The sequence below is a fragment of the Streptomyces sp. A012304 genome (genome assembly GCF_026008495.1).
Classification (GTDB): domain Bacteria; phylum Actinomycetota; class Actinomycetes; order Streptomycetales; family Streptomycetaceae; genus Streptomyces.
Genome location: NZ_BQUN01000034.1, coordinates 1 through 57,671, shown reverse-complemented (window position 1 = coordinate 57,671; position 57,671 = coordinate 1). Strand labels below are relative to the sequence as shown.

38 protein-coding genes and 1 pseudogene (1 of these 39 running past the window's edge) are annotated in these 57,671 nt (G+C 72.6%); 23 read left to right on the top strand and 16 right to left on the bottom strand.

All coding sequences use genetic code 11. The features are described from left to right. Positions 1-594: the 5' portion of a GNAT family N-acetyltransferase gene (locus tag ALMP_RS07350; protein ID WP_264925418.1), read on the bottom strand. The gene continues 27 nt to the left of window position 1, outside the view; only the first 594 of its 621 coding nucleotides appear in the window; it begins with the start codon at positions 592-594; its stop codon lies beyond the left edge, outside the window. A 168-nt stretch (positions 595-762) separates the two neighbouring features. Continuing rightward, positions 763-5,967 (bottom strand): family 43 glycosylhydrolase, encoded by a 5,205-nt coding sequence (locus tag ALMP_RS07345; protein ID WP_264925417.1) that lies wholly within the window; start codon positions 5,965-5,967, stop codon positions 763-765. Positions 5,968-6,149: 182 nt separating this feature from the next. Between ALMP_RS07345 and ALMP_RS07340 the strand changes: the two genes are divergently transcribed. The 3 genes from ALMP_RS07340 (at position 6,150) to ALMP_RS07330 (ending at position 7,987) form a co-directional block, all read left to right on the top strand. Next, positions 6,150-6,692 carry a beta-glucanase gene (locus ALMP_RS07340; protein ID WP_375803453.1) on the top strand — a complete coding sequence of 181 codons (543 nt, stop codon included), beginning with the start codon at positions 6,150-6,152 and terminating at the stop codon, positions 6,690-6,692. A 151-nt stretch (positions 6,693-6,843) separates the two neighbouring features. Further along, on the top strand, positions 6,844-7,038 hold the full coding sequence (locus ALMP_RS07335; RefSeq protein ID WP_264925416.1) for a hypothetical protein: 195 nt from the start codon (positions 6,844-6,846) through the stop codon (positions 7,036-7,038). A 118-nt stretch (positions 7,039-7,156) separates the two neighbouring features. Next, positions 7,157-7,987, top strand: a complete 831-nt coding sequence (locus tag ALMP_RS07330) for a lysozyme (protein WP_375803452.1) — start codon at positions 7,157-7,159, stop codon at positions 7,985-7,987. A gap of 40 nt (positions 7,988-8,027) precedes the next feature. Here the strand turns inward: ALMP_RS07330 and ALMP_RS07325 are convergent, their stop codons facing one another. Continuing rightward, the gene (locus tag ALMP_RS07325; RefSeq protein ID WP_264925415.1) at positions 8,028-9,812 is read right to left on the bottom strand and encodes a serine/threonine-protein kinase; all 1,785 of its coding nucleotides are present in this window, start codon (positions 9,810-9,812) and stop codon (positions 8,028-8,030) included. A gap of 182 nt (positions 9,813-9,994) precedes the next feature. On the opposite strand from ALMP_RS07325, the gene ALMP_RS07320 reads away from it, so the two are divergent. Beyond that, positions 9,995-13,369 (top strand): pyruvate carboxylase, encoded by a 3,375-nt coding sequence (locus tag ALMP_RS07320; RefSeq protein WP_264925414.1) that lies wholly within the window; start codon positions 9,995-9,997, stop codon positions 13,367-13,369. A gap of 50 nt (positions 13,370-13,419) precedes the next feature. Here ALMP_RS07320 and ALMP_RS07315 read toward each other — a convergent pair whose 3' ends face one another. Both ALMP_RS07315 and ALMP_RS07310 read right to left on the bottom strand, forming a co-directional pair. Continuing rightward, a complete protein-coding gene (locus ALMP_RS07315) occupies positions 13,420-14,076 on the bottom strand; it encodes a response regulator transcription factor (protein WP_264925413.1) in 657 nt (218 codons plus the stop codon). After that, positions 14,076-16,433, bottom strand: coding sequence for a histidine kinase (locus ALMP_RS07310; RefSeq protein ID WP_264925412.1), 2,358 nt, complete (start codon positions 16,431-16,433; stop codon positions 14,076-14,078). The genes ALMP_RS07315 and ALMP_RS07310 overlap by 1 nt, the downstream gene beginning before the upstream one ends. A 137-nt stretch (positions 16,434-16,570) precedes the next feature. On the opposite strand from ALMP_RS07310, the gene ALMP_RS07305 reads away from it, so the two are divergent. Together ALMP_RS07305 and ALMP_RS07300 are read left to right on the top strand one after the other, a co-directional pair. Continuing rightward, a complete protein-coding gene (locus ALMP_RS07305; protein ID WP_264925411.1) occupies positions 16,571-17,653 on the top strand; it encodes a CPBP family intramembrane glutamic endopeptidase in 1,083 nt (360 codons plus the stop codon). 44 nt (positions 17,654-17,697) lie between these two features. Further along, positions 17,698-18,804, top strand: a complete 1,107-nt coding sequence (locus tag ALMP_RS07300) for a peptidoglycan DD-metalloendopeptidase family protein (RefSeq protein ID WP_375803451.1) — start codon at positions 17,698-17,700, stop codon at positions 18,802-18,804. A gap of 13 nt (positions 18,805-18,817) precedes the next feature. Here ALMP_RS07300 and ALMP_RS07295 read toward each other — a convergent pair whose 3' ends face one another. Together ALMP_RS07295 and ALMP_RS07290 are read right to left on the bottom strand one after the other, a co-directional pair. Further along, a complete protein-coding gene (locus tag ALMP_RS07295) occupies positions 18,818-20,584 on the bottom strand; it encodes a DUF4157 domain-containing protein (protein WP_375803450.1) in 1,767 nt (588 codons plus the stop codon). Between the two features lie 174 nt (positions 20,585-20,758). Beyond that, positions 20,759-21,691 carry a GNAT family N-acetyltransferase gene (locus tag ALMP_RS07290; RefSeq protein ID WP_264925410.1) on the bottom strand — a complete coding sequence of 311 codons (933 nt, stop codon included), beginning with the start codon at positions 21,689-21,691 and terminating at the stop codon, positions 20,759-20,761. A gap of 213 nt (positions 21,692-21,904) precedes the next feature. Between ALMP_RS07290 and ALMP_RS07285 the strand changes: the two genes are divergently transcribed. Beyond that, complete coding sequence (locus tag ALMP_RS07285) at positions 21,905-22,633, top strand: FAD binding domain-containing protein (protein WP_264925409.1); 729 nt, start codon at positions 21,905-21,907, stop codon at positions 22,631-22,633. Between the two features lie 65 nt (positions 22,634-22,698). Here ALMP_RS07285 and ALMP_RS07280 read toward each other — a convergent pair. Beyond that, positions 22,699-22,963: pseudogene (locus ALMP_RS07280) on the bottom strand (DUF6745 domain-containing protein); the annotation flags it as partial. 125 nt (positions 22,964-23,088) lie between these two features. On the opposite strand from ALMP_RS07280, the gene ALMP_RS07275 reads away from it, so the two are divergent. The 6 genes from ALMP_RS07275 (at position 23,089) to ALMP_RS07250 (ending at position 29,947) form a co-directional block, all read left to right on the top strand. After that, the gene (locus ALMP_RS07275) at positions 23,089-24,048 is read left to right on the top strand and encodes an STM4015 family protein (protein WP_264925408.1); all 960 of its coding nucleotides are present in this window, start codon (positions 23,089-23,091) and stop codon (positions 24,046-24,048) included. Positions 24,049-24,111: 63 nt separating this feature from the next. Then, positions 24,112-25,233, top strand: a complete 1,122-nt coding sequence (locus ALMP_RS07270) for an STM4014 family protein (RefSeq protein ID WP_264925407.1) — start codon at positions 24,112-24,114, stop codon at positions 25,231-25,233. Positions 25,234-25,353: 120 nt separating this feature from the next. Beyond that, positions 25,354-26,169 carry an STM4013/SEN3800 family hydrolase gene (locus ALMP_RS07265; protein ID WP_264925556.1) on the top strand — a complete coding sequence of 272 codons (816 nt, stop codon included), beginning with the start codon at positions 25,354-25,356 and terminating at the stop codon, positions 26,167-26,169. Continuing rightward, complete coding sequence (locus ALMP_RS07260; RefSeq protein ID WP_264925406.1) at positions 26,166-27,512, top strand: STM4012 family radical SAM protein; 1,347 nt, start codon at positions 26,166-26,168, stop codon at positions 27,510-27,512. Before ALMP_RS07265 ends, ALMP_RS07260 begins: the two co-directional genes overlap by 4 nt. A 10-nt stretch (positions 27,513-27,522) precedes the next feature. Then, the gene (locus ALMP_RS07255) at positions 27,523-28,383 is read left to right on the top strand and encodes an STM4011 family radical SAM protein (RefSeq protein WP_264925405.1); all 861 of its coding nucleotides are present in this window, start codon (positions 27,523-27,525) and stop codon (positions 28,381-28,383) included. A gap of 28 nt (positions 28,384-28,411) precedes the next feature. Then, positions 28,412-29,947, top strand: a complete 1,536-nt coding sequence (locus ALMP_RS07250; protein WP_264925404.1) for a CYTH and CHAD domain-containing protein — start codon at positions 28,412-28,414, stop codon at positions 29,945-29,947. Between the two features lie 72 nt (positions 29,948-30,019). Here ALMP_RS07250 and ALMP_RS07245 read toward each other — a convergent pair whose 3' ends face one another. The 5 genes from ALMP_RS07245 to ALMP_RS07225 form a co-directional block, all read right to left on the bottom strand. Beyond that, the gene (locus ALMP_RS07245; protein ID WP_264925403.1) at positions 30,020-32,053 is read right to left on the bottom strand and encodes a glycoside hydrolase; all 2,034 of its coding nucleotides are present in this window, start codon (positions 32,051-32,053) and stop codon (positions 30,020-30,022) included. 125 nt (positions 32,054-32,178) lie between these two features. Further along, a complete protein-coding gene (locus ALMP_RS07240) occupies positions 32,179-34,224 on the bottom strand; it encodes a beta-galactosidase (protein ID WP_264925402.1) in 2,046 nt (681 codons plus the stop codon). Positions 34,225-34,297: 73 nt separating this feature from the next. After that, positions 34,298-35,635, bottom strand: a complete 1,338-nt coding sequence (locus ALMP_RS07235; RefSeq protein WP_264925401.1) for an ABC transporter substrate-binding protein — start codon at positions 35,633-35,635, stop codon at positions 34,298-34,300. An 89-nt stretch (positions 35,636-35,724) separates the two neighbouring features. Beyond that, complete coding sequence (locus ALMP_RS07230) at positions 35,725-36,669, bottom strand: carbohydrate ABC transporter permease (protein ID WP_264925400.1); 945 nt, start codon at positions 36,667-36,669, stop codon at positions 35,725-35,727. A gap of 4 nt (positions 36,670-36,673) precedes the next feature. After that, positions 36,674-37,600: a carbohydrate ABC transporter permease gene (locus tag ALMP_RS07225; protein WP_264925399.1), complete on the bottom strand. Its 927-nt coding sequence runs from the start codon at positions 37,598-37,600 to the stop codon at positions 36,674-36,676. 348 nt (positions 37,601-37,948) lie between these two features. Here ALMP_RS07225 and ALMP_RS07220 point away from each other — a divergent pair, with 348 nt between their 5' ends. Further along, a complete protein-coding gene (locus ALMP_RS07220; RefSeq protein ID WP_264925555.1) occupies positions 37,949-38,941 on the top strand; it encodes a LacI family DNA-binding transcriptional regulator in 993 nt (330 codons plus the stop codon). A gap of 95 nt (positions 38,942-39,036) precedes the next feature. Here the strand turns inward: ALMP_RS07220 and ALMP_RS07215 are convergent, their stop codons facing one another. Continuing rightward, positions 39,037-39,708: a 1-acyl-sn-glycerol-3-phosphate acyltransferase gene (locus ALMP_RS07215; RefSeq protein WP_264925398.1), complete on the bottom strand. Its 672-nt coding sequence runs from the start codon at positions 39,706-39,708 to the stop codon at positions 39,037-39,039. A 144-nt stretch (positions 39,709-39,852) separates the two neighbouring features. On the opposite strand from ALMP_RS07215, the gene ALMP_RS07210 reads away from it, so the two are divergent. The 4 genes from ALMP_RS07210 to ALMP_RS07195 all read left to right on the top strand — a co-directional run bounded on the left by ALMP_RS07210 (position 39,853) and on the right by ALMP_RS07195 (position 43,896). Further along, positions 39,853-40,029, top strand: coding sequence for a hypothetical protein (locus ALMP_RS07210; protein ID WP_264925397.1), 177 nt, complete (start codon positions 39,853-39,855; stop codon positions 40,027-40,029). Between the two features lie 124 nt (positions 40,030-40,153). Further along, positions 40,154-41,794, top strand: coding sequence for a phosphoglucomutase (alpha-D-glucose-1,6-bisphosphate-dependent) (gene pgm / locus ALMP_RS07205; RefSeq protein ID WP_264925396.1), 1,641 nt, complete (start codon positions 40,154-40,156; stop codon positions 41,792-41,794). A 174-nt stretch (positions 41,795-41,968) separates the two neighbouring features. Next, positions 41,969-42,838, top strand: a complete 870-nt coding sequence (locus ALMP_RS07200) for a PP2C family protein-serine/threonine phosphatase (RefSeq protein ID WP_264925395.1) — start codon at positions 41,969-41,971, stop codon at positions 42,836-42,838. Between the two features lie 50 nt (positions 42,839-42,888). Continuing rightward, complete coding sequence (locus ALMP_RS07195) at positions 42,889-43,896, top strand: MASE1 domain-containing protein (RefSeq protein ID WP_264925394.1); 1,008 nt, start codon at positions 42,889-42,891, stop codon at positions 43,894-43,896. A 35-nt stretch (positions 43,897-43,931) separates the two neighbouring features. Here ALMP_RS07195 and ALMP_RS07190 read toward each other — a convergent pair whose 3' ends face one another. Then, entirely contained in the window at positions 43,932-44,258 is a 327-nt protein-coding gene (locus ALMP_RS07190) for a hypothetical protein (RefSeq protein WP_264925393.1), read from the bottom strand. Positions 44,259-44,432: 174 nt separating this feature from the next. On the opposite strand from ALMP_RS07190, the gene ALMP_RS07185 reads away from it, so the two are divergent. Further along, positions 44,433-46,091 carry a catalase gene (locus ALMP_RS07185; protein WP_264925392.1) on the top strand — a complete coding sequence of 553 codons (1,659 nt, stop codon included), beginning with the start codon at positions 44,433-44,435 and terminating at the stop codon, positions 46,089-46,091. Between the two features lie 130 nt (positions 46,092-46,221). Here ALMP_RS07185 and ALMP_RS07180 read toward each other — a convergent pair whose 3' ends face one another. Then, positions 46,222-47,115, bottom strand: coding sequence for a virginiamycin B lyase (locus ALMP_RS07180; protein ID WP_264925391.1), 894 nt, complete (start codon positions 47,113-47,115; stop codon positions 46,222-46,224). A gap of 142 nt (positions 47,116-47,257) precedes the next feature. On the opposite strand from ALMP_RS07180, the gene ALMP_RS07175 reads away from it, so the two are divergent. The 4 genes from ALMP_RS07175 to ALMP_RS07160 form a co-directional block, all read left to right on the top strand. Further along, positions 47,258-48,916, top strand: a complete 1,659-nt coding sequence (locus tag ALMP_RS07175) for a cellulase family glycosylhydrolase (protein WP_264925389.1) — start codon at positions 47,258-47,260, stop codon at positions 48,914-48,916. Between the two features lie 913 nt (positions 48,917-49,829). After that, positions 49,830-50,177 carry a DUF5132 domain-containing protein gene (locus ALMP_RS07170; protein WP_264925388.1) on the top strand — a complete coding sequence of 116 codons (348 nt, stop codon included), beginning with the start codon at positions 49,830-49,832 and terminating at the stop codon, positions 50,175-50,177. Between the two features lie 435 nt (positions 50,178-50,612). After that, positions 50,613-52,559 carry an ABC transporter ATP-binding protein gene (locus ALMP_RS07165; RefSeq protein ID WP_264925387.1) on the top strand — a complete coding sequence of 649 codons (1,947 nt, stop codon included), beginning with the start codon at positions 50,613-50,615 and terminating at the stop codon, positions 52,557-52,559. Positions 52,560-52,993: 434 nt separating this feature from the next. Continuing rightward, on the top strand, positions 52,994-57,671 hold a 4,678-nt coding region (locus ALMP_RS07160), incomplete at its 3' end, for a non-ribosomal peptide synthetase (protein ID WP_264925386.1).

Here is a 57,671-nt window from a genome sequence, read left to right as displayed (position 1 = left end):
CCAGACCGGCCCGGGGTCGGGGACGGCGATCTCCCGGAACCCCAGCCGGTCGTAGAACGCCCTCGCGGGGGTGTTCGCCCGCACCATGCACAGATGCACCGCCTCGACGCCCCGCACCCGCAGGGCGTCGAGGAGGGTGTGCGTCAGGGCCCGGCCGAAACCGCGGCCCTGCCAGGGCGGCAACAGATCGATGTGCAGGTGGGCGGGGTAGGGCTCGAGTTCGGGCAGGACCATGCGTTCGGGGTCGTGCAGGAGGGCGGTCATCGCCTCGCTCGGGGTGCCCGGCGCGCCGGCCGGCCGCGGATACCGGTCGGCCACCGAGGGCAGCCACCGGGTCCGGAAGCGGTCGGCGAACCGCGGGGTGTCGGCCGCGCCCAGGATGTAGCCGACGGCCCGTCCGCCGCCGTCGTCCAGCACATGGGCCAGTTCCGGCTCCAGCTCCAGATACGGGTAGGCGAAGATCGTCGGCATCAGCTCGCGGTCGGGGTACACCGACGACGAGTCGCCGCCGTTCAGCGCGGTTCTGACGCAGATGTCGGCGACGGCCGGTCGGTCGGAGTCCCGGTAGGGGCGCACGAAGGGAACGGTGGTCATGGCCCCGGATGCTGCCACGCTTGGGAGCGCTCCCACAACGCCTCCGCGCCCCCGGAAGGCTCCGCGGCACCCCCTGACGCTGCCGCGGCATCCGCACGCTCCGGCGGCTTCCTCCGCCGCTCCCGCACCGGGCCCGCCGCCGTCGCCGGCGGCGGGCCCGGTCGGAGGCTAGCTCCGAGGACCGACGCTGATCGCGCCGGTGACCTTGGCCGCCGTGGGCAGGTCGTACACGACCTGCCCGGTGGACTTCTTCCAGATCCGGATGTCGAAGGTGTCCGGGGTGTCCGTGGCGGTGACGCGGAAGGCGTAGCCCGTCACGCCGTTGACCGTGCCGGAGCCCTGGAGGACGGCCCGGTTGCCGGTGACGACGAGCCAGTCGGCGCCCTGGGCGCGGAACTTCACATGGGCCGCCCGGAAGTCGAACGCGACCTGCCCCGTCGGGACGACGGCTCCCTCCCGGTACTGCGCGGTGAAGGAGAAGGAGGCCTCACCCGTGCGGAGCGGTTCGGCCGGGTGGGCGCCGGCCGGAGAGGTGACCACACCCGCGCCGGACGCCGGGCCCGCGGCCCGGTCGTACACGACCAGCTCGGGGAGCGTCGTGCTGTCGGAGGCGCCGTCGTCGTCCTTGACCGTCACCACCGGCCGGTACAGGCCGGCCCGGGTGTAGACGTGCTCGGCCCGGCAGCCGGCGGCGGTGACCGTGCCGGACGTGGGCTGGGTGCCGTCCTGCCAGTCGACCGCACAGATGTGCGTGTCGGCGCTGCCCGCGTCACCGAAGACGGCGCTCACCACGGCCTTCTGCCGCACGGACACCGGGGCCTTGGGGCCGGTGGCCGAGCTGATCGCCGGGGCCGCGTTGGCGACCGTGACCGTGGCGGTGTCGCGGCTGCGGCCGCCGGTCAGGGTGACCGTGAAGCTGCCGTCGTCGGTGCAGGTGAGCGTGGTGCGGGCGGCGGCGGGGTCGGCCACGGCGCAGGGTGCGCCGGCCTCGACCGTCCACTTCGGGGTGCCCGCCCCGGAGAGCGTGCCGGCCAGTGTGATCGCGTCCCCTTCCGTCCCGGAGGCGTCCGGGCCGGCGTGGACGACGGCGACCGGGTCCACGCTGGTCAGGGTGGGCACGACCTTCTTGATCAGCCCGTCGGCGTCGAACTCCAGCCGGTCGACGGTGGTCTCGCGGTTGGTGCCGTCGCCGCCGGGGATGGCGAAGCGGTGGTAGGCGATGTACCAGTCGTCGGTGCCCGGCACCTGGACCACCGAGTGGTGGCCGGGGCCCTTGATGCCCAGCGACAGGTCCTTCTCCAGGATCACGCCCCGCTTGGTCCACGGGCCGGTGGGGGAGGGGCCGGTCGCGTAGGCGACGCGGTAGTTCTCGTCCCGCGTGTCGTTCTCCGACCACATGAAGTAGTAGGTTCCGTCGCGCTTGATGACGAAGGAGCCCTCGTTGTAGCCGCTCGGGGTGATGTCCTTCAGCTTCGCGGCGTCGAAGGAGATCATGTCGTCGTTGAGCGGGACGACGTATCCCCGGCCGTTGCCGAAGTACAGGTACGACTGGCCGTCGTCGTCGGTGAACACCGCCGGGTCGATCATCTGGCCGGTCAGCTGGCCCGCCTTCAGCAGCGGCCGGCCGAGGGCGTCCTTGAACGGACCGGTGGGCGAGTCGGAGACGGCGACACCGATGTTGGCGTCGGCGGAGAAGTAGAAGTAGTACTTCCCGTTCTTCTCGGCCATCGTCGGCGCCCAGGCCCTGCTGTCCGCCCAGGACACGTCCGGCCCCAGGTCGAGGATGACGCCGTGGTCCTTCCAGTGGACCAGGTCGGTGGAGGAGTACGCCTTGAACTGCGTGCCGCTCCAGCCAGGGAAGCCGTCGGTGGTCGGGTACAGGTAGAAGGTGTCGCCGAAGCGGACGATGTTCGGGTCGGCGGTCAGCCCCGGCAGCACCGGGCTGTTCATGATCAGCGCCGACACGGTCCAGGTGCGCTTCTTCCCGTCCGAGCCCGTCACCTCGTACGTCACCGGCTCGGTGAAGTCGTGCAGGGTGCCGGAGGCGGGGCTGATGGTCGCGCCGTGGGCCAGGGTGAACTCCGGTGCCAGGGCGGTGACGTCACTGCCCTGGTTCAGCGGCAGGACGATCTTGCTGTCCTTGTCGTTGATGATCGCGCCGACCTTGAGCGCCGGGTGGGTCGCCACGGCGACGCCGGTGGTGTTGCCGCTGAGCTCCAGGACCTCCGCGGGCGTCAGGGCCCGGTTGTAGATCCGGAAGTCGTCGACCTCGCCACCGAAGTACGGGTCCGGGGAGTACAGGGACTTGCCGATGTAGCCGGAGTGGTCCTTCGCCGCGTCGTACAGTTCCGACGGCTTGATGGTGACACCGTTGACGCGTGCCGCCTCGGCGCCGTCCACGTAGAGGACCGCCGTCTCGGTCGCGCCGTTCAGGGTGACGGTGAGGTGCTTCCACTCTCCCTGGGTGAGCCGGGAGCCGCCGATCATCTGCTTCTCACCGGACCAGGTGGCCTTGGTGATCGCGGAGAACAGCTTGCCGCCGCCGTTGGACGGGGTGGCGAACAGGTACTTGTTGCTGTCCGGGCCGAGCCCGAACAGCCACTGGAAGTTGTCGCCGCCCTTCCACTTGACGTACGTGGAGACGGTGACGCTGTTCACGTCCTTCAGCACGCCGTTGGGAATCTTCACGTACGGCGAGCTCGAGCCGCTGTTGCCGCCGGACATCTTGAACGAACCGCCGTCGACGCCGGTCCCGAAGTCGGGGGTACGGACGTAGGTGCCGTGGTAGCCGTGGCCGCTGGAGTCACGGGCGATGCTGCCGCCGGTCTCGTCGAAGTCGTAGCGCAGGAGGAGATCGGCCGGGACGTCCGGGCCCTCGGCGGAGACCGTGACCTCGGCGTCGACATCGATCGCCGAGTCGCCCGCCAGGTCGCCCTTCACCGTGAAGGCGCCGGCCTGCGCGTACTGCGACTCGGCCACGTCCTCCCAGGTGACGGCCACGGGACGCTTCACACCGTCCGCGGACTCGGCGATGACGGTGGCCGGCAGGACCGGGGCGTCACCGATACGCGTCTCGACCTTGACGTCCTCGACGCTCGTGATGATCTGGTCCGGCTGGTAGGTCCTGAGCAGCCGGTCGTACTCGGCCTGGGTGACCGGGAGCACGGTGCCGTGCCGGGGCCGGGCGGGGAGGTCGTAGCCGGTGGACGGGGTCCAGACGCCGGAGGCGAGGTCGGTCGTCTCGAACGGGATGTAGCCCCGGCCGCCGAACTCGTCGAGGAAGGCGTACCACTTCTTCTCGGTGTTCGACTTGAACACCAGCGGGCCCTCGGCCGCGTTCATCGCGCCCTTGCCGATGCCCTCGGCGACCGCGGTCCAGGAGGTGCTCAGCAGCGAGTCGCTCTTCTCCTCGAAGACGAACTTGCTGTTCGGCGTGGAGGACGTGTTGTTCCGCTCGTCCTTGGAGAGGCGGTAGTACGTCCCGTCGTGCTGGACGACGGTCGAGTCGATCACGGAGTAGCCGCGGTCGATCCAGACCTTGGGCTCGCTGAAGGTGTAGAAGTCACGCGTCGTCGCGTACATCATGCGGTTGTACGTGTCGCCGGAGTGGGCCGCGTTGTCGTACAGCTTCGACGCCCAGAACACGACGTACTCGCCGCGCGCGGCGTCGTAGAACGCCTCCGGGGCCCAGGTGTTGCCCGCGCTGTCCGGGGAGACCTTCACCAGGCGCTGGTTCGTCCAGTGGACGAGGTCGGTGGACTCCCAGACCATGATGGACTTGCTGCCGGTGCGCTGGGAGGCGTCCCAGTCGCCGTTGCCGTAGATCTTGAGGTCGGTGGCTATCTGGTAGAACTTGTCGCCCTCGGGGGAGCGGATGATGAACGGGTCGCGCAGACCCTGCTCGCCGAGGGTGGAGGTCAGGACGGGCCGGCCGTCGTTCAGCTCGCGCCACTTCAGCGGGTCGTCGCCCTTGCTGAGCGCGAAGTAGAGCTGTTCGCCGTCGGCGGTGCCCTCGCCGGTGAAGTAGCTGAAGAGGTAGCCCTTCAGGGCCGCCGGGGCGGGCAGTTCGGGCACCTTCGCGGTGAATACGCGGGTCGCCCGGGCCTCGCCCTTGGTGACCGTCGCGGTCAGCTCGACCGTGGTGGCGCCGGTGCCGTGCGCGGGCCGGTGGACCACACCGTCGGCGGCGACGACGTCCGGCCGCGCGGAGGACCAGGTGACCTCGGTGCCGTAGGTGCCGCTCGCCGGGAGGGTGAGGTTGCCGCGCACATCGTCGAGGTTGTGGACGGTGAGGGCCTCGGCCGCCTCCCGGGCGGCGGTGGCCTCGTCGAACGCCGGGCGGACGGTCACCTCGAAGGACTTGGTGTCCGTCACGGTGCCCTTCCTCAGGGTCGCCGTGAGCGTGGCGTGCCCGTCGGGCTGGCCGGCGGCGGGGCGGGTCACCTTGCCGGTGTCCGAGACGACGGCGGTGTTGTCGCTGGCCCAGGTGATCGTGGAGCCGCCGGCCGTGCCGGTCTTCGGCAGGGTCAGGTCGGAGACGACGGCACCGGTGTCACCGAGGGTGAGGGCGGCCTTGTCGTCGGCGACGCCCTGGGTGGCGACGGGCAGGGCGAGCTGTTCCACCTCGGAGGCGGCCAGGGCCCGGTCGTAGACGCGGAAGTCGCGCATCCGGCCCTTGAAGAGCTTGTCGCCGGAGTACACGGACTTGCCGATGTGGTTCGCCGTGGTGGTGCCGGAGCCGATGGCGCCGGGCGTGATGGTAACCGAGGTGTTGCGGGCGACCTCGACGCCGTCCTCGTACAGGACGCCGGTGGTGCCGGTCTGGGTGTAGGTGATGTGCTTCCACACCGACCGGGTCAGGTTGTGGGAGTCGGCCGGCTTGGTGGTCTGCTCGGTCGACCAGTTGCCGGTGGCGACGGAGGTGCGGAAGGAGTTGCCCGTGGTGAACAGATAGCCGTTGCCGCTGCTGCCGCTGGAGTTGCCGAAGCCGTAGAGGAAGTACGGGGTGCTCTGGGCGGCGTCGATCAGCACGTCCGTGGAGACGGTGATCGAGTTCATGCCCTTCATGACGTCGTTCGGCACCTTGACGTAGGTGTCGGTGCCGTTGAAGGCGAGGCCCTGGCCGGTGGCCGACCAGCTGGCGGTGCCCTGGACCGTGCCGTTGCGGCCGTGACCGGAGGCGTCGGGGACGGTGGTGCCGGACGCGCCGTCGAACGTGTACCGCAGGGCCAGCCCGTCGGTGATGTCCGCGCTCTCCGCCTGCGCGGGAGTCGTGGTGCCGGCGAGCCCCAGGAGCAGTGACACGGCGGTGAGCCCGGCGAGCCGGCCCACCCGGCGTCTCGCGCGTCTTTGCAGTCGTGGGGTGTGCGTCATGGGGGCCGCCGTTTCAGCTGTGTGACGTGGTGTTGCGAGAGTGTCAAACGGGGCGCGGTGTGACGTCAAGAGACCTCGAACAATGTCCGACAGGTCGAACAAAGAGGGGGTGTGCAACCAACGACCCCCGCGCGTGGTCATTGTGGGACGGCGCCCGGCGAGCGGCGGGACAGTGTCCGGCGATGGGTACGTCCGTGCCCGTCCCCCGGTGGAGTGCCTTCCGGGCCACCCGCCGCGCCGACGGCCTGTGGGACACCGGGCTGCTCACCACGGAGGGCAGCGAGGAGGGCTTCACCGTGCGGGCGGGGGACCGCCTGGAGGCGGAGGTCCGGCTGCCCGTCGAGACCGGCGCGTGGCCCGCCATCTGGACCTGGCGCGACGGGGACCAGGAGATCGACGTCTTCGAGTACCACCCCGACAACCCCGACCTGCTGGAGTTCTCCCACCACGTCCGCCGCGCCCACCGCTACCACCGGGACGATTCCGTGCGCCCCGGCGGCCGGATCCGGCTCGCCGTCGACTTCGGCGCCGAGAACGTCGTCTGGTCCCTGAACGGCCGCTCCGTCTTCGCCGACGGCCGGGGCGTGGGCGAGGACTGGCACGCGTACCTCATCGTGAACCTGTCGGTGTGCGCCGGCCGCTACCATCCGGCGCCCGGCCCGGAGACGACCGAGATGTCCTTCGAGGTGTCAGGCCTCACCGTGTGCCGGCCGGCGTCGGCATGAGCGAACCATGACACGGCCGGCGGGTCCGGGCCACGGGACGGCGGCCGTTCGGGGACGCGCTACTCCGAATGACTCCGAATGGCTCGGCCCGGCGGGACGCGCGGCCGCGTGCGCGGTCTTCTGGAGGCAAGCCCGACAGAAGGGAAGAACCGTGTACGAGATGAAGGTGGGCCTCGCGTCGGGTGGCGGTGGACACGTATGGCACGTGGTGTCGCCGCACGGCGACAGCAGTCTGTGCGGCACCGACCTGTCGGCCGTCCGAGCGAAGCCCACGCACGACACCGACCGCCACTGCGCGCCGTGCATGGTCCGGCTCCAGGAGCTGCTCGACGCCCAGAAGCAGTGATCCCGACCGGCCGGCGGCGCGATCGGGAGGCCGGTGCGGACCGCCGCCCTCACCCGTTCGCACCGCCGTCGGCCGCGCACGGCGTGCGGCCGGCGGCGACAGCACGTCAGATGGGAGCGTGCGCAATCGAATAGCAACCGCGGCCCTCCGCCTTCGTCTGTACGCGACCGGTCTCCCGGTCGCCGTGTCCCTGCTCTGGACGGCGCTGCCGCCGTCCCCCGACGCGTCCCGCACCGTGCCCGCCCGGGGCACGGCGTACATGGGGATGGGCGTCGTGTCCCACGACGGCCGCTCCGGCGCTCCCCCCGCCGACCGGGCGGCCGGCCAGCCGGAGGGGGTGGACGTCTCCAGCCATCAACGCACCGTCGACTGGCCGACCCTGTGGGCCGACGGCACCCGCTTCGCCTACGTCAAGGCCACCGAGGGCACCTACTACTCCAACCCCTACTTCGGCGAACAGTACGGCGGCTCTCAGGCGGTCGGCATGATCCGCGGCGCCTACCACTTCGCGACCCCCGACACCACGAGCGGCGCGGCCCAGGCCGACTACTTCGTCGACCGCGGCGGCGGCTGGTCCGGCGACGGCGTCACCCTGCCCGGCGTGCTCGACATCGAGTGGAACCCCTACGGCGACGCCTGCTACGGCAAGTCGCCCAGCGGCATGGTCGCCTGGATCGGTGACTTCCTCAGCCGCTACCGGGCCCGCACCGGCCGCGACGCCGTGATCTACACCGCGACCAGCTGGTGGACGCAGTGCACCGGGAACCACGCCGGCTTCGCCGCCACCACCCCGCTGTGGATCGCGCGGTACGCGAGCACACCGGGCCCGCTCCCGGCCGGCTGGAAGTACCACACCTTCTGGCAGTACACCTCCACCGGACCCACGGTCGGTGACCACGACCGGTTCAACGGGACCCCGGACGCGCTGCGGACACTGGCCAAGGGCTGAGGCCCGCGGTCCCCCGGTCCCGTGGCGACGGGCGGAGCGGCTACCCCTCGAAGGGCATCACCTTGGTCACCCGGCCCTTGGTGTCGGCCTCCAGATAGCCGCTCTGCCCGTACGCGTTGCTGAGGTAGACCGCCATCCCGGCCGGCCTGTCGAACACCGTGCTCGGCTCCCTCAGCAGCAGATAGCGGGTGTCCGGGGCGTCCACGTTCAGCTTCCGCCCCGCCTCGGCGAGCAGCGCCGGCACCCGGTCCCAGGCGAAGCCGTCCAGCCGCACGGGCTGCCGCCCGCCGGACAACGAGCCCTTGATGATGCCCTTCCGCACGCCCTCGCCGGGACGGTACGTGTACATGTCGTACTGGGTGTCGCTGCCCTCCACCATGAGGTACGCGGAAACGTACTCCGGGTACACCGAGAAGCTGCCGAAGCGGTCCCGGCCGGTCTCCGTCTCGAACGCCTCGATGGCGGTGCGGATGCCGTCCGCGGTCAGCAGGTCGGTCGTGGCGGTCCGCCCGGTCTCCTTCGCCGGTGCCGCGCCGCTCGCCGAGCGGGTGGCGCTCGGGGCCGGGTTCGCCGAGTCACCGGAGGGGGAGTCGGCGCCCTGGTCCGGCAGCAGCGTCCACACGAGGACACCGGCCAGTGCGACACCCGTGCCGGCCAGCGCGAACGCGGCCCGGCGCCCACGCCGGACCGGCCGGCGGGCGGGGGCGGTCACCGACGGGGCGGGGCCGTCCCCGGGCGCCGTGGGGGAGCCGTGCCATGGCGGCGGCGGTGCGCCGTGCCCGGCTGACGGAGACGCGGATGGCGGGAACGAGTGGGGCGGGGAACCGTATGGCGAGGACGGGTCGGGCGGTCCGAACACGCCCGGCCGAGTGGCCGGTTCGCCGGTCGGCGCACCCCGCGGCGGCGACAGCCGGTAGGAGGTGTACGTGTCCTGCGGCGAGGACAGGGGGTAGGAGGTGTACGTGTCCTGCGCCGCCCCCGCCCGCCCCTGCGCCACGTCGGTCAGCATCCGCTCCAGCGTCCGCGCGTCCGGCCGGGCCGCGGGATCCCGTACCAGCACCCGCGTCAGCACGTCCCGCAGCGGACCGGCCTGCACCGGCGGCGGGACCTCCTCGTTGAGGACGGCGGCCAGCGTCGCCAGCGTCGTCGAGCGGCGCAGCGGATGCCGGCCCTCGACGGCCGCGTACAGCATCATCGCCAGCGACCACAGATCCGACGAAGGCCCGCCCTCCTGACCGGACACGCGCTCCGGCGCCATGTAGTCCGGGGTACCGATGATGGATCCGGTGGCGGTCAGCGCCGTCGCCTCACGGATCGCGGCGATGCCGAAGTCGGTGAGCACGGGGCGGCCGTCGGGACGCAGCAGCACATTGGCGGGCTTGACGTCCCGGTGCTGGATGCCGGCCTCGTGCGCGGCGCGCAGCGCGGCCAGGATCTCCAGGCCGAGCCGTGCCGCCTCGACCGGGTCCATCGGCCCGCGGGCGAGACGGTCGGCCAGTGAACCGCCGCTGACCAGTTCCATGACGATCCACGGAAAGCCGTCCTCGCCCCCGTCCACCACATGGTGGATCGTCACCACGTTGGGATGGTCGATCCGGGCCAGCGCCCTGGCCTCGCGCAGCACCCGCTCCCGCAGCATCCGCGCCCCGGCCGGGTCGTACTCGGCCAGCCCCGGGTCGGGCGGGCGGACCTCCTTGACGGCGACGCTGCGGTGCAGCACCAGGTCCGTGGCGCGCCACACCATGCCCATGCCGCCGCCCCCGAGCCGTGCCACCAGCTCGAAGCGCCCGTCGACGACCCGTCTGTCGCTGTCCGCCTCACTCATGCGCCGGAGCTTAGTGGCCCGGACCGACAGGGCCCGACCACCGGCCGCGGCGCCCGGCCGGCCGGGGCGTGACCGGCCGGCCGCGCCGGGTACCAGGTGACCGAGTGGCCCGACTCACATGGCACTCCCGGGACCGCACCGACACGATGGTCCCGTCACCGGGCAGGCTGAAGGGATCCAGAATGTTCCGCAAGGTGCTGGTCGCCAACCGTGGTGAGATCGCGATCCGGGCGTTCCGCGCCGGATACGAACTGGGAGCGCGCACGGTCGCCGTCTTCCCCCACGAGGACCGCAACTCGCTGCACCGGCTGAAGGCCGACGAGGCCTATGAGATCGGCGAGCCGGGACACCCGGTGCGGGCGTACCTCTCCGTCGAGGAGATCGTCGGCGCGGCGCGCCGGGCGGGCGCCGACGCCGTGTACCCGGGCTACGGCTTCCTCTCCGAGAACCCCGAACTGGCCCGCGCCTGCGAGGAGGCGGGCATCACCTTCGTCGGGCCCGACGCCCGCACCCTGGAGCTGACCGGCAACAAGGCCAGCGCGGTGGCCGCCGCCCGCGCGGCGGGCGTCCCGGTGCTGGGCTCCTCGGCGCCCTCCACCGACGTCGACGAACTGGTGCGGGCCGCCGACGGGATCGGCTTCCCGGTGTTCGTGAAGGCGGTCGCCGGCGGCGGCGGACGCGGCATGCGGCGCGTGGAGAACCCCGCGCAGCTGCGGGAGGCGATCGAGGCGGCGTCCCGGGAGGCGGCGTCCGCGTTCGGCGACCCCACCGTCTTCCTGGAGAAGGCCGTCGTCGAGCCGCGCCACATCGAGGTGCAGATCCTCGCCGACGGCCGGGGGAACGTCATCCACCTGTTCGAACGCGACTGTTCGGTCCAGCGCCGCCATCAGAAGGTCATCGAGCTGGCGCCCGCCCCGAACCTGGACCCGGAGTTGCGCGACCGCATCTGCGCCGACGCCGTCCGCTTCGCCCGCCAGATCGGCTACCGCAACGCGGGCACCGTGGAGTTCCTCCTCGACCGGGACGGCAACCACGTCTTCATCGAGATGAACCCGCGCATCCAGGTCGAGCACACGGTCACCGAGGAGGTCACCGACGTCGACCTCGTCCAGGCGCAGCTGCGCATCGCCTCCGGCGAGACCCTCGCCGACCTCGGGCTGGCGCAGGACACCGTCACGCTGCGCGGCGCGGCCCTCCAGTGCCGTATCACCACCGAGGACCCCGCCAACGGGTTCCGTCCCGACACCGGCCGCATCAGCGCCTACCGCTCTCCGGGCGGCTCCGGCATCCGCCTCGACGGCGGCACCACCCACGCGGGTACGGAGATCAGCGCCCACTTCGACTCGATGCTGGTCAAACTCACCTGCCGGGGCCGGGACTTCCAGGCCGCGATCGGCCGGGCCCGGCGTGCCGTGGCCGAGTTCCGCATCCGTGGCGTGGCCACCAACATCCCGTTCCTCCAGGCCGTCCTCGACGACGCCGACTTCCAGGCCGGGCGCGTCACGACGTCGTTCATCGAACAGCGGCCACACCTGCTGACCGCCCGCCACTCCGCCGACCGCGGCACCAAACTGCTCACCTATCTGGCCGACGTCACGGTGAACAAGCCGCACGGCGAACGGCCCGAGCTGATCGACCCGACCACCAAGCTGCCGCCGCTGCCCGAGGGCGAGCCGCCCGCGGGCTCCCGGCAGCGGCTGGTCGGTCTCGGCCCCGAGGGCTTCGCCCGGTGGCTGCGCGAGTCCCCGACCATCGGCGTCACCGACACTACCTTCCGCGACGCCCACCAGTCGCTGCTCGCCACCCGCGTCCGCACCAAGGACCTCCTCGCCGTCGCCCCGGCGGTCGCCCGCACCCTGCCCGGCCTGCTCTCCCTGGAGTGCTGGGGCGGCGCCACCTACGACGTCGCCCTGCGGTTCCTCGCCGAGGACCCCTGGGAGCGGCTGGCGGCGCTGCGCGAGGCCGTCCCCAACATCTGCCTCCAGATGCTGCTGCGCGGCCGCAACACCGTCGGTTACACCCCGTACCCGACGGAGGTGACCGACGCCTTCGTGCAGGAGGCCGCGGGCACCGGCATCGACATCTTCCGCATCTTCGACGCGCTCAACGACGTCGGCCAGATGCGCCCCGCCATCGACGCGGTACGGGAGACCGGTACGGCGATCGCGGAGGTCGCCCTCTGCTACACCTCCGACCTGTCCGACCCGAACGAGCGGCTCTACACCCTCGACTACTACCTGCGCCTGGCCGAGCAGATCGTCGAGGCCGGCGCCCACGTGCTGGCCGTCAAGGACATGGCGGGCCTGTTGCGCGCCCCGGCCGCCGCCACCCTGGTGTCCGCGCTGCGCCGGGAGTTCGACCTGCCGGTGCATCTGCACACCCACGACACCGCGGGCGGGCAGCTCGCCACCTACCTCGCCGCGATCCAGGCCGGCGCGGACGCCGTCGATGGCGCCGTGGCCTCCATGGCCGGCACGACCTCGCAGCCGTCGCTGTCGGCGCTCGTCGCCGCGACCGACCACTCCCAGCGCCCCACCGGCCTCGACCTCCAGGCCGTCGGCGACCTGGAGCCGTACTGGGAGGGCGTGCGCAGGATCTACGCTCCGTTCGAGGCGGGCCTCGCCTCGCCCACCGGCCGCGTCTACCACCACGAGATCCCCGGCGGACAGCTGTCCAACCTGCGCACCCAGGCCGTCGCGCTCGGCCTCGGGGACCGCTTCGAGGACATCGAGGCGATGTACGCCGCCGCCGACCGCATCCTCGGCCGCCTGGTGAAGGTCACCCCGTCCTCCAAGGTGGTCGGCGACCTCGCCCTGCACCTGGTCGGCGCCGGGGTGAACCCCGAGGACTTCGAGGCGACGCCGGACCGGTACGACATCCCCGACTCCGTCATCGGCTTCCTGCGCGGCGAACTCGGCACCCCGCCCGGCGGCTGGCCCGAGCCGTTCCGCACCAAGGCCCTCCAGGGCCGTGCCGAGCCCAAGCCCGTCACGGAACTGACCGCCGAGGACCGCGAAGGCCTGGAGAAGACCCGCCGCGCCACCCTCAACCGGCTGCTGTTCCCCGGCCCGACCCGCGAGTTCGACACCCACCGCCAGGCCTTCGGCGACACCAGCGTCCTGGACAGCAAGGACTTCTTCTACGGACTGCGCCCGGGCAAGGAGTACGCCGTCGACCTGGAGCCGGGCGTGCGGCTGCTGATCGAGCTCCAGGCCGTCGGTGAGGCCGACGAACGCGGTATGCGGACCGTGATGTCCAGCCTCAACGGCCAGCTGCGGCCCATCCAGGTCCGCGACCGGGCGGCGGCCTCCGACGCGCCCGTCACCGAGAAGGCCGACCGGTCCGACCCCGGTCATGTCGCCGCGCCGTTCGCGGGAGTCGTCACCCTGGCGGTCACCGAGGGCGACGAGGTGGAGGCCGGCGCCACGGTGGCCACCATCGAGGCGATGAAGATGGAGGCCACCATCACCGCTCCGAGGGCCGGCCGGGTCAACAGGCTCGCCATCAACCGGATCCAGCAGGTGGAGGGCGGTGACCTGCTGGTCGAGGTGGGCTAGGGGGTCCTGTCGTTCGGATCAGGCCGGCTGTGAGGTGCGGTGCCTTTCCCTTACGCGTCCGCCGTCCCCCTGGGCCGGACCAGCCCGCTCTCGTACGCCAGGATCGTGGCCTGCACCCGGTCGCGCAGCCCCAGCTTGGACAGCAGCGCGTTCACATGGGTCTTCACCGTGCCCGTGGTCACCCCGAGCGCCGCCCCGATCTCCGCGTTGGTCAGACCCGTGGCGATGTGCAGCAGCACCTCCCGCTCCCGGGGCGTGAGGGAGCCCAGCGCGCCGGTCACGGACGGCGGCCGCGGGGCGCCCCGCGCGAACGTGTCGATCAGACGGCGGGTCACCGTCGGCGCCAGGATGCCCTCACCGGCGGCCACCACCCGGATCGCGGACAGCAGGTCCTCGGGCAGGGCGTCCTTGAGCAGGAACCCCGACGCCCCGGCGCGCAGCGCCTCGTACACATACGCGTCGAGGTCGAAGGTGGTCAGGACCAGCACCCGCGGCCGGTTCTTCGACGCGGTGATGAGCCGGGTCGCGGTGAGTCCGTCCATCCCGGGCATGCGGATGTCCATCAGTACCAGGTCGGGCGCCTCGGCGGCGGCCAGCTCCACCGCGCCCGCCCCGTCACCGGCCTCGGCGACGACGGTCAGATCCGGTTCGGCGTCCACGATCGCGGCGAATCCGGCACGGACCACCGCCTGGTCGTCGACGACCATCACACGTACGGCGACGGGGACACCTCCTGGACGGGCGCCGGACCAGGCCGGGCCGACAGCGACGCCCTCACGATACCGGCCGGTTCGAACATGATCCGGCCCGCCGCCGTACCGGCCTGCACCCTCAGGCGTTCGGCCACCGGGCCGGCGACGGCCAGGCGGACGCCCGTCACCGTGACGCGCAGGGCGTCCCGGCGCCGTCTCAGGGTGACCCGGGCCGGACCGGTGTCGCCCGCGCCGAGCGCCGCCTCGACGATCCGGTACGCCGACAGAGCCACCGAGGGCGGCAGGTCCCGCGCGGCCTCCGGCAGCCCCCGCAGGGTCACCTCCCGGCCCGCCGTCCGCAGGCCCCGGCACAGCGCGTCGAGATCCGCGAGGGTGGGCGCCGGGGCGAGCCCCCGCTGCCCCGGCTCCTCCGACTCGCCCAGGGTGTGCAGCAGTTCGCGCATCGCGGCGAGCGCCGAGCGGGCCTCGGCGGCCACGTCGTCCAGACGTCCCTGCCGGGCCCGCTCGACCAGGGTCGCCGTACGGTGCAGCACCGCCTCGCGCAGTCTCCCCGCCAGGCGGCGGCGCTCGGCGTCCGCCGCCCGCTCCGCCTGCCACAGCGAACCGGCCAGCGCGAAGTCCTCGTCGGCCAGCACCCGCAGCCGTCGGCGGCGCACGACGAGCCCGACGCCCCACAGACAGCCGAACACCACGGTCAGCGCGACGCCCAGCGACAGGAACAGGAACACGGCGACGAACAGCGCGGAGCCGTCCTGCGACAACTCGCCGTCCGCGCCCGCCGTCGCGACGAGGACCCCGGCGAGCGAGACCGCCGCCGCGCCCACGGCCGGCCAAGTGCGGGCGGCACCCCGGCCGTAGACCGCCACCGCGTACACCGCCAGCAGCTCCGCGACCGCTCCGGCGGCGAAGTGCTGCGAAACTCGCGACGGCACCGACGCCCAGGCGACCGCCGCGGGCCACAGCCACGACGACGCCAGCACGCCCAGCAGCGCGGCCCACGGGGCCCGCCGACGCCACAGCAGGGGCAGCGCGTGGACGATCAGCAGCACGGTCAGCACCAGCAGCCCGGGCACCGCCTCGCGCACGCTCGCCCGCGGCCACTCCTCCGCACCGATCAGGGCGAACACCAGCGGCAGCGCCGCCGCGGCGAACACCAGGGCGGGATCGGCCAGCCGCTGCTCGCGCAGCACATCGCGCCGGTGCGCCTCCTCGGGCGGCCGCCACGGCCCCGTGCCGTCGGGCAGCGTGGCCCGCACCCGCCAGCCTCCGTCCGGCCGGGGACCGGCCGTCAGCTCCCCGCCGACGGCCGCCGCCCGCTCCCTCATCCCGGCGAGCCCGCGCCCCGACCCCAGGCCGTGGACGCCGTGCGCGGCGGGGCCGCGCGGGGCGGTGTTGTCCACGGTCAGTCGCAGGACGCCGTCCTCGCGCCGGACCCGCACGGACGCCGTGGCACCCGGCGCGTGCCGCAGGGCGTTCGTCAGGGCCTCGCGGACGATGCCGTGGACCGCCTCGGCCGCCGGTCCGGCGAGGTCGTCGGGGAGCGCGGTGGTGAGGGGCAGCCCCAACCGGCCGAATCCGGCGATCAGTTCCTCGATGCGCGCGGTCATCGGACGCGGGTCGGGCCGCTCCACGTGCCGCAGCAGCCCGACGAGCCGTTGCAGCGCCGTCAGGGTCTCGGTGCCGGTGCGGTCCGCGAACGCCAGCGCCTCGGCGGTCATGTCGGGCCGGCCGGCGCCCAGCCTGCGCGCCGCGTCCGCGGTGATCACCACGGACGTCAGGTGATGGGCGCTCACGTCGTGCAACTCCCGGGCGAGCCGCTGCCGTTCCGTCTCGCCCGCCCGCCGCCGGGCCTCCTCCGCGCCGGCCAGCCGCCGGGCCGCGCTCGAGCGCCCCTTGAGCCACTGACGCCGGGCCTCGCCGAGACCGGCGCAGACGACGTACACCAGCGCGCCGAGCGCCCACTCCGCGGCCAGCGCGGGCCGCCATCCGATGCGGGCGAGGGACAGCAGCCACTCCACGCCCACGACCACGGCGACCGCCCGGACGGTCACGGCCGGCGGGCGGTGCACAGCGACCGAGTACAGCGCGACCGGCGTGCCCAGCCCCAAATGACCGTCGCTCCAGACGATCTGGCCCAGGACGAGCGCGCCCAGTGTCCACGCCAGCGTGCGGACCGGGGCCTGTCGGCGCCGGCCGAGCGCCACCGTCTCCACGGCCTGCGCGCACACGACGCCGGCGAGGGCGACCGCCTCGGGGACCGTCCGGCCGGCCAGGGGCGCTCCGGACCACAGCCACACCAGTTGCGTGACGGCGAGCAGGGCGGGGAGCAGCCAGTTCCTTGTCGTCTCCATGTCGCCGACGAGCCTAGACGGGGCGCGACGGCCGGGCGCCGGTCCCGGGGAGGAGGCCGGTCTCTACCCTCCGATGGAGACGCCGTTCGTGCCGCGGGCCGACGTGGTGGCGCGGACCGGGCGGAAGGCTGGTGTGCATGATGAATCCGAGCCCGAGCGAACCCCTCGCCTACCACCGGCTGGCCCTGGTGTCGGGCCGTCACCGCTGGTGGCGTCCGGTGCTGGGAACCCTGTTCGTGATCGTGGTGTACGTGCTCCTGGTGGGCCTGCTCTACGGCCTTCTCTCCGCCCTGGGCGACCTGAGGGGCTACCCCGAGGGGCCGGACGGGTGGGTGGACTTCGGGCCGCTGGCGGGCACCGCCGTCGACCTGCTGCTCCTGGCCGCGGCCATCCCCGTGGTGCTGCTCGCGGTGCGCTGGATCGGCCGCAGGCCGGCCGGCACGGTGTCCTCCGTGACTGGCGCCCTGCGGTGGCGCCTGCTCGGACTGTGCGCGCTGGCGGCCCTGCCCGTCCTCGCCCTCACCACGGGGGTGATGTACCTGCTGCCCGTGGCGGACGGCACGCCGCAGCGGTGGGCGGGCTGGGAGACCTTCGGCACCGCGCTGGCCGTGCTGGTGGTCCTGGTGCCGTTCCAGGCGGCGGCCGAGGAGTACGCCTTCCGCGGCTGGCTCGTCCAGGCGGTGGGCGCCTTCCTCCGCTCGCCGTGGTGGGCGGTGGTGCCCCAGGCGCTCCTGTTCGCCGTCTCCCACGGCTGGGGCACCCTGGGGGGTTTCGTCGACCTGACCGTGTTCGGGGTGGTGGCCGGCTGGCTGACCGTGCGCACCGGGGGCCTGGAGGCGGCCGTCGGCCTGCACGCGGTGAACAACCTCATCGCCTTCGGCACCTCGGCCGCCGTCGTCGACGGCCTGCGCGGCGACGAGACCGCCGCCGACATGCCCTGGCAGGCCGTGGTGGTGGACCTCGCGGGCATCGCCCTGTACGCCGCGGCCGTCCTGTGGCTCGCCCGCCGCCGCCCGCCGACGCGGACGGCCCCGGCGCCGGCACCCCTGCCGCCCCCGCCGCCGTTCGTGCCGCCCACCGGCCACGTCCACGCTCCCGTCCCCGGTTTCCCCGTCGCCTACGGTCCCGGCGCGCAGGGCCGCGCGGACGTGTCAGGTCTGCCCCTGGGGACGGGGACCTCTGCCTTCCCGTCCGGTGACCCCCGCCGTACGGCGGGTTAGCGTCCGCCCGTGAGCACCAGGATCCTCCCCGGACGGCCGACGCGGTGAGCGACGACGGCACCGTCGACATCCACCCGCACGAGACACCGGCCGTCCCGCCTCAGCCGCGGCAGAGCGGCAGCACCCCACGCCGGCGCGGGCCCGGCCCCTTCGCCCTGCTGGTGCTGCCGGGCCTGGTCACCCTGGCGGCGGTGGCCGGTTTCCTCGCCCTGACGGGCGGCCTGCCCTCGGACTCCGGCGAGGGAACGCGGCAGGACGTGGCGAGCGGCGTCAACGAGACGTACGGGCCGTGGCTGCGCAAGGCCGCCGCGGTCTGCACCGTCGTCACGCCGTCCGTGCTCGCCGCCCAGATCGACCAGCTCTCCGGCTGGCGCGACGACACCGGAGGGCTGTCGGGGGAGCAGGGCATCGCCGGTTTCACGGACGCGGAGTGGCGAACCTGGGGCCGGGACGACGACGGCAACGGACGGTCCTCGCCGCGCGACCCGGCCGACGCCATCATGGCGCTCGGCCGGCAGGACTGCTCCCTCGCCGGGAAGGTCACCGAGCTGCGGACCGAGGGCACCGTCACGGGCGACCTCGTGGACCTCACCCTCGCCGCCTACGCCGTGGGGACGAAGGCGGTGGCCGAGGCGGGCCGGGTGCCCGACGGGGCCCGCACCTATCTCACCGAGGTGAAGGCCCTCTTCGCGCGCTACCAGGCGTTCGACCGGGAGCCCTCGACCGGCGGCGGCACCGCGGAGGCGATCCTGGCCTCGCCCGTCACCACCCTCGTCATCACCTCTCCCTACGGCTCCCGCGAGCACCCCCTCACCGGCGTGACGAAACTCCACACCGGCGTGGACTTCGGCGCGCCGCAGGGTGCTCCGGTCGTCGCCGCCCGCGAGGGCCGGGTCGTCTTCGCGGCCATGACCCGGGCGTACGGCAACCGGGTCGTCGTCGACCACGGCACCATCGACGGCAAGCGGCTGGAGACGACCTACAGCCATCTCTCCGCCCTCGACGTCACCGTCGGACAGGCCGTGCGGAGCGGAACGCCCGTCGGCCGGGTCGGCTCCACCGGCCTGTCCACCGGTCCCCATCTGCACTTCGAGGTCGTGTACGACGGCTACTACGCCGACCCGCGGCCCTGGCTGGCCCTCGGCGGCTGAACGGCCGTATCGCTCAGGGCATCAGGATCTCCACCCAGGGGCTCAGCATGACGGCGCTGGCTTGGGGGTGTTCGTGGGCGAGCTTGCCCTGCGCCTCCTCCAGCTTCTGGCTGTCGCTGCCCCAGAAGCTGTAGGGAGCGCCGCCGTTCGCACCGGCGACGAGCGCCCAGTACTGGTAGTGGGTGAACGTCAGATAGACCCGCTTCTGGATGTAGTCCAGGACCACCTTGACGTTGTGCGAGCCGTCGGTGCCCGTTCCGGTGTACTCGGCGAGGCCGCGCGGTCCCGTGGCGGCGTTCTGCACCGAGGACCCCGCGCCGCTCTGCGAATGGGCGGTGTAGTGCTGGTGCAGCGACTGCGCGTGGGGCGGTATCGCACCTTCCTGGAACTGGTTGTCGGGGATCCTGCCGTAGTCGTCCTGGTGCCAGCTGCGCAGGGTGCCGGGCTCGTCAGGGCTCTTCACCCTGCGGTTCTTCTGGTCCTGGGTGCGCTCGTCGACCACGTGTCCGGAGCCGGCGGGTGCCTCCAGCTGGTAGCGGACGTCGAAGAGGAGGTTGATCAGCGGCCGGGGCAGGAGGGTGCGGGCCTGCTGCCAGGTGAGCTGCTTCACCGGGAGGTTCGCGCCGCCCTTGCTGTGGCTCTGGAGCCTGGGCGGCACCTCGGGGTAGGCGTTGCCGTGCACCCCCGGTCCGAGACCCTCCGCGACCTGCTGGCGCATGCCGGGTTCGTCCCCCCACACCGGGTTGCTGCGTGTCGTGTGGCTGTACCCCGATGCGGCGTCGGGCGTCGTCGCGTACCGCGTGTCCCGGTTGGCCCACAGGCCGTCGAAATTGTTCTGGGCCTTCCGCAGGGCCTCGAACAGGCCGTTCGCCTCCTGCAAGATCTTCTGCGTGTCGGGCGAGCCGGACTTGAACAGCCCCATCAGGACCTTCTTGCGCCGTTGGAGGTCCGCGATCGTCTCGTCGTCGCTCAGCATGCTCAGCGCCTGCTGCAGGTCGTCCCACACGACCGTGTTCAGGTACATCACAAGCTGCTCCTTGCTCACACTCGCGGCGTCGGCCTGGATTCCCCGGAGGTACATCTCCGGGCTCACGGTGACCATCCGCTGCACGGGCGCATGCCCGCCCGCCTCCACGGACTGCGGGCTCCCGCCCCCGGTCCGGTGCGGGCCGTCCGGACGGGCGGCGGGCACCGGACCCGCCATCACCCGGTGGGCGTTGGCCTCGGCCTCCCGCTCGAACCGGTCAGCGGGGTCGCTCACCGACAGGCCGTCGGCGGTGGGCGTGCCGGACACCGGCCCGCGGCGCTGCTGGACGACGTGCGTCAACTCGTGGGCGAGGGTGTGCTTGTCGGCGGCCCCGTCGCCGAGCACGATGCTGCTGCCGGACGTGTAGGCGAGGGCACCGACCTCCTTGGCCGACTGCCGGGCCCGGGAGTCGGTGTGCAGCCGGACGTCCGAGAAGTCCTCGCCGAACCTCGCCTCCATCTCGCCCCGCACCGACGCGTCCAGCGGGCGGCCCGCCGAGCGCAGCACGTCGTGCACGGCCGACCGCTGGACCGGCATGTCGTGTCCGCACCCCGCGCCGTGCGTGTGCTTCTCCTGGTCGGCCTGGCGCGCCAGCGCGCGCATCACGGCCGCGTTCCCCGCCGCGCGCTGGAGCGCGGCCATCGCCGCGGGAGCCGTCCGGTCGAGGAGCGGCCGTGGCGCCGTTGCGGTGGGCTGCTTCCGAGCCGTGAACGAGGGTGCGCCGGCTTCGTCCCGCTGCCTCTGGGTGCGCACAGGCACGTTTCCTCTCGCGTCGTCGTGCGGAACGGAGCAGTTCCGCCACATCGTGTGGTCGTGCGGGACGGCGAAGCCCGCCCCGTGATCACAGACTACGGGTGACGACCGGTCCCGTACGCCACAAATCGCCGCGTGGGAAGGGAAGTTGGCGTGGAACACGCTCCGTCCGCGTCAGGGGCGGTCGAGGACCGCCTCCCAGGTGTCGACGGCGTAGTGGACGGTCATCCCGTTGCGCGCGTAGAGCTGGGGAGCCCCGGTGGCGTTGGAGGTGTCCACGCCCAGCCCCACCGTGTCCCGGCCCCGGGCGGCGAAGGCCGCGAAGGCGTGCCGCAGCAGCAGCCCGGCCAGACCACGGCCGCGGGCCGCGTCGATCACGCCGATGCTGCGGATCCAGCCCATCGCCTCCCGGTCGTCACGCGCCAGCAGGAACCCGGCGTCGCCCAGCTCGTCCGTGCCGACGATCCACACCAGCGACCAGTCCAGGCCGGTGGCGTCGATGTCGTGCAGCCACTGCTCGTAGCCGCGCGGCTGGAAGTCGAAGTGCCCGGCGAAGCTGGACTGGTACAGCTCGTGCACACGCATCCGGTCCGCCTCCGTGGCGCAGGGCCGCACCCGTACGCCCTCGGGGAGGTCCGGAGCGAGGTCCCGCGCGGCGTCGACGGGCCGGCGCAGCACGTGATAGCGCCGTACGACGCTCCAGCCACGCGTGCGCAGCAGGTCGGTGTCGGTGGTCGGCCGCACGTTGAGGTGCAGGTGCACCACCGCCCTCGTGGCGCCGTTCTCCCGTGCCTTGGCCAGCGCCCGGGCCTCCATCGCGTCCAGCAGCAGCACCCCGGCCCGCTGATGCTCGGGCAGGACGTAGTGGTCGATGTCGATGCGCTCACCCGACGACTCGTCCCACAGCAGTCCGTAGGCCACGAGCCGGTCCCCCTCGAAGGCGAGCCAGGAGTCCCGCGCGAGGTCGGTCTCCGGATGCTTCAGATCCGCCTCGACGGTGTGCAAGTCGGTCTCGGACTGACCGATTTCAATCAGGTCGATGGCGTTGAGCAGACCGGTGACGGCCGGCGCGTCATCGAGCGTGGCGGGACGCAGAAGATAGGACATGCGGTCAGAGTCCGTGGGAGAAAGGCATGACCGCAACGGATTTTCAAGGTGACGCCGCTGACCGGCCTTCAGCATGAGGGGCGCGTGCGGCGACGACGTGAGCCCTGTACGCGCCCCCGCGGGCGTGGGCAGAATTCGGTCTGCCGCTGATCATTTTTGGCTGAGGACTTTCGGTCCTCGTCGCCGACTTCACGGGAAGGCAGGTCGGTATCCGTGTTGTTGCGTTTCCCCACCTCCATATCCGAAGCCCAGCAGTGCCTGAACGAGGGAGCCGTGCCGATCGGCGGAGCCACCCTCGTCTGGGCGGGCTGGCAGCGCGACGGCTTTCCCGAGCAGGCCATGTCCCTGCGCGAGCTGCCCGCGGCCAACACCGTCGGGCGCGGCACGCTCGGCGCGGCCGTGGTGCTCCACCGCATCGGCGCCGACGCCCCGGAGGTGCTGCGCGGGGCCGCCGCCACGGTCGGCACCGGAGCCGTGCGCCGCACGGCCACGGTCGGCGGCAACATCGTCGGCAGCACACTGCGCTGCCTGCTCCCGGCGGCGCTCGTCCTGGACGCCCGGGCCACGGTCCTCGGACCCGACCGCGTGTACGAGACCGAACTCGCCGAGGTCGTGGCCAAGCGCCCCCTCATGCTCGGCCTGCGCTGGAAGGATCCGCTGGTGAGCGGCTACCGCAAGCTGCCCGCCGAGGCGGGCGGACCGCCGCCCTTCGTCGTCGCCACCGCCGTGCACGCCGACGGCGACGGACGCAGGAGCCTGCGCGTCGCCGTCCGCGACGGCTACGAGGTCCTCACCGGCCGGACGCCCTGCGACACCGGCACCGGCACCGACCAGGTTCTGCACGCCCTGGACCGGACGGACCTCGCCGACCTGCCCGCCGAGCGCCGGGCCGTCGTCCGCGACCAGGTCACGGACATCCTCTCGCGCCTACCCGAGGACTGAGCGACACCGGGAACCCTGGTGACCTGGTCCCGCCGCGGGGACCAGGCGCCGGCACACCCGTCCTGCGTCTCCCGCAGCGGCGCGTACGCGTCCGCGTGCAGCCGAAGGTCCGGGCGACCCCCGCCCGGGCGGGCCCGGCCGACGGACGCGCGGCCAGTACGTCCGTCGCGTCCCGTCCGGCCCCGGTGTGGAGTTGAGGACCTCCACCCTGACGACCGGCTCGTCCCCGTCCAGGTCGATCCGCCAGAGCGCGCCCGTCTCGTCCCGGTGGACGGGACGCGCACCGGAGTCGGTCAGGTAGCGCTCGTGCCCGTAGTACTCCGGCATGACGCCGACGGCAGGGCCGCCACCGACAACGCCCCGGGACCTCGGCCCCGCCGCCGGGCGTTGTCAGTGCCTGTTGGTAGAACTGCGGTCATCACGGACGCACCCCCTTTCTGCACAGGAGCAGCCGCATGACCATCGGTGGACACCTCGACGCGCTGTACCGGCTGCCCGCCTACGCCTTCCCGGGCCCCGGCGAGCGCATGGACGGCCTGCCCGACGCGGACGGCTTCGCCTGGCGGATCACCAGCGACGTGTACGACGCCGAGGAGGAGTGGACGGACGCGTTCGCCCGCTTCTGCGCCGCCGTCGACACCACCCGCGTGCGCGCCCTGATCGTGGGCGCCTGGAAGGAGGCGTACGACACCGACCCCACCCCTGTCATCGAGGCGCTGGTGGCGGCCAAGGACCGCTTCCCCGCCCTGCGGGCGCTGTTCTTCGGCGACATCGTCGGCGAGGAGTGCGAGATCTCCTGGATCAACCAGACCGACGTCACGCCCCTGCTCGCCGCCTTCCCCGAGCTGGAGGAGTTCGGCGTGCGCGGCGGCTCCGGCCTGCGCTTCCCCGCCCTGCGCCACACCGGCCTGCGCAGGCTGACCCTGGAGAGCGGCGGGCTGCCCGCACACGTCGTGCGGGGCGTCGGCGCCGCCGACCTGCCCGCGCTGGAGCACCTCGACCTGTGGCTGGGCACCCCCGAGTACGGAGGGGACAGCGAGGCCGCCGACCTGGAGGGCATCCTCTCCGGCGCCCGCCTGCCGCGCCTGCGCCATCTCGCGCTGCGCAACAGCGAGATCCAGGACGCCGTCGCCGCCGCCGTCGCCTCCGCGCCGGTCGTCGCCCGCCTGGAGGTGCTCGACCTGTCCATGGGCATCCTGACCGACGAGGGAGTGGCCGCCCTCCTCGGCGGCCAGCCCCTCACCCACCTGAAGACCCTCGACCTCCACCACCACTACATCCGTGAACCCCTCCTGGAGCGGATCCGGCAGACCCTGGAGCCCGCCGGCGTCGAGGTCGACCTCGACCGCGGCGACGCCGAGGAGGACGAGGAGGACGACGGCACGGTGTGGCGGTACATCGCCGTCGGCGAGTGACCCCCGCCGTGCACCAGCCCGCCCGCCCCGCGCCACCGCCGCGGACGCCCCCGAGGAGACGCCATGGCGCCGTCGGCACGTGACCCGCGGCCGCGCTTCGCGGTCGTGGGCAACCCCGAGAACCGCCGGGTCACCCTCTTCGGCGACGCGGTGCGCGCGGCCGGCCTGCCCGCCCCGCGCGTCGTGCCCTGGACGGACGTCCTGTGCGCGGGCGGGGCCGAGTTCGCCCCCGACGAGATCGTCCGCATCGACTCGCCGGGGGAGAACCCGCGGGTGGACCGGCTGCTGCGCGGCATCGACGACCCCACCCGGGTGGAGGGCTCGGCCCGCTGGTACACCGCCTTCACCGCCGCGCTGGCGGGGCTGCGCGGCGGCATCCGCCTCCACGACCCGGACGACCTCGCCGTGCTGTTCGACAAACGGCGCTGCCACGCCGTCCTCGACGCGGCGGGCGTCCCGGTCCCCGCCTCGCCCACCTCGGGCCCGGCAGCCGCGCCGGTCCGCGGCTGGGACGACGTGCGGGCGCTGATGCGGGAGCACCGGATGCCGCGGCTGTTCGTGAAGCCGGCGCACGGATCCTCGGCGTCGGGCGTGCTCGCCGTGGAGACCGGCGGGGCCGGCCGGATCCGGGCGACGACCTCCGTGGAACTCGCCCCGGACGGCCGCCTGTACAACTCCCTCAAGGTGCGCCGCTACGAGCGCGAACGGGACGTCGCGGCCGTCGTCGACGCCCTCGCCCCCGACGGACTGCACCTGGAGCGCTGGCTGCCGAAGGCGTCCCAGCAGGGCCGCGCCGCCGACCTGAGAGTCGTCGTCGTGGCCGGCCGAGCCACCCACGCGGTGGTCCGCACCAGCCGCACCCCGCTGACCAACCTCCACCTCGGCGGCCGCCGCGGCGACCTCGCCGAGGCCCGGCGGTCCGTCGAGGCCTCGGGCGCCCGCTGGACCGACGTGCTCGGCGTGTGCGAACGGGCCGCGGCCTGCTTCCCGCGCACCCTCTGCGTCGGCGTCGACCTCCTGCCGGCCGTCGGCTGGCGCAGAGCCGCGGTCGGCGAGGTCAACGCCTTCGGCGACCTGCTGCCCCGCCTCACGGGCCTGCCCGGCAGCGGAGCGGAAGGCCTGGACACCTATGCCGCCCAGGTGGCCGCCGCCCTCCGGCGACCGCTTGCCACACTCGCCCGCTGAGCGCGGCGCACCAAGAAAGAGAACAGGAACACCCGCATGCCCTCGCACGCCCCGCACCCCGAGCCGCCGCTCGCGCCCCGCGGTGCCCCCACCACCGCGGGGGCGCCGGGCGAGCCCGACATGAACGAGGTCGTCGGCAGCCACGACCTCCTTCTCGTCACCCTCGACACCCTCCGCTTCGACGTCGCCGCCGAACTGGCGGCCACCGGCCGCACACCGAACCTCGCCCGCCACCTCCCCGGCGGCCGCTGGGAGAAGCGGCACGCCCCGGGCAGCTTCACCTACGCCTCCCACCAGGCGATCTTCGCCGGCTTCCTGCCGACCCCGGCCGCGCCCGGACCGCACCCGCGCCTGTTCGCGGCGAGCTTCGCGGGCAGCGAGACCACCGCCGACGGCACCTTCGTCTACGACACCCCCGACCTCGTCACCGGACTGGCCGACGCGGGCTACCACACCGTGTGCGTCGGGGGAGTGGGCTTCTTCAACAAGCAGGGCCCGCTGGGCTCGGTGCTGCCCGGCCTGTTCCACGAGTCGCACTGGGCACCGGAGTTCGGCGTCACCTCGCCCGAGTCCTTCGAGAACCAGGTCGCCCGCGCCGAGGAGGTCGTGCGCCGACTCCCCGCACAACGGCGGCTGTTCCTCTTCGTCAACGTCTCCGCCCTGCACCAGCCCAACTGGTTCCACCTGCCCGGCGCCACCCGCGAGGCCGGCGACACCCGGGCGACGCACGCCGCCGCGCTGGAGTACGTCGACCGGCACATCGGACGGCTGTTCGCCGCCGTGAGCAGCCGGCGCCGCTGCTTCGCGATCGTCTGCTCCGACCACGGCACCGCCTACGGCGACGACGGCTACACCGGCCACCGCCTCGGCCACGAGTCCGTGTGGACCGTGCCCTACGCCCACTTCTTCCTCGACCCCGCCGAGGCCACCCGATGACCACCCTGCCCCAGCCCACCCGCACCAGCCCGTACCAGAGCTACGTCTACGCCTACCCCCACAAGACCGCCTACCGCAGGCTCCCCGACCGCCCGCCGCTGAGCACCCTGTGGGCGGCCGAACCCAAGCACTCCCTCTCCCTCTATCTGCACATACCGTTCTGCGAGGTCCGCTGCGGCTTCTGCAACCTCTTCACCCGCGTCGGCGCCCCGGACGGCCTGACCGGCGCCTACCTGGACGCGCTGGAGCGCCAGGCGACGGCCGTACGCGAGGCACTGGGGGAGTCCGACGAGGCCCGCTTCGCCACCGCGGCCTTCGGCGGCGGCACCCCCACCTTCCTCACCGCGGCCGAGCTGGAGCGCCTGTGCGACATCGCCGAGCACCGCATGGGCGCCGACCTGAAGACCGTCCCGCTCTCCGTCGAGGCCTCACCGGCCACCGCCACCGCCGACCGCCTCGCGGTGCTGGCCGCCCGCGGCGCCACCCGGCTCAGCCTGGGCGTGCAGAGCTTCGTCGACTCCGAGGCCCGCTCCGCCGTACGCCCGCAGCGCCGCGCCGACGTGGAGGCGGCCCTCGCCCGGGTCCGCGAGGCCCGCGTCCCGGTCCTCAACATCGACCTCATCTACGGCATCGACGGCCAGAGCGAGCAGACCTGGCTGCGCTCCCTGGACGCGGCCCTCGCCTGGCACCCCGAGGAGCTCTACCTCTACCCCCTCTACGTCCGCCCCCTGACCGGCCTCGACCGCCGCCGCACCGGCCCCGACCCCGCGTGGGACGAGCAGCGGCTGCGCCTGTACCGCGCCGGCCGCGACCACCTCCTCGCCCACGGCTACACCCAGCAGTCCATGCGCATGTTCCGCCGCGCCGACGCCCCGCCCCAGGGCGCCGACGACTACGCCTGCCAGACCGACGGCATGATCGGCCTCGGCTGCGGGGCCCGCTCCTACACGGCCGGCCTGCACTACTCCTTCGACTACGCCGTCGACATGCACCAGATCCGCGCGATCATCGACGACTACGTCTCCCGGCCCGCCGCCGACTTCGCCCATGCCGAGATCGGCTATCCCATGGACCCCGCCGAGGCCCGCCGCCGGCATCTGCTCCAGTCCCTCCTCCAGGCCGACGGCCTGCCTCTGGACGACTACCGCGCCCGCTTCGGCCGCACCCCGGCCGACGACTTCGCGCCCGAACTCGCCCGGTTCGCCGACCGCGGCTGGCTCGCCGACGACGACCCGGCCACGCTGAGGCTCACCCCGGAAGGCCTCGCCCACTCCGACGCCATCGGCCCCGAACTGTTCTCCCCGGCCGTCCGCGCCGCCATGGCCGCCTACGAGAGGAAGTGACCGGACCACCATGGACCTGACCCTCCTCTACCGCGGCCCGCTCGCCTCCTGCGACTACGACTGCCCCTACTGCCCCTTCGCCAAGCGGCGCGACACCGGCGCCCAGCTGCGCGCCGACCGCGCCGCCCTCGAACGGTTCACGCGGTGGGCCACGGCGCAGACCGGCGACCGCCTGTCGATCCTCTTCACCCCCTGGGGCGAGGGCCTGGTCCGCTCCTGGTACCGGCGCGCCCTCACCGACCTCTCCCACCTGCCGCACATCCGCCGGGTGGCGATCCAGACCAACCTCAGCTGCCGCACCGACTGGCTCGCCGACGCCGACCCCGACACCCTCGCCCTGTGGTGCACCTACCACCCGGGCCAGACCCCCTACGACCGCTTCCTCACCAAGTGCCGCGACCTGGCCGAGCGCGGCATCCGCTTCAGCGTCGGCGTCGTCGGCCTCCCCGAGCACCTGGACGCGGCCCGGCGCCTGCGCGCCGACCTGCCCGACCACGTCTACCTGTGGGTCAACGCCGCCGAGGGCCACACCTACCCGGACGCCGACGCCGACCTGTGGACCGCCCTCGACCCGCTCTTCCCCTACAGCCGCCACCCGCACCCCAGCGCCGGCCTGCCCTGCCGCACCGGCGAGTCCGTGATCTCCGTCGACGGCGACGGCACCGTCCGCCGCTGCCACTTCGTCCGCACCCCGCTCGGCAACCTCTACGACGGCTCCTATCGTGCCGCGCTGCGCCCCCGTCCCTGCCCGCTGACCGCCTGCGACTGCCACATCGGCTACGTCCACCTGGAGACCCTGCCCCTGTACGACGTCTTCGCGGGCGGTGTCCTGGAGCGCGTCCCGGCGGCGGCGCCCACCGGACAGGTTTGATTCGGCGCGGTGCGTCAACCGGGTACACATGACCCAGTCGACACGGGAGACGGAGCGAAAGTACGAGGCGCCGGGCTCGGCCCACTTCCCCCGGCTGCCCGGCCTGACCGGCGCGGGCGACGGCACCTCCCTCGCCGACGCCGGCACCCAGGACCTGGACGCGGTCTACTACGACACCGAAGACCTGCGCCTGACCCGCAGCGCCGCGACCCTGCGCCGCCGCACGGGCGGTTCCGACGCCGGCTGGCACCTCAAGCTGCCGCTGGACGACGACACCCGTGAGGAGGTTCACGCGCCGCTCCAGGAGGAGATCCCCGGCCGGCTGCGGGAGCTGACCCTCTCCCGGACCCGCGGCGCCCCCCTGGAGCCGGTGGTGCGCGTCCGCTCCCACCGGGCCGTACGCGAACTCCTGGACGCCGACGGCGCGCTGCTGGCCGAGGTCGTCCTCGACGAGGTGCGGGCCGACTCCCTGCGGGTGGACGGCGGACGCGCGGACTGGGTGGAACTGGAGGTCGAACTCGTCGGCGACGGCGACCGTCGCCTCCTCGACCGCGTCGACAAGGCGCTCGGCAAGGAGGGCTTCACCCGGCTGCGGACACCGTCCAAGCTGGCCCGAGCCCTCGCGGAGACCACCCCGGACACGGCGCCCGCACCTGACCGGCCCACCGAGGTGCCGGCGGGCTCCGCCGGTGGGCAGGTACTCGCCTACGTCCGTGAGCAGGTCCGCACCCTGGTGGACCTCGACCCGGCGGTACGCCGCGGACTGCCGGACTCGGTGCACAGGATGCGGGTCGCCTGCCGGCGCCTGCGCAGCTGTCTGCGCTCGTACCGCTCCCTCTTCGACCGCGAGGTCACCGACCCGCTCCGGGCCGAGCTGAAGTGGCTCGGTGCCGAACTGGGCGCCGAACGCGACCAGGAGGTACTCGCGGAGCGGATGCGCACGGCCCTGGAGGAACTGCCCGGCGAACTGGTCCTCGGCCCCGCCTCCGCCCGCCTCCAGGCCTGGGACGCCGCCCGCTCCTCCGAGGCCCGCGAACGCTCCCTCGCCGCGCTGACCTCCCCCCGCTACCTGGCCCTCCTGGAGGCGCTGAACCGGCTGAGCACCCGACCGCCGCTGCGCTCCAAGGCCTCCCGCAAGCCCGCGAAGGTCCTGCCCAAGGCGCTCTCGAAGGAGTACGACCGGCTCGCCGACCGGCTGGAACGCGCCCGGAACAAGCCGCCGGGCCCGGACCGCGACGCCGCCCTCCACGACGCCCGCAAGGGCGCCAAACGCCTGCGCTACGCCGCCGAGGCGGCCCGTCCCGCCCTCGGCGGCCCGGCGGAGCGGCTGGCCAAGCGGGTCAAGGCGGTTCAGAAGGCGCTCGGCGACCACCACGACAGCGTCGTCGCCCGCGACACCCTGCGCCAGCAGGCGGTCGCCGCCCACGCCGCCGGCGAGCCCGGCTTCACCTGGGGTCTGCTCCACGGCCTGGAACAGGCGAACGCCGCCGCACGGGAGCGGGAACTCCCCGAGCTGTGGAAGCGGGTCTCCCGGGGCCGCCCGCGCAAGGCGCTGCGTTCCTGACCCGCAATGCCCGCGCCCGCACCGCGAGGAACACGGTACGGGCGCGGGTCGCCGGAGTGACGTGGGACGGGGTCAGTCCGTGGGGGTCACGTCCGTCACCCTCCAGCGCTGGTTGGCACCGGAGTTGGCCTGCCAGGTGGTGACGGCGGCACCCTCGTGGGTGGCCTGCCCGCCGACCTCCAGCAGGCGCCCGGTGGCGACGTTCACCAGCGTCCAGGTGCCGTCACCGGTGGTCGACATGATCCACTCGGTGGCGGGGTCCCGCTCGCCCGTGTCGGGCTCCACCACGGGCACGTTGTCACGGACGGCGAGGCGCTCGCCCTCCGCCGGGTTGGCGAACACGTACCGCTGCCGGGCGCCGGTCTCGCCGTAGCGGGCGTCCAGCTGCCACTGCTGGGCGGTGCTGCCGTTGCCCGTGCCGATGACCAGGTTGGTGCCGTTCGCGGCGACGGTGACGGCCTTGCCGCTCTGGACACCGGTCAGCGTGTAGGTGTGGCCCTTGCGGATCAGCGGGGCGTCCTTCGCGACACCGGACACGCCCTGGACGGCGAAGGAGGTCACCGACTGGGCGGGCACGGTGAAGGTGGCCTTGCGGTCGCTGACCTTCACCGGCGCCTGCTGCTCCAGCTTGCCGTCGGCGCTGGTGACGACCGGGGTGACGGTCGCGTCCTTGCCGATCCGGCGGAACTTGGACAGGTCGATGGTGACCGTGCGGGCCTCGGTGGTGCTGTTGACGTGGACGAGCGAGAGGCCCTTGCCGTCCTTGGTCACGGCGGCGGCGCTGGAGGTGTCGTTCACCTTGATCAGCTTGTCGCCGGGCTTGATGAAGTGGGTGAAGTTGCGGGCGGTGTCGAACTTGGTGTTCGTGTAGATCGGGCAGGTCTCCAGGGTGTCCGTGGAGGTGCAGCTGAACGGGATCTGGATGCTGCCCCAGTTGCCGCCCTTGGCGGACTCGCCGCCCGGCTTCATGTTGTCGTAGTCCTCGACCGGCTGCCAGAACACCCAGGCCTTGGGCTCCAGCTCCCGCAGGTCGTCGACGATGCGCTGGGCGAGACCGAGACCGGGGCGCATGTCGGTGAAGCTCTGGCCGTCGCCCCAGTCGCCCTCGACCTCGCTCATCCACAGCGGCTTGTCCGCCGCCTTGGCCAGGTCCCGGACGGTGGTGCGCTGCCCGGTGCCGTAGGTGTGGACGTTCATCTGGTCGACGGCGTCACGGGCTTCCTGGGAGTAGGCGTTCCAGTTCTGCGCGAAGATCGACGGGTTGGTCTCGTCCATCGCGGAGATCTCCGCCTTGGTCTTCGCCTTCTTCAGCGCGGGCGCCAGAGCGGCGAGAACCTTCTGCTGGAGCTCGGGGCCCATGTGGGCGCCCTCCTGACGGCCGCCGACCGGCTCGCCGTCCGCACCCAGGCGGGTGCTCCAGTAGTTGGTGTTCGGCTCGTTGAACGGGTCGACGGTCTTGACCTTGATGCCGTGCGCCTTCTCCAGCCGCTTCGTCGCGCCCGCCATGTAGGCGGCGAAGTCGTCGACCGACTCGGTCTTCAACTGGTCGGTGGTGGCGTTGAAGCCGCCCGACACATAGCCGCTGACCGTCATGAACCAGGGCGGGGAGTTGCTGAAGGTCTCCCAGTGGGTGATGTCCTTCTTGATGCGGTCCACCCACCAGCGCTGGGTGGCGTCGGCGTCCTTGTTCCAGTCGGCCGGGTCGTCGGCGCTCCACCAGTCGGTGTCCTCGCGGGTGGTGCCGGCCGGGGCCTGCCACCAGCCCTCGACGGCGCCGCCCGCGCGCAGGTAGTCCTTGACGTCCGGGGCGTTGCCGCCGCCGATGTTGTACCGGGCTATGTTCAGCGCCAGCCCGTCGTCGCCGAAGAGGAGCCGCGCCAGCTTCTCGCGGATCGCCGGCGGGTAGTCGCCGGTGGCGTTGGCGAACCAGACCAGGCTGGTGCCCCAGCCCTCGAACCTCTCCTGCTGGTAGGACGGGTCCGGCTGCACGGTGACGGAGGCGGCTGCCTCCGCCTGCGCGGGGACACTCAGCAGGGCGGCCCCGGTGGCCAGGGCGGTGAGTGCGGCGGCCCCGAGGGACCGTCTGCTGCGGGTACGGCGTGCCATCTGTGCTCCCAACTGCGGTGCGGTCGCTGCGTGGGCCCTTCCCGCTGTCGGGGCGGGAAGGGATGGCCCCCGACACGGGTGCGTGCCGTGCCGAGGAGTCATGGGGGTACGGGGGAGGCGCGGGGTCAGGCGGAGGGCTGCCGCAGTACGGCGACCGCTCTCGGGCCGAGGACGAGCGCGCCGTCGGCTTCGGTGGTCCCGAGCAGGATTTCGCCGGGCAGACCGGTCACCGGCACCGTGTCGTCGGTGCGGTTGACGACGAACAGGAACCGGCCCGTGGCCCCGCGCCGGACGGTCAGCTCGACTCGTCCGCGCACCTCGGCCGGCAGCTCGCTGCTCACCCCGGCCGGCTCCAGCAGCCGCGGCAGCAGCGAGGCGAGCCCGTCGGCGCCCAGACGCGTGGAGACGTAGGACGCCGAGCCGTCGCCGGTGGGCCGCCGGGTCACGGCGGGCCGGCCCGCGTGCACGCCCGTGCGGTAGCGGGCCAGGACCTGGGTGTCGGCGTCGGTGACGGTGATCCGGTCGGTCCAAAGGCTGCCCGTGGACGCGTCGTCCAGCTCCACGCTCTCCCCGGCGAGGAGCGGCCCGAACTCCTCGATGCGGATGCCGAGCAGCTCGCGCAGCGCGCCCGGGTAGCCGCCCAGCCAGACGTGGTCGTTCTCGTCGACGACCCCGGAGAAGTACGTGGTGACGAGGTGGCCGCCCTGCTCGGCGTAGCGCGTCAGCTCCTTGGCGAGCTCGGCGGGCACCATGTGCAGCACCGGGGCGATCAGCACCTGGTGCCGGGAGAGGTCGGCGCGGGTGGTGACGAGGTCGGCGCGCACGCCGAGGGCGAGGAGCGCCGAGTACCAGTCGAGGGCCTCCTGCCGGTAGTCGAGCAGGGAGGTGGGGTGGGAGTCCTGCTCACTGGCCCACCACGACTCCCAGTCGAAGAGGATGCCGACCCGGGCCGGCTCGCGCTCGGTGCCGGCGACCGGCGCGAGGGCCTTGAGGGTGGCGCCGAGGCCGGTCACCGCGCGGAAGAGGTCGCTGTCCGCCCCGGCGTGCGGAACCATCGCCGAGTGGTACTTCTCGGCGCCGGCCGCCGACTGCCGCCACTGGAAGAAGCACACCGCGTCGGCGCCGTGCGCGACGTGCAGCAGCGAGTCACGGGCCAGGTCACCGGGCCGCTTGGCCACGTTCACGGGCTGCCAGTTGACGGCGCTGGTGGAGTGCTCCATCAGGAACCAGGGCCGGCCGCCCGCGATGCCGCTGACGAGGTTCGCGGAGAACGACAGCTCGTCGCGGTCCTGCGGCCCGGGGTGGACGTAGTGGTCGTTGGAGACGAAGTCGATCTCGTCGGCCCAGTCCGCGTAGTTCATGCCCTTGGTGCCGCCCATCACCATGAAGTTGGTGGTGACCGGCACGTCGGGTGTGATCTCCCGCAGGATGTCCCGCTCCGCGCGCAGATGGTCCTTCAGCGCGTCCGAGGAGAACCGCTTGAAGTCCAGCTGCTGCGTCGGGTTGGGGTGGGAGGCGGCGAGCCGCGGCGGCAGGATCTGCTCCCAGTCGCTGTAGCGCTGCGACCAGAAGGCCGTCCCCCAGGCGTGGTTGAGGGCCTCCAGGGTGCCGTAGCGGGCGCGCAGCCAGACCCGGAAGGCGCGCGCCGCGTCCTCGGAGTGGTCGTAGACGTTGTGGCAGCCCAGCTCGTTGGAGACGTGCCAGGCGACCAGCGCCGGATGGTCCCGGTAGCGCGTCGCGATCTCGCGGACCAGGCGCAGGGCGTGCTCACGGAAGACGGGGGAGGTGGGCCGCCAGTGCTGCCGGGCGCCCGGCCACACCGTCTCGCCGTTCGCCGTCACCGGCAGGATCTCCGGGTGGGCGGTGGTCAGCCAGGGCGGCGGGGAGGCGGTCGCGGTGGCCAGGTCGACCCCGATGCCGCCCGCGTGCAGCAGGTCCATGACCTCGTCGAGCCAGCCGAAGTCCCAGGTGTCCGGGCCCGGCTGGAGACGTGCCCAGGAGAAGATCCCCACGGACACGACGGTGACGCCGGCCTCGCGCATCAGCCGGACGTCCTCCTCCCACACGTCCCTCGGCCACTGCTCGGGGTTGTAGTCGGCGCCGTAGGCCAGACGCGGAGCGGGAGCACCGTCCGCCCCGCTGTGCGGGCGGGACTGGAGGGTGGAGATCATGGCGGTCCTTCCGGAAGGTGGTGCAGGGGGCGGCGCGGCCTCGACCGCGCCGCCCGGCGTCGCTGTCTGTCGCTTACTTCTCGACGGTGAAGCCCTGCTCCTCGCCGTACTTGACCGAGGCGTCCTGCCAGGCCTTCAGACCGTCCGCGAGCTTGGTGCCACCGACGTAGGCCTTGCCGACGGTGTCGTTGAAGATCGAGTTGGCGTACTGCTGGAAGGGCAGGTACGACCAGTCGTCGGCGACATTGGCGGCGGACTCGGCGAAGATCTTGTTCGCCTCCTGGCCGCCGAAGTAGTCGAACTTGGTGCTCTGGAACGCGGTGGACTGCAGCTCGGCGGTGGTCGCCGGGAAGGCACCCTGCTTGACGCGGGTCTGCACACCGTCACCGGCGTTCGCGTACTCGACGAAGGCGTAGGCGAGTTCCTTGTTCTTGCCCAGCGCGGGCAGGGTCAGCGAACTGCCGCCGTTCTCCGCGCTCGCCTTGTCGCCCTTGGTCCAGGCCGGCATCGGGGCCGCGCGCCAGTCACCGGCGGCACCGGGCACGCCGGTGACGAAGTTCGCGGGCATCCAGGCGCCGGTGGCCAGGGTGGCGATGGTGCCGTCGCCCAGGCCCTTGTACCAGTCGTCGGTCCAGCCGTTGATGGGCGCGAGCAGCTTCTCGTCGATGAGCTTCTGCCAGGTGTCGGTGTACTTCTTGGCGCCCGCGTCGGAGAAGTCGATCTTCACCTTGGTGCCGTCGACCTTGTAGGGGCGCGAACCCGCCTGCCACAGCATGCTGGTGGTGAAGCCGGCGTCGCCGGCGTCGTTGGCGATGTAGACCTTGGGGTCGGCCTTGTGCAGCTTGCGGGCCGCCTCGACGTACTCGTCCCAGGTGGTGGGGACGGCGACCTTGTACTTGTCGAAGACCGTCTTGTTGTAGAACAGCGCCATCGGGCCGGAGTCCATCGGCAGGCCGTAGACGGCCTTGCCCTCGCTCACCGCGTTCCACGGACCCGGGGTGTACTTCGAGGCGAGCTTGTCGGCGCCGAACGGGGCCAGGTCGGACAGGCCCTTGGTGAGGGAGTACTGGCTCACCGCGAAGTACTCGACCTGGGCGACGTCGGGCACGCCCTTCTCGGCGGATATGGCGTTCGACAGCGCGGTGTAGTGCTTGTCGCCGGACCGCTCGCTGACCAGGTTGATCTTGACCTTGGGGTACTTCTTCTGGAAGTCGGCGGCGACCGTCTTCAGCGTGGGCTCCCAGGCCCAGACCGTGACCGTGCCGCCCTTCTTCAGGGCCGCCTGGATGTCCGAGGCGGAGACGGCCTTCTGGTCGGTGCCGTCGTCCGAGCCGCCGCAGGCGGTGGCGCCCAGGGCGAGCGTCGACAGGAGGGCGATGCCGCGCAGCAGGCGGCTGGTCGTTCTGCGCATGGAGGTGCTTCCACTTCTTCGTGGGTGGGACAGGGTGAGGGTGGGGGTGCGCATCGTGGGGCTGAGGGGGGTGGTGCCGGGGGGCGGGCTCACTCCTTGACGCTTCCCGCGGCGAGCCCGGACTGCCAGTACTTCTGCAGCAGCAGGAACGCGGCGATCAGCGGCATGATGGTGAGCAGCGAACCGGTGATCACCAGGTTGAAGATCACGTCGCCGCCGATCGTCTCCGCCTGGGAGTTCCAGACGCTCAGGCCCAGGGTCAGCGGATACCAGTCCGAGTCCTTGAGCATGATCAGCGGCAGGAAGTAGTTGTTCCAGGTGGCGACCGTGGTGAACAGCAGGACGGTCACGATGCCGGGGGCGAGGAGCGGCAGGGCGACCGTGAAGAAGGTGCGCGCCTCGCCGGCCCCGTCGATACGGGCGGCCTCCAGCAGCTCGGTGGGGATGGCCTCGGCCGCGAACACCCACATCAGATACAGGCCGAACGGCGAGACCAGCGAGGGGATGATCACCGCCCACGGGGTGTCGGTCAGCCCCATCTTGCTGAACATCAGGAACGTGGGCACCGCGAGGGCCGTGCCCGGGACGGCGACGGCGCCGATGACCACGGCGAAGATCCCGCGCTTGCCGGGGAAGTCGAACTTCGCGAGCGCGTAACCGCCCAGGACCGCGAGGAGGGTGGCGCCGCCGGCGCCGAGCACCACGTACAGCAGGGTGTTCAGGAGCCACCGCGAGAACACGCCGTCGTCGTACGTGAACGTGTCGCGGATGTTGTCCCACAGGGCGAAGTCGTCGCTGAACCACAGGCCGTTGGAATCGGCCAGGCCCGCCTGGGTCTTGGTGGCGTTGATGGCCAGCCAGATCAGCGGCACCACGGTGTAGAGGACGACCAGCGAGGTCAGCACCGTCAGCAGCACGCTGCGCCGGGGCTTGCCGGGGGAGTGCCTGCGCGGGGCGCGCAGCCGTGGCGCGCTCGTACCGGGGCCGGAGGTCTTGGCGGCGGCGGGGGAGTCGGTGGTGAGAGGGCTGCTCATCGGGTCACGCTCCCTTGCGCATGCCGCGCAGCTGCACGACGTAGGCGATCACCATCGTGATCACGCCCATGATGATGGCCACCGTCGCGGAGTAGTTGTGCTGCTGGCCGTTGAAGGACAGCGAGTACGTGTAGTAGTTCGGGGTGTAGTCGGTCGTGATGGCGTTGCGCGCCAGCGGCCGCAGGATGTTGGGCTCGTTGAAGAGCTGGAAGCTGCCGATGATCGAGAAGATCGTCGCGATGACGAGGGCGCCGCGGATCGCGGGCAGCTTGATGGCGGTGATGACCCGCCACTGTCCCGCGCCGTCGATCTCCGCCGCCTCGTACAGGGAGTGCGGGATGACGCGCAGCGCCGAGTAGAAGATCAGCATGTTGTAGCCGACGAACTCCCAGGTGACGATGTTGCCGATCGAGGCCAGCACCAGGTCGGGGGAGAGCGGGTCGGGCAGGGAGACGCCGAACGCCTCGTTGATGTCGCCCACCAGTCCGTACTTCGTGCCGTACATGAAGCCCCACATCAGGGTGGCGACCACTGCGGGCACCGCGTACGGGAGGAAGATGGTGATACGGAAGAAGCTCTTGCCGTAGAGCCGTCCGCTGTCCAGGGCCAGGGCCACCAGCAGGGCGATGCCGAGCATGATCGGCACCTGGACGGCGAGGAAGAGCGACACGCGGGTGAGGGCGGCCCAGAACTGGTCGTCCTTCAGCGCCTGCGTGTAGTTGTCGAATCCGACGAAGGTGGTGCCGCCGATGAGCTGGTCGCGGAAGAGGCTGAGGTAGATCGAATACACGATCGGTGCCAGGAAGACCAGGGCGAACACGGCCACGAAGGGACCGATGAAACCCCACCCCGTCCAGGAGCGGCGGTCCCGTCTCGCCGGAGGGGGTGCCGGCCGCGGTTCTGCGGCCGCCGGCGGTTGCAGCGTCGTCATGTCGTTCCTCGCTAGTGCAGTCCTGGAACCCGGGTGCCGCACCGCTCCGCCGTGCCGCACCGCCGCGATGTTTACGCAAACATCCGGCCATCGCGCGCACCCGACGGGCTGTTATGTTTACGTAAACATCTGATGGCGGCATGTCTACACTGCGCCGATGACGATGGTCAAGGGTCCCCTGGTGAGACCGTGGCACCCGCGGCGAAAGAGAGGTGGGGACAACGCATGGACATGGCTGAAAGAACCCGGGCGAACGGAACGGGCCCGGCCACGGATCCGGCCACCGGCGCGCCGGAGCCCGGCGGCGCCGTGAAACGCCCCCGCGGCCGCCCCCGCGCCACCGCCTCGATGGCGGACGTGGCCCGGCTCGCCGGTGTGTCGTCGCAGACCGTCTCCCGTGTCTCCAACGGTTACGCGGGAGTGAACGAGGAGACCCGGCAGCAGGTGCTGGCCGCCATGAAGGAGCTGGGCTACCGGCCCAACAGCGCGGCCCGCGCGCTCAAACGCGGCGAGTTCCGGACCATCGGCGTGATCACCTTCACCCTCTCCACGACCGGCAACGTACGCACCCTGGAGGCGATCGCCACGTCCGCCGCCGAGGAGGGGTACGCGGTGACGCTGCTGCCGGTCGCCGTCCCCACCCAGGACGAGGTGCGCGGGGCGTTCTCCCGCCTGGAGGAACTCGCCGTCGACGCGGTGATCGTCATCATGGAGGTCCACCTGCTGGACGCCGCGACGGTCAAGCTGCCGCCGCACGTCCAGGTCGTGGTCGTCGACTCCGACGCCGGGAGCCACTACACGGTCGTCGACACCGACCAGGCCGGCGGCACCCGCACCGCCGTGCAGCACCTGCTGGACCTCGGCCACTCCACGGTCTGGCACCTGGCCGGACCCGAGGGCTCCTTCGCCGCGCAGCGCCGCGCGGACGCCTGGCGCGGGGCGCTCACCGAGGCCGGCCGCCCGGCCCCGCCCGTGGTACGGGGCGACTGGTCGGCGGAGTCCGGCTACCACGCCGGTCTCGAGCTCGCGGCCCGCGAGGACTGCACCGCCGTCTTCGCTGCCAACGACCAGATGGCCCTGGGCCTGCTGCGCGCCCTCCACGAACGCGGGCGGCGCGTGCCCGAGGACGTCAGTGTCATCGGCTTCGACGACATTCCCGAGGCCGGTTCCTTCCTGCCGCCGCTCACCACCCTGCACCAGGACTTCGCCGAGGTCGGCCGTCTCTGCGTGCGGGCCGTGCTGCGCAAGATGCGCCGCCACGATCCCGAACACGGGACGACGCTGGTACCGACCCGTCTGGTGGTGCGCGAGAGCACCGCACCACCACCCGAGCGGCACTGAGCCGGACGAGCGTCATGCCGGGAGCCGCACCGGGTGTCTCCCGCCGTCACCCGCACGGGGGTGGGACCCGCAAGCCACCCCCGGAGGCTTGTCGGTCATCCGCGCGGCGGTTGCTCCGGGTGTGTCCTGTCGGCCATCCGTACGGCTGTGCGCCAGGCCGCGGTGACGGCGTGGCGGGCGGCGACCGTGCCCGGGCCCGGCTCGGTGGGCAGGCACATCGGGGCGCCGACGTGGACATGGCAGCGGGGGCGGCGCAGCGGTGCTGTCAGGGCGCCCGCCAGCTGTTTCGCCGTGGAGCCGGAGGAGATCCGCCGGGCGCCCGCGTGCCCCACCGGGACCACCAGCGCGCCCGAGGCCCCCGCGAGGCGGGCGAGTCCGGTGCGGAACTGCTCGGGCGGCCGGGGGGCGGCGTCCCTGCGGTCGGGCAGGCGGCCCTCACCGTAGAGCAGGACGTGCCGGCCACCGGCGAGCGCCTCGGCGGCGGCGTCGAGCGCGTCCGCCGCGCGCGCCGACCGGCGGTGGACGGGGATGTGACCCTCGCGCGCCAGGGCCCGCCCGAGCACCGGAACACGCCACAGCCCGGCCGCCGCCATGACGGTCGGCTCCACACCCAGCCGCCGCAGCGCGGCCAGGACGACCGCGGGGTCGGCCAGGGAGTCGTGGTTGGCGACGAAGATGCTCCCCACGGGCACCCGCGCGCGCAGGTCGCTGGAGACGGTGAGCCGCCCGAAGAACGGCGTCAGGGCGGTGGCGGCACGGCTGAGCACGAGGGGCCTTTCCGACGGGTTCGATCCGGACCCAGTGTCATGGCGCCGGGTCCGTCCCGCCTGAGTACGGCTACTCAGGTCCGTTCCGGGCATCCGCAGAGCAACGGCCCCGAACGAGCCGACATCCCGAAGGGACGGAAGACCGTGCTGGCCATCATCGCGGCGGTGGCGTTCTTCATCGCCTTTCTCATCGACGCGGCGGACATCTCCACCGACGACGTCTTCACCTCCACCAACGTCATGCTCCTCGGCCTGACCCTCCTCGCCCTGCACGTCGCGGGCATCGGCGGCGGCCGGCGCGTCCGCGGCCGCCGGCGCTGAGCACAGCCCCGCCGACCCCTCCACAGTCGCCGCGGGCCCGGTTCCCACCCTCGCGTGGTGTCGTCACCACAGGGGAAGATGGGAGCCGTACGTCTTCGGTCAACCACTGTGGAGGAGCGGGCACATGCAGCACGAGCGAGCGGGCGGGCCGGCCGGCCCCGAGGACCTCGTCGACGTCGCCCGGCTGGTCACCGCGTACTACGCGCTGCACCCGGACCCGGCCGACCCGGACCAGCGGGTGGCGTTCGGTACGTCCGGGCACCGCGGCTCATCGCTGAACACGGCGTTCAACGAGGACCACATCGCCGCGACCAGCCAGGCCATCTGCGAGTACCGCGCCGCCCAGGGCACCGACGGCCCGCTCTTCCTGGGCGCCGACACCCACGCGCTGTCCGAGCCCGCCCGGGTCACCGCCCTTGAGGTCTTCGCCGCCAACGACGTCACGGTGCTCATCGACAGCGCCGACGGCTACACGCCCACTCCGGCCGTCTCGCACGCGATCCTCGCCCACAACCGGGGCCGCGCCACGGGCCTCGCGGACGGCGTCGTCGTCACCCCCTCCCACAACCCGCCCGCCGACGGCGGCTTCAAGTACAACCCGCCCAGCGGCGGCCCCGCCGGCTCCGACGCCACCTCCTGGATCCAGGACCGGGCCAACGAGATCATCGCGGCGGGCCTGAAGGACGTACGCCGCGTGCCCTACACGCGGGCGCTCGCCGCCCCCGGCACCGGGCGTTACGACTTCCTCGGCACCTACGTCGGCGACCTGCCGAGCGTGCTGGACCTGGACGCCGTCCGCGCCGCCGGCGTCCGCATCGGCGCCGACCCGCTGGGCGGGGCCTCCGTCGCCTACTGGGGCCGCATCGCCGAGCAGCACCGGCTCGACCTGACCGTGGTCAACCCGCTCACCGACCCCACCTGGCGCTTCATGACGCTGGACTGGGACGGAAAGATCCGCATGGACTGCTCGTCGCCGTACGCGATGGCCTCGCTCATCGAACAGCGGGACCGCTTCGAGATCGCCACGGGCAACGACGCCGACGCCGACCGGCACGGCATCGTCACCCCCGACGCCGGCCTGATGAACCCCAACCACTACCTGGCCGCCGCCATCGCCTACCTCTACGCCCACCGCGAGCGGTGGCCGGACGGCACGGGCATCGGCAAGACCCTGGTGTCGTCCTCGATGATCGACCGGGTGGCCGCCGACCTCGGCCGCCGGCTCGTCGAAGTCCCCGTCGGCTTCAAGTGGTTCGTGGACGGTCTGGTCGACGGCTCGCTCGGCTTCGGCGGCGAGGAGTCGGCCGGCGCCTCGTTCCTGCGCCGCGACGGCTCGGTGTGGACCACCGACAAGGACGGCGTCATCCTGGCGCTGCTCGCCTCCGAGATCACCGCGGTCACCGGGAAGACACCGTCGGAGCACTACGCCGCGCTGACGGCCCGCTTCGGCGAACCCGCCTACGCCCGGATCGACGCGCCCGCGACCCGCGAGGAGAAGGCGCTGCTCGCCAAGCTCTCGCCCGCCCAGGTCACGGCGGACACCCTGGCCGGGGAAGCCGTCACCGGAGTCCTCACCGAGGCTCCCGGTAACGGCGCGGCCATCGGCGGCATCAAGGTGACCACCGCCAACGCCTGGTTCGCCGCCCGCCCCTCGGGCACCGAGGACGTCTACAAGATCTACGCCGAGTCCTTCCAGGGCCCCGGCCATCTGCGGCAGGTGCAGGAGGAGGCCAAGGACGTGGTCATGGCGGCCCTCGGCGGCTGACCGCCGCACCCGGCCGGGCGGGACGGGCCGCGGGAGACGGGACGCCCCGCCGCCCGCTGTCCCACCCGGCCCCGGCTCGCACTGTCTCACCCCGGCACGGAGTCGCTATCATCCACTAAACGTAAAAATGCGACATTCGCCCCGAAGGGGCCACCGTCCTCTCCGGAGTGATCCATGTCCCGCAAGCGCCCCACGGACGACGGCGACGAGCTGCTGACCAGGCTCGGCTCGCTCACGGCCCAGGCGCGCGAACGCGCGGAACTCCAGCGCTCCCGGGTCGAGCTCGCCATCGCCCTGCAACGCGGCATGCTGCCCCGGGACCTGCCCACGGCCCGCGGCTTCCGCCTCGCCGTCCAGTACGCGCCCGCCTGCCACGGCCTCAACGTGGGCGGCGACTGGTACGACGCCTTCACCCTGCCCGACGGCCGTATCGGCCTGTCCATCGGTGACGTCCAGGGCCACAACATCGAGGCGACCGCGTTCATGGGCCAGATCCGGGTTGGCCTGCGGGCCCTCGCCTCCGTCACCAGCGAGCCGGGCGAACTCCTCGCCCGGACCAACGACCTGCTCCTCTCCCTCGGCAGCGACCTCTTCGCCACCTGCACCTTCATGCGCCTCGACCCCACCACCGGGATCCTGGAGAGTGCCCGGGCCGGCCACATCCCGTGCGTCTGGGCCACCGCGGACGGCAAGTCCGGCGTCGCCGAGGACGAGGGCGGACCGCCGCTCGGCGTCCAGGAGGGCATGGAGTACCCGGTCACCCGGTACCGGCTCACCAAGGGCGGGGTGTTCGTCCTGCTCACGGACGGCGTGGTGGAGGGGCCCTCGATGAGCGTCGAGGAGGGGCTCGACCAGGTCGTCCGGCTCGCCGGCACAGCCGCCGTCGCGGGCATGGAGGCCGGCTCCCTCGCCGCCGCGGTGATCAAGGGCGCGGAACGCGTCGGCCACGAGGACGACGCCGCCGTCCTGGTCGTCGGACACGACGGGATCCTCGGCGCGTACGGGCGCCGGGCGGCGCGGCGCCGGCGCCCGGTTCAGCCATAGGGGCGGACGGCGCGCCTCTCACCTCGCACACCGTGCGGTGCCGGTGTCTGATGGCTGCTGTGGTGGGTACCAGCGAACTGCGCCGGCCGGCCGTCCTCGCCGTCGAGACGGTGGCGGTCGCCGCCTGCTACTACGCGGCCGGACGGCTCGGCCTGCTGCGGCAGCTCGTCGTCGAGGGCGCGATCTTCACCCCCATCTGGCCGCCCTCCGGCGTCGCGGTGGCCGGCCTGCTGATCCTCGGCCTCCGTTCATGGGCCGGCATCGCCCTCGGAGCGCTGTTGGTGATCATGTCGCTCACCTCGCTGCGGCCCGTCGTCCTGGTCAACCTGGTGGGCAACACGGTCGCGCCCGTCTGCGCCTGTCTCATGTTGCGCAAGGTCGGCTTCCGCAATGACCTCGCGCGCTTACGGGACGGCCTGGCCCTGGTCTTCCTCGGCGCCCTGACGGCCATGCTGCTCAGCTCCACCATCGGCGTCGGCCTCCTCGTCGTCACCGACGAGCTCGCCACGGACAGTTTCTGGCCCGTCTGGCTGGCCTGGTGGGTCGGCGACGCGATGGGCGTCCTGCTCGTCACCCCCGTGCTGCTCCTGCTGTACACCCTCCGCAGCCCGCCGGGCCTGGCCCGCTGGAGGGAGGCCACGGGCCTGGCCCTCATCACCCTCGCCCTCGTCCCCCTGGCCACCCACAGCCACATCAGCGTGCTCTTCCTGGTCTACCCCCTGCTGATCTGGGCGGCCCTGCGCTTCCAGCTCGCGGGCAGCATGGTGTGCGCCCTGTTCGCCTCGGTCCTCGCCACCGTCGCGGCCACGGACGCGGTCGGCCCCTTCGCCCGGCTGACCCGCGTCGAAGTCATGATCAAACTCCAGGCCTTCAACGGCACCATGGCCCTGACCGCCCTGCTCCTGTCGGCCGTCATCACCGAACAACGCAACACCAGACGCTCCGTGGAACGCGCCTGCCAGGAACTGGTCGAGGTCCTGGAGCACCTCACCGCCGGAGACGCCCCCCACAACCGCCCCGCCAAGGAGCCGGACGGGCCACCGCCGAAGGAGCCGTGACCGGCCCGGCGGCCCCCGCGCTCACCCCTCAACCCTCACCCCCATGCCCCCGCCAGGGCCGCCTCCACCTCCAGGACCTTGCCCCCGCCGCCCTCTTCCGCGTCGTACTCCAGCAGCAGCGGCACAGCGGGCGGCCTCTCACCCGAACGGGCGGTGAAGGCGGTCGGCGCGCCCGCGACGTCCTGCCGCACCGCGAATCCGGCCCGCCGTAGCTCCTCGGTGAGCGGCGCGGCCGCCCGCCGCTCGGCGAAGGCGTACTCGGGATCGGCGTGCGGCGCCGACGCGATGCCCCACAGGGCGTCGGCCCGCCGCGCCACCTCCCGCTGGACACGGCCGTACACGGCGTCCGGCGGAGCGGGCACACGGCCTTCCGGCTCGGCGGACCTCGACCGCGCGAGCCGGGTTCCACCGGCCGGGCCGCCGACACCCGCGGAGGCGCCCCGGCGTGACTTCGACGGGGAGTGCCGGGTACCCGAGCCGTCCACCGCGATCCGCGCCCCGCACCGACGGGGTACGAGCCGAAGGAACTCACGGGCATGACGGACGTATCGAGCATGGGCCCCGCACCCGAGGACGACCGCAAGGTCCTCACCAACCGGCAGGGCCACCCCGTCCACGACAACCAGAACCAGCGCACGGTCGGCGCCCGCGGCCCGGCCACGCTGGAGAACTATCAGTTCCTGGAGAAGATCAGCCACTTCGACCGTGAGCGCATCCCCGAGCGCGTCGTGCACGCCCGCGGTGTCACCGCCTACGGCCACTTCGAGGCGTACGGCGCCTGGGGCGACGAGCCCATCAGCCGCTACACGCGCGCCAAGCTCTTCCAGGAGCGCGGCAAGCGCACCGAGCTGGCCGTCCGCTTCTCCACCGTCATCGGCGGCCGTGACTCCTCCGAGGCCGCCCGCGACCCGCGCGGCTTCGCCGTGAAGTTCTACACCGAGGACGGCAACTGGGACCTGGTCGGCAACAACCTGGGTGTCTTCTTCATCCGGGACGCGATCAAGTTCCCGGACGTCATCCACGCCCTCAAACCCGACCCGGTCACCTTCGAACAACAGCCCCGCCGCATCTTCGACTTCATGTCGCAGACCCCCGAGGCCATGCACATGCTCGTCAACCTGTTCAGCCCGCGCGGCATCCCCGCCGACTACCGCCACATGCAGGGCTTCGGCGTGAACACCTACAAGTGGGTCAACGCCGAGGGCGAGACCAAGCTGGTCAAGTACCACTGGATGCCCAAGGCGGGGGTACGCAGCATGACCGAGGAGGACGCGGCGAACGTCCAGGCCGAGTCCCTCGGCCACGCCACCAAGGACCTCTACGAGGCGGTGGCCCGCGGCGACCGTCCCGAGTGGGAACTGCTCGTGCAGATGATGGACGACCACGACCACCCGGAACTGGACTTCGACCCCCTGGACGACACCAAGACCTGGCCCGAGCAGGAGTTCCCGCCCAAGCCGGTCGGGAAGATGGTGCTCGACCGGATGCCGGAGAACTTCTTCGCCGAGAACGAGCAGATCTCCTTCGGCACCGGCGTCCTCGTCGACGGCCTGGACTTCTCCGACGACAAGATGCTCGTCGGACGCACCTTCTCCTACAGCGACACCCAGCGCTACCGCGTCGGCCCGAACTACCTCCAACTCCCCGTCAACCAGGCCAAGAACGCGGACGTCCGCACCAACCAGCGCGACGGGCTGATGACCTATCAGGTGGACGGCGGGGGCGAGAACCCCGGCGTCAACTACGAGCCCTCGATCACCGGCGGCCTGCGCGAGGCCCAGTACCCCACGCACGACGAGCAGGGCCCGGAGATCCACGGCCGGCTCACCCGCAAACGCATCCCCCGCACCAACGACTACCAGCAGGCCGGCCAGCGCTACCTGCTGATGGAGCAGTGGGAACGCGACGACCTGGTCGACAACCTCGTGCGGGCCCTCGCCCAGTGCGACCGGCCGGTGCAAGAGCGCATGGTCTGGCACTTCCTGCTGGTCGAGAACGAGCTCGGCCTGCGGATCGGGGAGGGCCTCGGCATCACCCCGGACGACGTCCTGGGCCTCGAACCGCTGGCGAGCCAGGACCTCACCGACGAGGACCGCGAACGCCTCGCCCACCTCGGCAAGAACCCGCCCCGCGACGTGCGGGGACTCACCATGACCCACTGCGTCCCCGACGAACGCCACGTCGTCACCCGCTGACGCGCCCCACCGTCCCCGAGCGTCGTGTCCGGGACCGCTTCACGGGGCTCGACGCGTCCCGCCCTTTCCCGGACCTCGTGGCCGGAGCCTCTTCCCATGGGTCCCACGGGTTCGCACGGGCTCGACGCGTTCACGGCTGGACCCGGGCGACCGCCCCCGTCTCCAGGGCCGTCCACACGGCGCCGTCCGGGCCCACCGTGATCCCGTGCGGCTCACTGGCCGGGGACGGCAGGTCGTACGTGGTGATCGTGCCGTCGGCGGTGACGCGGCCGACGCGGTTGCCGCCCCACTCGGTGAACCAGCACTCTCCGGCGGCCATCGCGGTGATCGCGTGGGGCCTCGCCGCCCGGTCGGGCAGGGGGAACTCCTCGATCCGGCCGTCCACCGAGGCCCTGCCGATCTGCCCGGCGGCGATCTCCACGAACCACAGCGCGACGCCGTCGCCGCAGATGCCCACCGGCCCCGCCCCGGGCGTCGGCAGCGGGTGCACGGTGACATCGCCGTCGAGGCCGACGCGGCCCAGCGCGTCGCCCTGGTTGAGGGTGAACCACAGGGCGCCGTCCGGCCCCGCGGTGATCGCCGAGGGAAAGCCGCCCGGGACGGGCACGACGAACTCGCGGATCTCGCCCCGGCCGTCGATCCGGCCGATCCGATCGGTGTTCATCTGCGTGAACCACAGCGCGCCGTCGGGACCGGCGGTGATGCCGAAGGGCCCGCTGTCGGGCGTCGGCACCTCGAAGGACCGCAGCTCGCCCTCGATCGTGATCCGGCCGATGCGATGGTCCCCCGACCGGGTGAACCACAGGGCGCCGTCCGGGCCGGGCGCGATGACGGTCGGGCGGCATCCGGGGGAGTCCAGCGGATACTCCGTCAGCTCGCCGCCGGGGGTGAGCCGTGCGATCCGGCCGGCGTGCACCAGGGTGAGCCAGAGAGCGCCGTCGGGACCGGTGGTGATGCCGTAAGGGCCGGCCTTCTCGTCCGTGACGGGCAGTTCGGTCACCGACGGGGTCCGAAAGCGGTCCACAGAGGCCTCCGTCCTTCTTTCTCTCGGGGGAGCACCATGCCAAGCGGGTTGACGTGTACCCGGCATGGTGGCTTGATGGGAGCGCTCCCAAGCTTCTTTCCGATGCCCGGACCCACCCGGGCGCTCACTCCCTGGAGTCGCAGTGAGAAGAGCAAGAAGCACGTCACGCACCATCACCAGGACCCTACTGGCCGCCCTCCTCGGAACGGCCGTCACCCTCGGGTTCCTCACACCGGCCGCCGCCCAGGCGGCCCCGCCCCGGCCCGGCACCCTCGCCACCGGCCTGCACATCAGCAACGGCCGTCTGCTCGAGGGCAACGGCAACGACTTCGTCATGCGCGGCGTCAACCACGCCCACACCTGGTACCCCGGCGAGACCCAGTCACTGGCCGACGTCAAGGCGTTCGGCGCCAACACCGTCCGTGTCGTCCTCTCCGACGGACACCGCTGGACCGAGAACAGCGCCCAGGACGTGGCCAACGTGATCGCCCAGTGCAAGGCCAACCGGCTCATCTGCGTACTGGAGGTGCACGACACCACCGGCTACGGCGAGGAAGCCGCGGCCGGGACCCTCGACCACGCGGCCGACTACTGGATCGGCCTGAAGGACGTCCTGGAGGGCGAAGAGGACTACATCATCGTCAACATCGGCAACGAGCCCTGGGGCAACACCAACCCCGAGGGCTGGACCGCGCCGACGATCGCCGCCGTCAAGAAGCTGCGCGACGCCGGCTTCCAGCACACGATCATGGTGGACGCCCCCAACTGGGGCCAGGACTGGCAGGGCGTGATGCGCGCCAACGCCCGGTCCGTCTACGACGCCGACCCCACCGGCAATCTGATCTTCTCGATCCACATGTACAGCGTCTTCGACACCGCGGCGGAGATCACCGACTACCTGAACGCCTTCGTCGCAGCGAAACTGCCCATCCTCATCGGTGAGTTCGGAGGTCCGGCCGACCAGTGGGGCGACCCGGACGAGGACACCATGATGGCCACCGCCCAGCAGCTCAAGCTCGGCTACCTGGCGTGGTCCTGGAGCGGCAACACCGACCCGATCCTCGACCTGGCGATCGACTTCGACCCGAGCCGCCTCAGCTCCTGGGGCCAGCGCATCTTCAACGGCCCCAACGGCATCGTCCAGACGTCCAAGGAGGCCACCGTCTTCGGCGGCGGCACCCCGGGCGACACCCAGGCCCCGACCGCACCCGGCACCCCGACCGTCTCGGCCGTGACCGCCACCTCCGTCACCCTCGGCTGGGGCGCGGCCACTGACAACGTTGGCGTGACCGGTTACGACGTCGTCCGCGTCAGCGGCGGCTCCGAGACCACGGTGGCCGCCGCCACCGCGAACAGCGTCACCGTCACCGGCCTGACGGCCGCCACCCCCTACACCTTCGCGGTGTACGCCCGTGACGCGGCCGGCAACCGCTCGGCCCGCTCGGCCACGGTGAACGTCACCACCGCGAGCGCCCCGACCGGCACCTGTGCCGTCGCCTACCGTGCCGTCAACGAGTGGCAGGGCGGCTTCCAGGGCGAGATCACCATCCGCAACACCGGCACCTCACCCGTCAACGGCTGGACGCTCGCCTTCGCCTTCACGGGCGGCCAGACCATCACCAACATGTGGGGCGGGGCCCCCACGCAGAACGGTGGCTCGGTGAGCGTCGCCGCAGCCTCGTACACGTCCACGATCTCCGTGGGCGGTTCGGTCACCGTCGGCTTCATCGGCGCCAAGGGCGCCACCAACCCGGCGCCGGCCGCGTTCACCCTCAACGGGGCGCCCTGCACCACGTCCTGAGGACCCGTTCCGGCGATCGGCGGGGGCACCGACAGGGCCCTCACCGGTCGCCGGCCGGGCTCGCCCGGGAAGTGGCACACCACCCGGCGCACGCCCGTCCGCCGTGCCGCGCCGAAGACCACCGCGCAGAACACCGACAGCCGCGCGACGCGCGCCCCCGCGCCGAAGATCACGGCGCGGAACGCCGACACCCGCGAGGCGGATGACGGGCAGCAGGCCGACGACCCGCACGAGGAGCCCGCACGGTGACGTCGTCGTCACCGCCACCGCCCGGAGCCGTTCGGCGGCCGTCATGCCGGGGCGCGGCCGTCACGCCAGGAGGCACGGCCGTCACGCCGAGGGCGCGGCCGTAGGTCACGCCCGGGCGCCGTCCGACGGGCGGAGGCGGGCACGGCATCCGCCCATGGTGCCCCGCCCGGCGTGGGCGCGGGGACCCGCGCCGTGTCCGGATGACGCCCCGTACGGCCCACCGCGCACACGCCGCGGCCCGTGCGGGCACTGGGCACACGGGGTGCCCCGCCCGTCCGTCACACCCGTCGCGTGTGGCGTGAAAGCATCCTCGTATTCCCCCGTTGTGGTGAAGGCTTTTGCATTCGGCCCTGACAGGGTTTTTCTTGGCCGAATAAGGAACCGCACAGTGAGTGAAATCCATAGGGAAAGGTCGGCCGTCGTCCTCTGATTCCGGCGGTCGGCACACGGGCTTCCGCGCCGTCCGGCACCCGTCCCGTGGCCTGAACCCATCGGTTTGCCGCCATTCGGTTACCCGTCCGGGTGAAGGTGCTCCGACCTGTGGCGTTTGCGTTGCTGAAACTCCGTTAGCCTGTTTCTGGTCCGCAGCCTCCGGCGGAATACGACGGAGCAAAAAGCCGAAGAAACCGCCTGAACCCCTTGAGGATAAAAGGAGCACTGAGTCATGCCTCCTGTAGTTCCGCCGTTCCTGATCGGCCTCATCGCCGCCCCCCTGGCCAAAAGGGTCGTCAAGCCGCTGATGCGGGGTCTCGTCAAGACCTCCGTGGGACTGGTGCTGGAAGTGAAACGGGCCGCCCATGAGGCGGGCGAGGGTCTGCAGGACCTCGCCGCCGAGGTCACCGCCGAGGTCGTGGCCGCGCAGATGGCCGACGGCGGGGACCGTGAGCGACAGCCGCAGCCGCAGCCGCAGCCACAACCTCAGTCGGCGCCCCAGGACGGCGCCGCGTCTGACGGACAGCCCAAGGGACCCGCCAAGGGGCGCCCACCCGCCGTCGCCGGCAAGGGTCACTGAAACACCGCGTTCGGCAAGACACTCGGGGATCGACAGAAAATGACACTGCTGGTGGGGACTGCGGCCGAGTACCGGCCCGCCCGGGACGACACGGGGACGGCGTACGCGCCGAGGATGTGCTCCGCGATTCCCGGACGGCAGCGCTGGAAGATTCCCGAGATGGTGGGAAGAAAGCACTTCGTGGAAGTCTTCAGAGGCGTACTGGAGGCAATTCCCGGCATCGAGTCGGTCCGGGTCAGCGATGTCACCGGAGGAGTCCTCGTACGTCACAGCCGCGGGCTCGGAACCGCCGACGTCGGAAAAATGATACGGGACACCTTGTCGGCCGTCTCCCGGTGCACGCGCCCGCAGTCCCCCCGTGATCCGCAGTCCCCCCGTGATCCGCGGCCGGCGCCCGAGAAAACCACCCCGCCACGGCGGCCGCGCGTCACGGGCGTGGCGGTCGCCGGTGGTGCGACGGCCGCCGCCATCGCCCTCGGACCCGGCAAGCTCCTGCGCAAGCCGCTCGTCGTGCTCGGCGCGGTCGTCACCGCCACTGCCGTCGTCGTCCGCCGCGCCATGCGCGCGGCGGCGCCGCCTTCCACGACCACCGTCCGCGACGACCCGTCGCCCCCCAGGGCGTCGCTGCGTTCCCTGCTCGACATGGTCGGCCCCCACAAACCGCGGTTGTGTCTCGCCACCGCGCTCTCCGCCGTGTGCCAGCTCACCGAGGTGGCGCTGGGCGTGTTCCTCGGCTGGATCGCGCTGGTGCTCATCAAGGGGGAGGCCGCCCCGCTCCTCGCCCTCGGACTGACCACCGCCTCCGCCCAGTTGTGGTTCCTGGCGGGAGCCGCCGCCGTGGCCTGCGCCGGAGTCGCCGGCCTCTCCTACGCCGCCAACGTCGAATGGCGCAAGCTCGGCCAGGACGTCCAGCACGACTGGCGCAACTCCACCTACGCCCACGTGCAGAAACTCGAACTGGGCCACCTGGAGGGCGAGCGCACCACCCGCATCGCCGGCGTCCTCACCGACGAGGTCACCCAACTGGGCAACTTCTTCGCGCACTCCGCCAACGACATCGTCCAACTCGCCACCAGCTTCCTGGTGCTGGTGCCCGCCTTCCTGTTCCTGGCCCCAGAGATCGCCTGGATCGCCTTCCTGCCCATGCCGATCGTGGCCTGGCTGTCCTTCCACTATCACGACCGCGTCGCCTCCGACTACGCCGTCTCCAGCGAACACAAGACCCAGCTGCACAGCCGGCTGATCAACAGCCTGGAGGCCGGCGCCACCGTCAAGAGCTTCTGCACGGAGGAGTACGAGGCCGACCGCGTCGAACGGCTCAGCGACGCCTGCCGGGACAGCGACCACCGCACCGACCGCAGCACCGTCCGCCACGCCGAGACCATCCGTGCCTGCACCACCGCCTCCATGACCGGCACCCTCCTCCTCGGCGGCCGCTCGGTCCTCAACGGCACCCTGCCCTTCGAAGTGTTCAGCCCCCTCATCGGCCTGCCCCAGCAGGTCCTGCTGCGCCTCACCCGCCTCGGCACCATCGTGGACGAGTACCAGCGCACTCTCACCGCCTACGACCGCGTCCGCCACCTGCACGCACTGCCCACCGAGCCCGTCGGCCCGGAACACCCCGTCGACGTGGCGGACGTCCGGGGCGCCGTCGCCCTGGAGCGCGTCCACTTCTCCTACCCCGGCCGGCCCCCCGTCCTGAAGGACCTCTCGCTGCGCATCGACCCCGGCCGGGTCACCGGCATCGTCGGCGCCACCGGCTCCGGCAAGACCACCATCGCCAAACTCCTGATGCGCTTCCAGGACACCGACTCCGGCCGGGTCCTCCTGGACGGGCGGGACGTGCGCGAGCTGTCCCGGCACGACCTGCGCCGCGCCGTCGGATTCGTCTCGCAGGACCCGTTCCTCTTCGACGGCACCATCGCCGACAACATTCGCTACGGCACTTTCGACGCCCCCGACGCCCGCCTGGTCGACGCCGCCCGCATGGCCGAGGCCCACCCCTTCATCGCGGCCCTGCCCGATGGCTACGACACGATGATCGGTGAGCGCGGCGCAACCCTGTCGGGCGGTCAGAAACAACGCATCGCCCTGGCCCGGGCCATCCTGAAGGACGCACCCGTCGTCGTCCTCGACGAGGCCACCTCCGCCGTGGACAACGAGACCGAGGCGGCCATCCAGCGCACCCTGCGCACCTTCGCCGAGAACCGCACCCTGATCATCATCGCCCACCGCCTGTCGACGATCCGCAACGCGGACCTCATCTACGTCCTGGACAAGGGCGGCCTCGTCGCCGAGCAGGGCACGCACACCGAACTCCTCGCCCGCGACGGGCTCTACGCCTCCCTGTGGCACCTCCAGGCCGGCGACAGGGCGGCCTGACCCGACGCCCACCGGCCCGCGCCACCCTGCCGCACCCTGCCACCTCGCCTCGCCTCCCGACTCCGCGTCGTCACCCCCGCCGCACTTCGTCCCGCCCCGACTCCGCGTCGCCAGCCCTCCACCGTCCCCTGTCCCGCCGCGACCGCGCGTCACGGCAGGCCGAACCGCCCGCGCCCCGCCTCTCCCCGTGGCGCCGGGCCGTCCGGCGGCATCCCGCCGCGGCGGTCCGCACGACGACCGGTGAACCGCCCGCTGCCGTCGGCCCGCCCGCGTCCCGCCCAGGGCGAGGGGGACCGACCGGCCATGTCCCGGCCCCGCTCGTGCTCCGTCCCGGCGAGCGCCGCCCCCCGCCCCGCCCCGCAGGGCCCCTCGCTTCCTTCCGCCGCGCGCCGGCGGCCTCGAGCTCCGCCCACAGCACTCCTGGAGGTATCCCCATGTCTGCTCGCGATGACGTCGCCCTGCCCCTGACGGCGGCTCAGCGCGAACTCTGGCTCGCCGAACAGCGGACGGACGGGATGCTGCCGGGCTACCGCGTGGGCGAGTATCTGGAACTCCACGGACCCTTCGACGCCGACCTGTTCCTCTCGGCGCTGCGCCAGGCCGTCACCGAGAACGAGGCCCTGCACGTGCGCTTCACCGAGAGCGCCGACGGACCGCGGCAGATCCTGCGGGTGCCCACCGACTGGAACCCCCACCACCTCGACCTGAGCGACCGGGACGATCCGCACGCCGCCGCCCTGGAGTGGATGACCGCCGACCGCGACCGGCCCCTCGACCTCGCCCGCGACGCCCTCTTCAGCCAAGCACTGATCAAGCTCTCCGACGACCGTCACCTCTGGTACCACAGCTACCACCACCTGGTCAGCGACGGCTTCGGCTACGCGCTCTTCGCCCGGCGCGTGGCCGCCGTCCACACGGCGCTCGTCGAGGGCCGCACGCCGGAGCCCACTCCCTTCCCCTCCCTGTGCGACGTCGTGGACGCCGACACCGCCTACCACGCCTCCGAGCAGCGCGCGGCCGACCGGGCCCACTGGACCGCACGCCTCACGGCTCTCTCCGAACCCGTCCGCATCGGCCGGGCCTCCGCCGACCCGGGCAGCGGCTCGCAGCGCCTGCCGATCACCACCGGAGACGGCTGCGGTGTGCTGGAGGCGGCGGCCGAACGCGTCGGCGTGCGCTGGTCGCGGGTCCTGATCGCGGCCGTCGCGCTGTACCTGCACCGCCGCACCGGCGCCCACGACCTCGTCCTCGGTCTGCCCGTCACCGGCCGCGCCGCCGACCCCTGCCTGCTGGCCACCCCGGGCGTGGTCTCCAACATGGTGCCCCTGCGGCTGACCGTATGCCCCGACACGACCTGGTCCGCGCTCGTCGCGCACGTCGCCCGCGAGGTCCGGGCGGCCACCGACCACCAGCGCTACCGCGGCGAGGACATCCACCGCGACCTGGGCCTGCCCGGCGTCCCCGGCTCGTTCTGCTCGGCCGTCGTGAACGTCATGTCCTACGACAGCGACCTGCGCTTCGCCGGGCTCCCGGCCACCGCGCACAGTCTCTCCCGCAGCTCGGTCGCCGACCTCGCCGTCTGGGCGCTGGACCGCCGCGACGGCAACGGGCCGCGTGTCGAACTCCACGCGGCAGCCGACGCCTGGGACGAGGACGAGCGGCGCGGCCACCAGCGCGCCCTGGGTCACCTGCTGGAGCAGCTCGCCGAGATCGACCCCGACCTGCCCGTCGGACGCCTCTTGCTCGCGCCGCCCACCGATGTGAGCACCCCGCAGCCGCCCCCGGCCCGCGCGGCCCATCTCGCGGACCTCTTCGAGGAACAGGTCCGACGCACCCCCGACGCCGTCGCCGTCACCGCCCCGGACGCCACCCTCACCTACGCCGAACTCGACGCCCGGGCCAACCGCCTCGCCCACCTGCTGACGTCCCACGGCGCCGCCCCGGAGCGGCTGGTGGCCCTCGCGCTGCCCCGCTCCGCCGAGCTGGTGGCGGCCCTCCTCGCCGTGCTGAAGACCGGCGCGGGCTACGTCCCTCTCGACCCCGACCACCCGGCCGGCCGGCTCACCGACCTCCTCGACGACACCCGCCCCGCCGTCCTGGTGACCGTCGATCCGGTCCGCTCCCGCCTGCCGCGACGCCCCGCGGCCCACCTGGTCGTTCTCGACGACCCCGACACCGCCGCAGCGCTCGCCGCCCGCACCGCGACCGCTCCGCCCGCCGTCGCCCGCGACCCCCGCCACCCGGCGTACGTCATCCACACCTCGGGCTCCACCGGACGCCCCAAGGGCGTCGTCGCCTCGCACGCGGGCGTGGCCAACCTGTTCTTCCACCAGCGGGGCACCCTGTTCCCCGCAGTGGAGTCGGCCGCAGGACCTCGGATGCGTGTCGCGTTGACGACGTCGGTGTCGTTCGACGCCTCCTGGGACCAGCTGGCCTGCCTGTTCGCCGGCCACGAACTGCATGTCCTCGACCGCGACACCTGGGCCGACCCGGACGCCTTCCTCGCCCATCTCGCCCGCCACCGGCTCGACCTCGTCAACACCACCCCGTCGTATCTGCGGGTCCTCCTCGACCACGGCCTCCTCGACGACAGCGACGGAGACGACAGCGACGGAAACGGCGGTGACGGCGGCCGGTGGCGGCCGTCCGTGGTCGTCGTCGGCGGCGAGGCCGTGCCCGAGCGGCTCTGGCGGGATCTGCGCGCCGCCGAGGGCGTACGGTCCTTCAACTTCTACGGGCCGACCGAGTGCACCGTCGACGCGCTCACGACCCCCGTCGCCGCCGCGCCGCGCCCCGCGATCGGCCACCCGGTCACCGGCGCCCGCGCCCATGTCCTCGACAGCGCCCTGGAGCCCGTGCCGACGGGAGTCCCCGGCGAGCTGTACATCGCGGGCGCCGGCCTGGCCCGCGGCTATCTGAACCGGCCCGGCCTGACCGCCGAGCGGTTCGTCGCCGACCCCTGGGGCCCGCCCGGCAGCCGCATGTACCGCACCGGCGACCTGGTCCGACGTACCTCCGACGGGGCGCTGGAATACCTCGGCCGGGCCGACGAGCAGGTCAAGATCCGTGGCTTCCGTATCGAACCCGGCGAGGTCGAGGCACGGCTGGCCACCCACCCGGCCGTGGCCCGGGCGGCCGTCGTCGCCCGTGACGACGACGGGTCGGGCCCGCGTCTCGTCGCCTACGTGGTTCCCGCACCCGGCGCCGAACCCCGTCCGGAGCTGCTGCGCGACCACCTGTGCGACCACCTGCCCGACCACATGGTCCCGGCCGCTTTCGTCCCGCTCGAGGCCCTGCCCCTGACCCCTTCCGGGAAGCTCGACCGGCGGGCCCTGCCTGCCCCCGCGCCGACCGCCCCCACGTCCGGCCGCGCCCCACGCACCCCGCGCGAGGAACTGCTGTGCGAGCTGTTCGCCGACGTCCTCGGCGTGCCCCGGGTCGGCGTCGACGACGACTTCTTCGCCCTCGGCGGGCACTCGCTGCTGGCCATGCGCCTGCTGTCCCGGATCCGCACCGCCCTCGACGCCGACCTGCGGCTCGGCGACCTCTTCGACGCCCCCACCGTGACCGGCGTCGCCGCCGCCCTCGACGCCGCGGACTCCGGCCGCACCCGTCCCGCCCTGCGCCCCCACCCGCGGCCCGGGGCCGTGCCGCTGTCGTCCGCCCAGCGCCGCCTGTGGTTCCTGCAACGCATCGAGGGCACCGGGCCCACCTACAACATCCCCCTCGCCCTGCGCCTGTCCGGCACCCTCGACCGCGCCGCCCTCGCCCAGGCCCTCACCGACGTCGTCTCCCGGCACGAGAGCCTGCGCACGGTCTTCCCCGACGAGCGCGGAGTGCCCGTCCAGCGGATCCTCGACGCCCCGCGGTCAGCACCGCACCTGCCCGCCACCGACAGCACCGAGAGCGAACTGCCGGAGCGGCTCACCGCCGCCGCGCGCCGCGTCTTCGACCTGGCCGCCGAACCACCCCTGCACACCGAGCTGTTCACCCTCGCCCCCGACGAGCACGTCCTCCTGCTCGTCCTCCACCACATCGTCGGCGACGCCTGGTCCCTGGGCGCCCTGGCCCGCGACGTGACCCTCGCCTACGCGGCCCGCCGCCGAGGCGAGCAGCCCGACTGGGCGCCGCTGCCGGTGCAGTACGCCGACTACACCCTCTGGCAGCGCGACCTCCTCGGCGACGCCACCGACCCGGACAGTCTCTCCGCCCGCCAACTGGCCTTCTGGACGCAGAACCTGGCCGGGCTTCCCGAACGCGTCGACCTGCCCACCGACCGGCCCCGGCCCAACGCGACCACCTACCGCGGTGACAAACGCGAACTGCGCCTGGACGCCGGCCTCCACCGCGAGCTGCGCGACCTGGCGCGCACCCACGGCGCGAGCCTTTTCATGGTGCTCCAGGCCGGGCTGGCCGCCCTGCTGCACAAGCTCGGCGCCGGCACGGACGTCCCCATCGGCGCGCCGGTCGCCGGCCGCACCGACGAGGCCGCGGACGACCTGATCGGCTTCTTCGTCAACACCCTCGTCCTGCGCACCGACACCAGCGGCGACCCGACCTTCACCGAACTCCTCGGCCGTGTCCGGCTGGGCACCCTGGCCGCCTACGCCCACCAGGACCTGCCCTTCGAGCACCTGGTGGAGGAGCTGAACCCGACCCGCTCCCTCGCCCACCACCCGCTGTTCCAGACGATGCTCGCCCTGCAGAACGCGCCCCTCGGCGACTTCGACCTGCCCGGCCTGCATGTCACCACCAGCCTCGTCTCCACCCGCACCGCCAAGTGCGACCTCACCTTCAACCTCACCGAGCGCACGGCGCCCGACGGCACCCCGGCCGGACTCACCGGCGTCGTGGAGTACAGCACCGACCTGTTCGACCCGGCGACGGTCGACGGCATGATCGAGCGCTGGATCCGCCTGCTCACGTCCGCGATCGCCGACCCGCACCGACGCCTGAGCCGCTTCGACGTGCTCACCGACGCCGAACGCGGCCTGCTGCTGCCGACGCCCGAGCCGAAGCCGGCCCCTGTCGACACCCTCGTACGGCTCTTCGAGGCGCGGGTGGGGGAGTGTCCGGGGGCGGTGGCGGTGGTGTCGGGTGATGTGGCGTTGT

Coding starts and splice junctions, on each gene's coding strand:
- ALMP_RS07325 (WP_264925415.1), bottom strand. CDS start 9,812: ATGAGTGAGGCGGACAGCGACAGACGGGTCGTCGACGGGCGCTTCGAG.
- ALMP_RS07270 (WP_264925407.1), top strand. CDS start 24,112: ATGGCGCCGTCGGCACGTGACCCGCGGCCGCGCTTCGCGGTCGTGGGC.
- ALMP_RS07220 (WP_264925555.1), top strand. CDS start 37,949: ATGGCGGACGTGGCCCGGCTCGCCGGTGTGTCGTCGCAGACCGTCTCC.
- ALMP_RS07345 (WP_264925417.1), bottom strand. CDS start 5,967: ATGACGCACACCCCACGACTGCAAAGACGCGCGAGACGCCGGGTGGGC.
- ALMP_RS07245 (WP_264925403.1), bottom strand. CDS start 32,053: ATGGCACGCCGTACCCGCAGCAGACGGTCCCTCGGGGCCGCCGCACTC.
- ALMP_RS07195 (WP_264925394.1), top strand. CDS start 42,889: ATGGCTGCTGTGGTGGGTACCAGCGAACTGCGCCGGCCGGCCGTCCTC.
- ALMP_RS07200 (WP_264925395.1), top strand. CDS start 41,969: ATGTCCCGCAAGCGCCCCACGGACGACGGCGACGAGCTGCTGACCAGG.
- ALMP_RS07185 (WP_264925392.1), top strand. CDS start 44,433: ATGACGGACGTATCGAGCATGGGCCCCGCACCCGAGGACGACCGCAAG.
- ALMP_RS07340 (WP_375803453.1), top strand. CDS start 6,150: ATGGGTACGTCCGTGCCCGTCCCCCGGTGGAGTGCCTTCCGGGCCACC.
- ALMP_RS07260 (WP_264925406.1), top strand. CDS start 26,166: ATGACCACCCTGCCCCAGCCCACCCGCACCAGCCCGTACCAGAGCTAC.
- pgm (WP_264925396.1), top strand. CDS start 40,154: ATGCAGCACGAGCGAGCGGGCGGGCCGGCCGGCCCCGAGGACCTCGTC.
- ALMP_RS07240 (WP_264925402.1), bottom strand. CDS start 34,224: ATGATCTCCACCCTCCAGTCCCGCCCGCACAGCGGGGCGGACGGTGCT.
- ALMP_RS07310 (WP_264925412.1), bottom strand. CDS start 16,433: ATGGAGACGACAAGGAACTGGCTGCTCCCCGCCCTGCTCGCCGTCACG.
- ALMP_RS07305 (WP_264925411.1), top strand. CDS start 16,571: ATGATGAATCCGAGCCCGAGCGAACCCCTCGCCTACCACCGGCTGGCC.
- ALMP_RS07255 (WP_264925405.1), top strand. CDS start 27,523: ATGGACCTGACCCTCCTCTACCGCGGCCCGCTCGCCTCCTGCGACTAC.
- ALMP_RS07250 (WP_264925404.1), top strand. CDS start 28,412: ATGACCCAGTCGACACGGGAGACGGAGCGAAAGTACGAGGCGCCGGGC.
- ALMP_RS07320 (WP_264925414.1), top strand. CDS start 9,995: ATGTTCCGCAAGGTGCTGGTCGCCAACCGTGGTGAGATCGCGATCCGG.
- ALMP_RS07225 (WP_264925399.1), bottom strand. CDS start 37,600: ATGACGACGCTGCAACCGCCGGCGGCCGCAGAACCGCGGCCGGCACCC.
- ALMP_RS07290 (WP_264925410.1), bottom strand. CDS start 21,691: ATGTCCTATCTTCTGCGTCCCGCCACGCTCGATGACGCGCCGGCCGTC.
- ALMP_RS07315 (WP_264925413.1), bottom strand. CDS start 14,076: ATGGTCGTCGACGACCAGGCGGTGGTCCGTGCCGGATTCGCCGCGATC.
- ALMP_RS07235 (WP_264925401.1), bottom strand. CDS start 35,635: ATGCGCAGAACGACCAGCCGCCTGCTGCGCGGCATCGCCCTCCTGTCG.
- ALMP_RS07275 (WP_264925408.1), top strand. CDS start 23,089: ATGACCATCGGTGGACACCTCGACGCGCTGTACCGGCTGCCCGCCTAC.
- ALMP_RS07230 (WP_264925400.1), bottom strand. CDS start 36,669: ATGAGCAGCCCTCTCACCACCGACTCCCCCGCCGCCGCCAAGACCTCC.
- ALMP_RS07265 (WP_264925556.1), top strand. CDS start 25,354: ATGAACGAGGTCGTCGGCAGCCACGACCTCCTTCTCGTCACCCTCGAC.
- ALMP_RS07170 (WP_264925388.1), top strand. CDS start 49,830: ATGCCTCCTGTAGTTCCGCCGTTCCTGATCGGCCTCATCGCCGCCCCC.